53 protein-coding genes (2 of these 53 only partly in view) are annotated in these 57,075 nt (G+C 64.7%); 19 read left to right on the forward strand and 34 right to left on the reverse strand.

Annotated features, from left to right (window positions below; translation table 11 throughout):
• Both G557_RS0101880 and G557_RS0101885 read left to right on the forward strand, forming a co-directional pair.
• Nucleotides 1-257 carry the 3' portion of a class I SAM-dependent methyltransferase gene (locus G557_RS0101880; RefSeq protein WP_028244740.1) on the forward strand. It extends 394 nt beyond the left edge of the window, so the window shows 257 of its 651 coding nt (coding positions 395-651); the start codon falls outside the window, past its left edge; its stop codon occupies nt 255-257.
• A 72-nt stretch (nt 258-329) separates the two neighbouring features.
• A complete protein-coding gene (locus tag G557_RS0101885) occupies nt 330-1,967 on the forward strand; it encodes an AMP-binding protein (RefSeq protein WP_028244741.1) in 1,638 nt (545 codons plus the stop codon).
• Nucleotides 1,968-1,996: 29 nt separating this feature from the next.
• Here G557_RS0101885 and dapD read toward each other — a convergent pair whose 3' ends face one another.
• Nucleotides 1,997-2,956, reverse strand: coding sequence for a 2,3,4,5-tetrahydropyridine-2,6-dicarboxylate N-succinyltransferase (gene dapD, locus G557_RS0101890; protein ID WP_028244742.1), 960 nt, complete (start codon nt 2,954-2,956; stop codon nt 1,997-1,999).
• 50 nt (nt 2,957-3,006) lie between these two features.
• Between dapD and dapE the strand changes: the two genes are divergently transcribed.
• Together dapE and G557_RS13615 are read left to right on the forward strand one after the other, a co-directional pair.
• A complete protein-coding gene (dapE, locus tag G557_RS0101895) occupies nt 3,007-4,098 on the forward strand; it encodes a succinyl-diaminopimelate desuccinylase (RefSeq protein ID WP_028244743.1) in 1,092 nt (363 codons plus the stop codon).
• Nucleotides 4,099-4,240: 142 nt separating this feature from the next.
• Complete coding sequence (locus tag G557_RS13615; protein ID WP_084626909.1) at nt 4,241-4,408, forward strand: DUF3117 domain-containing protein; 168 nt, start codon at nt 4,241-4,243, stop codon at nt 4,406-4,408.
• A 56-nt stretch (nt 4,409-4,464) separates the two neighbouring features.
• On the opposite strand, the gene G557_RS0101905 is transcribed toward G557_RS13615, so the two are convergent.
• Nucleotides 4,465-5,097 carry an O-methyltransferase gene (locus G557_RS0101905; RefSeq protein ID WP_028244744.1) on the reverse strand — a complete coding sequence of 211 codons (633 nt, stop codon included), beginning with the start codon at nt 5,095-5,097 and terminating at the stop codon, nt 4,465-4,467.
• A gap of 56 nt (nt 5,098-5,153) precedes the next feature.
• Between G557_RS0101905 and G557_RS0101910 the strand changes: the two genes are divergently transcribed.
• A complete protein-coding gene (locus G557_RS0101910) occupies nt 5,154-5,522 on the forward strand; it encodes a twin-arginine translocase TatA/TatE family subunit (RefSeq protein WP_036960292.1) in 369 nt (122 codons plus the stop codon).
• 18 nt (nt 5,523-5,540) lie between these two features.
• Here G557_RS0101910 and G557_RS0101915 read toward each other — a convergent pair whose 3' ends face one another.
• Genes G557_RS0101915 through G557_RS11045 form a run of 3 tightly spaced genes read right to left on the reverse strand, consistent with a single transcriptional unit; the run spans nt 5,541 to nt 8,495 of the window.
• Nucleotides 5,541-6,662, reverse strand: a complete 1,122-nt coding sequence (locus tag G557_RS0101915) for a P-loop NTPase (RefSeq protein WP_028244746.1) — start codon at nt 6,660-6,662, stop codon at nt 5,541-5,543.
• Entirely contained in the window at nt 6,662-7,249 is a 588-nt protein-coding gene (locus G557_RS11040; protein ID WP_051224099.1) for a DUF1003 domain-containing protein, read from the reverse strand. The genes G557_RS0101915 and G557_RS11040 overlap by 1 nt, the downstream gene beginning before the upstream one ends.
• Nucleotides 7,233-8,495, reverse strand: a complete 1,263-nt coding sequence (locus G557_RS11045; RefSeq protein ID WP_051224102.1) for a magnesium transporter MgtE N-terminal domain-containing protein — start codon at nt 8,493-8,495, stop codon at nt 7,233-7,235. Before G557_RS11045 ends, G557_RS11040 begins: the two co-directional genes overlap by 17 nt.
• 50 nt (nt 8,496-8,545) lie before the next feature.
• Here G557_RS11045 and G557_RS11050 point away from each other — a divergent pair, with 50 nt between their 5' ends.
• On the forward strand, nt 8,546-9,076 hold the full coding sequence (locus G557_RS11050) for a general stress protein (protein ID WP_051224105.1): 531 nt from the start codon (nt 8,546-8,548) through the stop codon (nt 9,074-9,076).
• Between the two features lie 24 nt (nt 9,077-9,100).
• Here G557_RS11050 and G557_RS11055 read toward each other — a convergent pair whose 3' ends face one another.
• Entirely contained in the window at nt 9,101-10,567 is a 1,467-nt protein-coding gene (locus G557_RS11055; RefSeq protein WP_036960749.1) for an aminopeptidase P family protein, read from the reverse strand.
• An 82-nt stretch (nt 10,568-10,649) separates the two neighbouring features.
• Here G557_RS11055 and G557_RS0101940 point away from each other — a divergent pair, with 82 nt between their 5' ends.
• Nucleotides 10,650-11,513 (forward strand): PHP domain-containing protein, encoded by an 864-nt coding sequence (locus tag G557_RS0101940; protein WP_028244747.1) that lies wholly within the window; start codon nt 10,650-10,652, stop codon nt 11,511-11,513.
• Here G557_RS0101940 and efeB read toward each other — a convergent pair whose 3' ends face one another.
• The 3 genes from efeB to efeU all read right to left on the reverse strand — a co-directional run bounded on the left by efeB (nt 11,514) and on the right by efeU (nt 15,176).
• Complete coding sequence (gene efeB, locus G557_RS0101945) at nt 11,514-12,929, reverse strand: iron uptake transporter deferrochelatase/peroxidase subunit (RefSeq protein ID WP_084626911.1); 1,416 nt, start codon at nt 12,927-12,929, stop codon at nt 11,514-11,516. It lies immediately after the preceding gene.
• 76 nt (nt 12,930-13,005) lie between these two features.
• Nucleotides 13,006-14,208, reverse strand: coding sequence for an iron uptake system protein EfeO (efeO, locus tag G557_RS0101950; protein WP_028244749.1), 1,203 nt, complete (start codon nt 14,206-14,208; stop codon nt 13,006-13,008).
• A gap of 101 nt (nt 14,209-14,309) precedes the next feature.
• Nucleotides 14,310-15,176 (reverse strand): iron uptake transporter permease EfeU, encoded by an 867-nt coding sequence (gene efeU, locus G557_RS11060; RefSeq protein ID WP_084626912.1) that lies wholly within the window; start codon nt 15,174-15,176, stop codon nt 14,310-14,312.
• A gap of 147 nt (nt 15,177-15,323) precedes the next feature.
• On the opposite strand from efeU, the gene G557_RS11065 reads away from it, so the two are divergent.
• The 4 genes from G557_RS11065 (at nt 15,324) to G557_RS13620 (ending at nt 19,714) form a co-directional block, all read left to right on the forward strand.
• Nucleotides 15,324-16,634 (forward strand): PIG-L family deacetylase, encoded by a 1,311-nt coding sequence (locus tag G557_RS11065; RefSeq protein WP_051224108.1) that lies wholly within the window; start codon nt 15,324-15,326, stop codon nt 16,632-16,634.
• Between the two features lie 35 nt (nt 16,635-16,669).
• Nucleotides 16,670-17,776 (forward strand): succinyldiaminopimelate transaminase, encoded by a 1,107-nt coding sequence (gene dapC, locus G557_RS0101965; protein WP_028244750.1) that lies wholly within the window; start codon nt 16,670-16,672, stop codon nt 17,774-17,776.
• Nucleotides 17,777-17,917: 141 nt separating this feature from the next.
• Nucleotides 17,918-19,204: a citrate synthase gene (locus tag G557_RS0101970; RefSeq protein WP_051224112.1), complete on the forward strand. Its 1,287-nt coding sequence runs from the start codon at nt 17,918-17,920 to the stop codon at nt 19,202-19,204.
• Between the two features lie 144 nt (nt 19,205-19,348).
• A complete protein-coding gene (locus tag G557_RS13620; RefSeq protein ID WP_028244752.1) occupies nt 19,349-19,714 on the forward strand; it encodes a heavy-metal-associated domain-containing protein in 366 nt (121 codons plus the stop codon).
• Between the two features lie 76 nt (nt 19,715-19,790).
• Here the strand turns inward: G557_RS13620 and typA are convergent, their stop codons facing one another.
• Nucleotides 19,791-21,698: a translational GTPase TypA gene (gene typA, locus G557_RS0101980; protein ID WP_028244753.1), complete on the reverse strand. Its 1,908-nt coding sequence runs from the start codon at nt 21,696-21,698 to the stop codon at nt 19,791-19,793.
• 241 nt (nt 21,699-21,939) lie between these two features.
• On the opposite strand from typA, the gene glpX reads away from it, so the two are divergent.
• Nucleotides 21,940-22,920, forward strand: coding sequence for a class II fructose-bisphosphatase (gene glpX / locus G557_RS0101985; RefSeq protein ID WP_028244754.1), 981 nt, complete (start codon nt 21,940-21,942; stop codon nt 22,918-22,920).
• Between the two features lie 11 nt (nt 22,921-22,931).
• Here the strand turns inward: glpX and G557_RS0101990 are convergent, their stop codons facing one another.
• A complete protein-coding gene (locus G557_RS0101990) occupies nt 22,932-24,296 on the reverse strand; it encodes a DNA recombination protein RmuC (protein ID WP_028244755.1) in 1,365 nt (454 codons plus the stop codon).
• Nucleotides 24,297-24,378: 82 nt separating this feature from the next.
• On the opposite strand from G557_RS0101990, the gene G557_RS0101995 reads away from it, so the two are divergent.
• The gene (locus G557_RS0101995) at nt 24,379-25,437 is read left to right on the forward strand and encodes a YdcF family protein (protein ID WP_051224118.1); all 1,059 of its coding nucleotides are present in this window, start codon (nt 24,379-24,381) and stop codon (nt 25,435-25,437) included.
• A 16-nt stretch (nt 25,438-25,453) separates the two neighbouring features.
• Here G557_RS0101995 and G557_RS0102000 read toward each other — a convergent pair whose 3' ends face one another.
• From G557_RS0102000 to G557_RS0102010, 3 genes are read right to left on the reverse strand one after another with little or no spacing between them, the layout of a single operon-like run.
• Nucleotides 25,454-28,084 (reverse strand): restriction endonuclease, encoded by a 2,631-nt coding sequence (locus tag G557_RS0102000; protein WP_245542746.1) that lies wholly within the window; start codon nt 28,082-28,084, stop codon nt 25,454-25,456.
• The gene (locus G557_RS0102005; RefSeq protein ID WP_028244758.1) at nt 28,077-29,741 is read right to left on the reverse strand and encodes an Eco57I restriction-modification methylase domain-containing protein; all 1,665 of its coding nucleotides are present in this window, start codon (nt 29,739-29,741) and stop codon (nt 28,077-28,079) included. Before G557_RS0102005 ends, G557_RS0102000 begins: the two co-directional genes overlap by 8 nt.
• Nucleotides 29,742-29,755: 14 nt before the next feature.
• On the reverse strand, nt 29,756-30,460 hold the full coding sequence (locus G557_RS0102010; RefSeq protein ID WP_051224122.1) for an N-6 DNA methylase: 705 nt from the start codon (nt 30,458-30,460) through the stop codon (nt 29,756-29,758).
• Nucleotides 30,461-30,555: 95 nt separating this feature from the next.
• Here G557_RS0102010 and G557_RS11070 point away from each other — a divergent pair, with 95 nt between their 5' ends.
• The 3 genes from G557_RS11070 (at nt 30,556) to G557_RS11080 (ending at nt 33,080) form a co-directional block, all read left to right on the forward strand.
• Nucleotides 30,556-30,858 carry a helix-turn-helix domain-containing protein gene (locus tag G557_RS11070; protein WP_036960299.1) on the forward strand — a complete coding sequence of 101 codons (303 nt, stop codon included), beginning with the start codon at nt 30,556-30,558 and terminating at the stop codon, nt 30,856-30,858.
• A gap of 71 nt (nt 30,859-30,929) precedes the next feature.
• Entirely contained in the window at nt 30,930-31,298 is a 369-nt protein-coding gene (locus G557_RS11075; protein ID WP_028244760.1) for a YchJ family protein, read from the forward strand.
• A gap of 186 nt (nt 31,299-31,484) precedes the next feature.
• On the forward strand, nt 31,485-33,080 hold the full coding sequence (locus G557_RS11080) for an HNH endonuclease signature motif containing protein (protein WP_051224125.1): 1,596 nt from the start codon (nt 31,485-31,487) through the stop codon (nt 33,078-33,080).
• Nucleotides 33,081-33,390: 310 nt separating this feature from the next.
• Here the strand turns inward: G557_RS11080 and G557_RS11085 are convergent, their stop codons facing one another.
• From G557_RS11085 to hemE, 7 genes are read right to left on the reverse strand one after another with little or no spacing between them, the layout of a single operon-like run.
• The gene (locus tag G557_RS11085) at nt 33,391-34,335 is read right to left on the reverse strand and encodes a benzoate/H(+) symporter BenE family transporter (protein ID WP_084626915.1); all 945 of its coding nucleotides are present in this window, start codon (nt 34,333-34,335) and stop codon (nt 33,391-33,393) included.
• A 38-nt stretch (nt 34,336-34,373) separates the two neighbouring features.
• A complete protein-coding gene (hemL, locus tag G557_RS0102035; RefSeq protein WP_051224129.1) occupies nt 34,374-35,747 on the reverse strand; it encodes a glutamate-1-semialdehyde 2,1-aminomutase in 1,374 nt (457 codons plus the stop codon).
• A 37-nt stretch (nt 35,748-35,784) separates the two neighbouring features.
• Complete coding sequence (hemB, locus tag G557_RS0102040; protein ID WP_281167707.1) at nt 35,785-36,843, reverse strand: porphobilinogen synthase; 1,059 nt, start codon at nt 36,841-36,843, stop codon at nt 35,785-35,787.
• A 39-nt stretch (nt 36,844-36,882) separates the two neighbouring features.
• The gene (locus G557_RS11090) at nt 36,883-37,830 is read right to left on the reverse strand and encodes a uroporphyrinogen-III synthase (protein WP_051224133.1); all 948 of its coding nucleotides are present in this window, start codon (nt 37,828-37,830) and stop codon (nt 36,883-36,885) included.
• Nucleotides 37,827-38,975, reverse strand: coding sequence for a hydroxymethylbilane synthase (gene hemC / locus G557_RS11095; RefSeq protein ID WP_051224137.1), 1,149 nt, complete (start codon nt 38,973-38,975; stop codon nt 37,827-37,829). The genes G557_RS11090 and hemC overlap by 4 nt, the downstream gene beginning before the upstream one ends.
• Nucleotides 38,975-40,468 (reverse strand): protoporphyrinogen/coproporphyrinogen oxidase, encoded by a 1,494-nt coding sequence (locus tag G557_RS11100; protein ID WP_051224140.1) that lies wholly within the window; start codon nt 40,466-40,468, stop codon nt 38,975-38,977. The genes hemC and G557_RS11100 overlap by 1 nt, the downstream gene beginning before the upstream one ends.
• Complete coding sequence (gene hemE / locus G557_RS0102060) at nt 40,465-41,553, reverse strand: uroporphyrinogen decarboxylase (RefSeq protein ID WP_051224144.1); 1,089 nt, start codon at nt 41,551-41,553, stop codon at nt 40,465-40,467. The genes G557_RS11100 and hemE overlap by 4 nt, the downstream gene beginning before the upstream one ends.
• 64 nt (nt 41,554-41,617) lie before the next feature.
• Between hemE and G557_RS11105 the strand changes: the two genes are divergently transcribed.
• The gene (locus G557_RS11105; protein ID WP_084626916.1) at nt 41,618-43,012 is read left to right on the forward strand and encodes a glutamyl-tRNA reductase; all 1,395 of its coding nucleotides are present in this window, start codon (nt 41,618-41,620) and stop codon (nt 43,010-43,012) included.
• A gap of 67 nt (nt 43,013-43,079) precedes the next feature.
• On the opposite strand, the gene G557_RS0102070 is transcribed toward G557_RS11105, so the two are convergent.
• The 3 genes from G557_RS0102070 to G557_RS0102080 form a co-directional block, all read right to left on the reverse strand.
• Nucleotides 43,080-43,853 (reverse strand): fumarylacetoacetate hydrolase family protein, encoded by a 774-nt coding sequence (locus G557_RS0102070; RefSeq protein WP_028244764.1) that lies wholly within the window; start codon nt 43,851-43,853, stop codon nt 43,080-43,082.
• 70 nt (nt 43,854-43,923) lie between these two features.
• Nucleotides 43,924-45,030, reverse strand: a complete 1,107-nt coding sequence (locus G557_RS0102075) for a branched-chain amino acid aminotransferase (protein WP_036960305.1) — start codon at nt 45,028-45,030, stop codon at nt 43,924-43,926.
• A 148-nt stretch (nt 45,031-45,178) separates the two neighbouring features.
• The gene (locus G557_RS0102080; RefSeq protein ID WP_028244766.1) at nt 45,179-46,225 is read right to left on the reverse strand and encodes a 3-isopropylmalate dehydrogenase; all 1,047 of its coding nucleotides are present in this window, start codon (nt 46,223-46,225) and stop codon (nt 45,179-45,181) included.
• Between the two features lie 144 nt (nt 46,226-46,369).
• On the opposite strand from G557_RS0102080, the gene G557_RS0102085 reads away from it, so the two are divergent.
• Nucleotides 46,370-46,672: a rhodanese-like domain-containing protein gene (locus tag G557_RS0102085; protein WP_036960308.1), complete on the forward strand. Its 303-nt coding sequence runs from the start codon at nt 46,370-46,372 to the stop codon at nt 46,670-46,672.
• A gap of 1 nt (nt 46,673) precedes the next feature.
• On the opposite strand, the gene G557_RS0102090 is transcribed toward G557_RS0102085, so the two are convergent.
• Nucleotides 46,674-47,252, reverse strand: a complete 579-nt coding sequence (locus G557_RS0102090; RefSeq protein WP_028244768.1) for a TetR/AcrR family transcriptional regulator — start codon at nt 47,250-47,252, stop codon at nt 46,674-46,676.
• Nucleotides 47,253-47,433: 181 nt separating this feature from the next.
• Here G557_RS0102090 and G557_RS0102095 point away from each other — a divergent pair, with 181 nt between their 5' ends.
• A complete protein-coding gene (locus tag G557_RS0102095; protein WP_028244769.1) occupies nt 47,434-47,814 on the forward strand; it encodes a DUF1304 domain-containing protein in 381 nt (126 codons plus the stop codon).
• Here the strand turns inward: G557_RS0102095 and G557_RS0102100 are convergent, their stop codons facing one another.
• The 9 genes from G557_RS0102100 to G557_RS0102145 form a co-directional block, all read right to left on the reverse strand.
• Nucleotides 47,815-48,237, reverse strand: a complete 423-nt coding sequence (locus tag G557_RS0102100) for a hypothetical protein (protein ID WP_028244770.1) — start codon at nt 48,235-48,237, stop codon at nt 47,815-47,817.
• Complete coding sequence (locus G557_RS0102105) at nt 48,234-48,716, reverse strand: hypothetical protein (RefSeq protein WP_028244771.1); 483 nt, start codon at nt 48,714-48,716, stop codon at nt 48,234-48,236. Before G557_RS0102105 ends, G557_RS0102100 begins: the two co-directional genes overlap by 4 nt.
• Nucleotides 48,717-48,908: 192 nt before the next feature.
• Nucleotides 48,909-49,946 carry a ketol-acid reductoisomerase gene (gene ilvC, locus G557_RS0102110; RefSeq protein ID WP_028244772.1) on the reverse strand — a complete coding sequence of 346 codons (1,038 nt, stop codon included), beginning with the start codon at nt 49,944-49,946 and terminating at the stop codon, nt 48,909-48,911.
• Nucleotides 49,947-49,999: 53 nt separating this feature from the next.
• Complete coding sequence (ilvN, locus tag G557_RS0102115; RefSeq protein ID WP_028244773.1) at nt 50,000-50,509, reverse strand: acetolactate synthase small subunit; 510 nt, start codon at nt 50,507-50,509, stop codon at nt 50,000-50,002.
• Nucleotides 50,510-50,511: 2 nt separating this feature from the next.
• Nucleotides 50,512-52,302: an acetolactate synthase large subunit gene (locus G557_RS0102120; protein ID WP_028244774.1), complete on the reverse strand. Its 1,791-nt coding sequence runs from the start codon at nt 52,300-52,302 to the stop codon at nt 50,512-50,514.
• Between the two features lie 217 nt (nt 52,303-52,519).
• Complete coding sequence (gene otsB, locus G557_RS0102130) at nt 52,520-53,311, reverse strand: trehalose-phosphatase (RefSeq protein ID WP_028244775.1); 792 nt, start codon at nt 53,309-53,311, stop codon at nt 52,520-52,522.
• Entirely contained in the window at nt 53,301-54,779 is a 1,479-nt protein-coding gene (locus G557_RS0102135) for an alpha,alpha-trehalose-phosphate synthase (UDP-forming) (protein WP_051224147.1), read from the reverse strand. Before G557_RS0102135 ends, otsB begins: the two co-directional genes overlap by 11 nt.
• Nucleotides 54,780-54,865: 86 nt before the next feature.
• Entirely contained in the window at nt 54,866-55,564 is a 699-nt protein-coding gene (locus G557_RS0102140; RefSeq protein ID WP_028244777.1) for an SGNH/GDSL hydrolase family protein, read from the reverse strand.
• A 9-nt stretch (nt 55,565-55,573) separates the two neighbouring features.
• A protein-coding gene (locus G557_RS0102145; RefSeq protein WP_028244778.1) for an MFS transporter crosses the window boundary here: on the reverse strand, nt 55,574-57,075 show its 3' portion. 31 nt of this gene lie beyond the right edge of the window; 1,502 of the gene's 1,533 nt are visible here — the last part of the coding sequence; its start codon lies off the right edge, out of view — the gene reads right to left on this strand; its stop codon occupies nt 55,574-55,576.

Genomic DNA, 57,075 nt, shown 5'->3' on the forward strand with positions numbered 1-57,075 from the left:
CTCCGATCCGCATCGGCAAAGCCGCACTGCACGAGCTGCTCGAACGATGGCTGCCTCGCCTGCGGCCGGGGGCCAGTGCATGGCTGGTCGTCGGCAAACAGCTCGGTGCTGATTCGTTGCAAAAATGGATGGCCGAGCGGCTCGGCACGCACTTCTCCGTCGAGCGTGCAGCGACAGCGAAGGGCTTTCGGGTGATCCATGTGCGTCATCACACGAATCCCGCAGAGGAACTGTCGAATTCCCACAACTATCGCTGACTTCTACGCACCTAGGCTAGAGATCGTCGATGCGACTTCGCACCGTCTCTCCGTCGCGAAAGAAGCCCCAGAATGACCGTCAACGAAGCACAGGTGAACGCTGAGATCGCGCAATGGCGCGCGATCTATGACGTTCCCGATACAGACGTGATCGCCACCCTCGTGCAGTCTCACCCCGCCGACGCCATCGGCTTCCGAGTGGTCGATGGCGACTATGCTGCCACCGATCTGACCTACGGCGAGCTTGATCGGCTGTCAGCCCGGGCCGCACGAGTGCTCAGCGACCTTGGCGTGGGGCGTGGCGACCGCGTCGCCGTGCTGATGCACCGGTCGACCGAGTACATCAGCCTGCTGCTGGGCATCTGGCGCCTTGGCGCCGTGCACGTGCCATTGTTCACCGCGCTGGCCGCGCAGGCGATCGCCACTCGCGTTGACTCCAGTCGCGCCGTGCTGATCATCGCCGATGCCGACCAGCGCCACAAGCTTGAGCCCAGCGAAGATCTGCCCCTGGAGGGCCGCACGTGGAGCGTGCTGCGGGTGGGCGACGACGCCGAGGGACGTTGGCCCGAAGACGCCGAATTCGCTCCCCTGTTCGCGGCGGCCACCCCGCTCGACCAGACGGTCGCAGTCGGCGGCGACGGCGTCATCGCCCTGCTGTACACATCGGGCACGACGGGCAAACCCAAGGGCGTGCCGCTGCCTGCGCGAGCACTGACCTCATTCCGGTCGTACATGATCAACGGTCTCGACGTTCGCCCTGACGACACCTTCTGGAATGCCGCCGACCCGGGCTGGGCCTACGGCCTGTACTTCGGCATCCTCGGCCCGCTCACGATCGGCGTGGCCAACCTGCTCACCGAAGAGAAGTTCAGTGCGGCGCAGGCCTGGAACGTGCTCTCTCGATTCAAGGTGAACAACTTCGCCGGGGCACCGACCATGTACCGCGCCATGCGCAACGACCCAGAAGAGGGCCTGCCGATTCACCTGCGCCGCGCATCCGCCGCGGGCGAGCCGCTGACCCCAGAGGTGCTCGAATGGTCGCGCGACGAATTGGGCTCAGAGCCCCACGACCACTATGGCCAGACTGAACACGGCATGCTCATCGGTGTGCCGTGGCGTGACGGCCTCGCACTGCCGGCCCAGCCGGGTTCGATGGGTGTGACGTTCCCCGGGTGGCGCAGCGAGATCCTCGATCACGACGAGGATGTGCCAGCCAAGCCCGGTGAGGTCGGCCGCTTGGCGTTCGCGCCCTCCGAGAGCCCGGTGTGGTGGTTCCCGGGGTATGACGAGCTGCCCGAGAAAACCGCCGAGCGATTCACCGCCGACGGGCACTGGTATCTGACCGGCGACCTCGCCTGGCAAGACGACGAGGGCCTACTGCACTACGTCTCACGCGATGACGACCTGATTCTCGCAGCGGGCTACCGCATCAGCCCACTTGACGTGGAGAGCGTGCTGGCCATGCATCCCGCGGTGCGCGAGGTGGCTGTGGTGGGTAAGCCCGATGACCTGCGCGGTGAAGTGGTGGCTGCGTACATCGTGCTGGCGCAGAGCTTCACCGGAGACCACACGCTGATCACCGAGCTGCAGCAGCAGGTGAAAACCCGCTACGCTGCGCACGCCTACCCGCGCATCATCGAGTTCGTCGATGAGCTGCCGCGCACGGCGAGCGCCAAGGTGCAGCGTTACGTGCTCAAAGAGCGCGCCTGACGGAGCCTTTCGGCCCCGGGCTCACGCGATCAGGCGTGCAGCTCGGGGTTGAGCTCGATGCCCTCGCCCGCACGGGCGAGCACCTCAACCCCACCAGACAGCGAGTTGCGCCGGAACAACAGGTTGGGCACCCCACTGAGTTCAACGGCCTTGACCTCACGCGAGTGCGTACCCTCTTTGAGCGTGACTTTGGTGCCGGCGGTCACGTAGAGCCCCGCCTCGACCACGGTGTCGTCGCCGATCGAGATGCCGATGCCCGAGTTTGCCCCCAGCAGCGCGCGCTCCCCGATGCGCACCTTCTGAGTGCCGCCGCCCGAGAGCGTGCCCATGATGGATGCCCCGCCGCCGATGTCTGATCCGTCGCCGACGACCACCCCTTGCGAAATGCGGCCCTCGACCATCGATGTGCCGAGCGTGCCGGCGTTGAAGTTCACGAACCCCTCGTGCATGACGGTCGTGCCCGGTGAGAGATGAGCACCCAGCCGCACCCGGTCAGCGTCGCCGATGCGCACGCCCTTGGGGCTCACGTAGTCGATCAGCCGAGGGAACTTATCGATCAGCAGCGCGAACACTCCCTCAGCTCGAGCCTGTGCACGCACGACGTCGAAGCGCTCGGGCGTGATGGGGCCGCGATTGGTCCACACGTTGTTCGGCAGCACGCCGAAGATGCCGTCGAGGTTTATGGTGTTCGGCTGCACGAGCAGATGTGACAGCAGATGCAGGCGGAGGTAGGCGTCGGCAACCGAGGCGGCCGGCTCATCCAGCGCGGCGGTGACGTCGACGACCTCGAGGCGCACCTGACGCAGTTCGTCGCGAGTGCCTGCTGCGGCGAATCGGTCGGTCAGCTCGCTCTGATGCGCCACCGGAGTGGCCTCGTCGGCCAGGCGCGGTGTCGGGAACCAGACGTCGAGGGTCTGCCCTTCGTCGGTGATGGAGGCCAGGCCGGTGCCGAAGCCGATGCGCGAGGTGGAGGCTGCAGAAGCTGTCATGCCTCCCGATTGTAGCCGTGCTGTGCGCACACCCCACTAGCATGGGGATCATGTCATCGCCACAGACGCCTACCGGGGGCCTCGACCTCACCCAGCCAGCATCCGCCATCACCCGCGTGATCTGTGATGTGCCCTCAGTCTCTGGCGACGAAACCTCTTTGGCCGACCTCGTCGAACAGGCGTTGCGCGAGCAAACCGACCTCGAGGTGCTGCGTGACGGCGACACCGTGGTCGCCCGCACACACCTCGATCGCGCACGACGAGTGGTGCTCGCCGGGCATCTCGACACGGTGCCGATCAAAGACAACCTGCCGACCACCACGACCGTCGAGCCCACCGGCACCTGGCTGCACGGCCGTGGCACGGTCGACATGAAAGGTGGGGTTGCCGTCGCGCTGGCGCTGGCCGGCCAGCTGCCCTCCCCCAGCAGCGACATCACCTACGTGTTCTACGACCACGAAGAGGTCTCTGCCGATCTCAACGGCCTGCGCCGAGTTGCCGAGCGGCATCCTGAGTGGCTGGCCGCCGACTTCGCCATCTTGGGCGAGCCCACTGCGGGCCGCGTCGAAGGCGGCTGCAACGGCACCTGCCGTTTTCTGATCACCACGCATGGCCGTCGTGCGCACTCGGCGCGCGCCTGGGTGGGCGAGAACGCCATTCACGCCGCTGCCGACGTGCTCGATGTGCTGCGCGACTTCGCTCCAGAGACCGTCACCGTCGACGGGCTCGACTATCGCGAAGGCCTCAACGCCGTCGGCATCACCGGCGGAGTCGCCGGCAACGTCATTCCCGACCACTGCCAAGTGCATGTCAACTACCGGTTCGCCCCCAGTCGCAGCGCAGCCGAGGCCGAGCAGCGCATGCGCGAACTGTTCGCGGGGTTCGACGTTGAGTTCGTTGACATGTCGCCCGGAGCCCGCCCCGGACTCGACGCGCCCCTGGCTCAAGCGTTTCTGCAGGCCGTTGGCGGCGAGGCCCTGCCGAAGTACGGCTGGACAGACGTTGCGCGATTCAGCGCACTGGGCATCCCCGCGGTGAACTTCGGCCCGGGCGACGCGCTGCTCGCCCACGCTGACGACGAACGTGTGCTGCTCGAAGAGGTTGACCACTGCCAGCAGGCGCTGACCCGCTGGTTGGGGTGAGCATCTGGCCAAGCTGTGGCCGGATGCCCTGGTCGCCTGAGCGCCATCGGGTCACTGCCCCTGTCGACATGTGGGGCGTCCATGAGATACTTGTAGGCGTGCGAAGTGCCGACCTTCAGCTTCGCGGAAAGAGGTGTATGCCATGGCAGCCATGAAACCCCGCACTGGGGACGGACCCATGGAGGCAGTCAAAGAAGGCAAGCTCATCGTCGTGCGAGTGCCGCTTGAAGGCGGAGGCCGCCTCGTGGTCTCGGTCAGCAAAGACGAAGCTCAGGCCCTGCACGACGCCCTCGACTCCGTCATCGCCTAACGCTGACTCCTGACTCGATTGAGCCCTTGCTGGGCATTGTTGGTGCGCAGCAAGGCTCAGTCGCGCGGTGCCACCAACGTGAGCAGCCCGTCGCCGATGCGCGAGAGCGTTGAGCGCACATGCTCGCGTTGACCGATCTCAGCAAGCAGCGTACGAAGTGCAACTGTCTCATCGGCGCGTTGCGTGGGATCTGCCACCCGCGAGTGGTCGAGTGCGTGCGCCAACACAATCAAGCCTCCGGGGCGCGCAATGCGCAGCCCCTGAGCCACGTATTCTGCCGCTGACGCAATATCAGCGTCGATGAACACCAAGTCATAGGCCGCATCGGCCAGCCGGTCGAGCACTCCTGCGGCACGCCCGAGAATCGTGCGGGTGTGACTGCTCGGGATGCCCGCAGCCGTGAAAGCTCGCTTGGCTGCCTGCTGGTAGTCAACTTCTGACTCGATAGTCGTGAGCGTGGCTTCGGGCGCGCCGGTCAGCAGCCAGAGCCCTGAGACTCCTGCGCCCGTGCCGACCTCGGCGATGGCCTTGGCATCGGCTGCGGCTGCGAGCAGTGCGAGTTGCGCCCCAACTGCTGGGCTGACCGAGTCGATGCCCCATTCTTGGGCCGCCTGACGTGCCGCCTGAATGGCTGCCGGCTCGTGGTGGTATTCCGCGACGAATCGGTCGGTCGTGGCTGCTTGCGTCATCTTCGCCTCCTGCCAGCAAGCCTAGAGGCAAGTCGGCTACTCTAGAGCCCGTGGGCATGAGTTTCGAGAAAATCGTTCTGCTGGTGGTGCTCGCCGCAGTCATCCTCGGCCCGGCGAACCTGCCAAAGTACGCACAGATGCTGGGGTCGGCCGTGCGCCGGCTCCGCGATTACACCACTGCGTCCAAAGAGCGGCTGCAGGCTGAAGGCAATGAAGCCCTGGCTGACATCGACTGGAAGAAGCTCGACCCGAGACAATACGACCCGCGCCGCATCATTGCCGATGCGCTCAAAGAAGACTCGACCCCGGCATCCCGCACAGCGATCGCCGCACCTGTGGCGCAGGCCACCAGCGTTGCCGCCACCGAGCGAGCTGAGCGCGAACGCAATCAGCGGCCAGCTCCCTTCGACTCTGAAGCCACCTGAGCGCGCCAGGCGCACGAGTCAGCGCACGCTGACCGGCAGATGACGCCCCTCAAGGCCGCGTGGTCGCCGAGCCAGACGTTTGGCCAGCTCGTGCAGCGCCTGTGCCGCCGGGTCGGCGGTGTTTTCTGCCACTAACGGCCGCCCCTCGTCGGCGCCCTCTCGCAGAGCCACCGACATCGGAATCTGCGTCAACAGCGGAACCTCGGTCTCGAGCTCTCCGCTCAGTGTCTGTGCGACCCGCTGGCCGCCGCCTGCCCCGAACATCTCGACGCGACCGGCCGGGGTCTCAAGCCATGACATGTTCTCGACCACTCCGATCACGCGCTGCCCGAGCTGCCCGGCGAGCAGTCCTGCGCGAACCGCCACGTCAGAGGCCGCTGGCTGCGGTGTGGTGACCACGATCACCTCAGCATTGGGCAGCAGTTGCCCCGCGGTCAGCGCGACGTCGCCAGTGCCTGGCGGCAGGTCGAGCAGCAGCACGTCGAGATCGCCGAAATGCACGTCAGAGAGAAACTGCGAGAGGGTGCGCTGCAGCATTGGGCCACGCCATGACACGGCCTTGCCCGCCCCGACGAACATGCCGATCGAAATCGCCTTCACGCCGTAGGCCACCGGCGGAAGCATCATGTCGTCAAGCCTCGTCGGCCCGCTCGTGATGCCCAACTGCCCTGGAATCGAAAACCCGTACACGTCGGCGTCGACGACTCCGACACGCAGCCCCAGCCCGGCGAGGCTGACCGCAAGGCTCGCCGTGATCGTCGATTTGCCGACGCCGCCTTTGCCCGAGGTGACCGCGATCACTCGCGTCAGGGTGTCGCCGGTGAATGGGCTGCCCCTGCGGCGCCCACGCAGGCGCGCAATGAGCTGCTCGCGCTGATCGTCGGTCATCACGTCGAGGCGAACCTCGGCGTGCCCCTGGCCGACAACGGACTCCAGAGCCGCGAGCACATCGGCGTGTATGCGCTGGGATGCCGGACAACCGACGATCGTCAGGCGCACGTCGGCAACCGCGCGTCCGTCAGTCAGTGTGGCTGTGGGGATCATGCCGAGTTCGAGCAGCGGCTGTCGCAGTTCGGGGTCGATCACCTTGGCCAGTGCAGGTTCGAGCGCCGGATCGACGCCGGAATGCTCAGGCAGCATCAGCGGGGCTCGTCAGACTCGACCGCGGTGTCGGTTCGGGCAGCGTCGAGCTCGTCGAGGCGCTGCTGCAAGCGCATCATGGTCTCACTGATCTGCTGCAGCTGGTCACGCAGCTCATCGCGCACGAACCGTTCTGAGGCGAGATCTCCGACTGACATGCGCAGTGCCACGACCTCGCGAGCCAGGTACTCGGTGTCGACCAAGTTGCGCTCGGCACGCTGCCGGTCTTGCTCAATCTGCACCCGGTCACGGTCGTCTTGCCTGTTCTGTGCGAGCAGCAGCAGCGGAGCCGCGTAGGAGGCCTGCAGACTGAGCACGAGGGTCAGCGCGATAAAGCCCAGTGATGCAGAGTCGAAGCGCCACGGCTCGGGTGCCGTCGTGTTCCAAATCACCCAGACCACGATAAACACGGTCATGCCGAGCAAGAACGCCGGCGTGCCCATGCCGCGGGCGAACACCTCGGTGAACCGCCCGAAGGTGTCGCTGAAGCCAGCTTCAGCCGGATCGCGCCGGCGCCAGAGACGGAAGCGCCGAGCCTGCGGTGCGCCGAGCGTCTGCTCGGGTTGACGTTCAGCGCGTCGAGCCATCGGGCGTCACCTCCCCAACCTGATCACGCCAGTCTTCGGGCAGCACGTTGTCAAGCACGTCGTCGACGGTGACCACGCCGAGTAGTCGTCGATTCTGGTCAACCACCGGAACGGAGGTGAGGTTGTATGCCGCGAGTGTGCGTGCCACCTCAGCGACCGGCGTCGCCGGGTCGAGCGGTTCGATGTCGTCATCGACCAGTGTGCCCAAGCGCTCATGCGGCGGGTAGCGCAGCATGCGCTGAAAGTGCACCATGCCGATGTAGCGCCCCGTCGGCGCCTCGTACGGCGGCAGGGTCACCCAGACCGCTGCAGCGAGCGCTGGGGCGATTTCGTGCCGGCGAATCAGCGCCAGACCTTCGGCTACGGTGGCATCAGCTGAGCAGATAACTGGCTCGGTGGTCATCAGACCGCCTGCAGTCTGCGGGTCGTAGCGCAGCAGCATACGCACGTCGCTGGCCTCTTCGGGCTCCATCAGCTGCAGCAGTTTCTCTTTGCGCTCAGGTGCGACACCTGCAACGAGGTCAGCCGCGTCATCAGGCTGCATGTGGTCGAGCACCTGCGCGAAACGCTGATCGTCGATGGTCGAGCTCAACACCACTTGGTCACGCTCGCTGAGCTCTTCCAGAGCGTCAGCCAGGCGCTCGTCGGGCAGGTTTTCAACGACTTCGGCCCGACGGCGATCGGGCAGCTCAATCAGCGCGTTGGCGAGGTCGGCCGCCTGCAGATCTTGTAGTGACGCGAGCAGATGCGTCGTGTCTTGATCGGTGCCTGCGGTAGTCACCTCTTCGAGGTCGTCCCATGCGGCAAGGGCAGTGCCCCCTCGCGAGAAGGGCGAAGCGCTGGTCTTGGGTAGTCGCAGGAACGCTTCAGCGACGACCCACTCCTGGGTGGCGAGCTGTTCGATACTGACGTCTTCGATGCGCCCGGTCTGCTCGGCTCCTTTATAGCGCATGGAGCGCCCTAGGATTTCGGCGAGCACACGGGTTTCGCCGGCACGCTGCTCGAAACGACGCAGATTGATCAGACCCGTGGTGATGATCGCTCCCGGGGTGATTCCGGTGACTCGCGCAATGCGCAGAAAGACTCGGCGGCGACCAGGAATCTCGACGATGATGCCGACCACCACAGGTGGGCCGACGGTACGGTAAGTGACCACCACGTCGCGGGCGCGCCCCACTCGATCGCCTGCGGGATCGAACACTCCGCAGCCGACCAGTCTCGAGACAAAGATTCTGGGCGCCGTCACACCAGAAGACTCTACTCACTTTGACCTGCCGACGTGGGAGAATAGGAACCATGAGCGAGCAGAGAATCGGCGGATCCCGCCTTGAGCAGCTGTACCCCACAGTGCCCCGGGGCACCGAGGTAGCCGTCTACGACACGTATCAAGCCGCAGCGAGTGCGATTGACACGCTCGTCGAGCGTGAGTTCCCCGTTGACAAGGTCAGCGTCATCGGCAGTGAGCTGCGCAGTATTGAACGCATCACCACAGGGCTGAGCTATCCGAAGGCCGCGCTCTCGGGGCTCGCCAGCGGTCTCTGGTTCGGGCTCTTTTTAGGGCTCATCATGGTCATCTGGAGTCCGACGACCGGGCTCAACTATCTCTTTGCCGCACTGGTTCTCGGCGCCGGGTTCGGCATCATCTCGGGCGTGGCCACCTACGCATTCACCCGTCGTTACAAGAACTATCAGTCGACCAACGCTGTTGTAGCCACCAGATACTCCCTCGTGGTGACTCCCGAGGTAGCCGGTCAGGCGCAGTCGATCTTGGGCACGTATCCGCAGCAGCCCGCACAGCCTCAGCCTCCGCAGACACCACAGCCGTAGCCGAGCTATCAGCACATCGGGTGATCACCCGATGCTGGCTCGCCGTGTGCGCACCCAGCGCTCAATCTCATCGACCGTCCGCGGAAACTCCGCGGTGAGCGACTCCACTCCGTCTTCGGTCACCAGCACATCGTCTTCGATGCGCACGCCGATGCCACGGAGGTCTTCGGGAATGGTGAGGTCGTCGGCTTGGAAGTAGAGCCCTGGCTCGATCGTGAACACCATGCCGGGGGTGAGCAGCGCATCGAGGTACATGTCACGACGTGCCTGCGCACAGTCGTGCACGTCGAGCCCCAGATGATGACTGGTGCCGTGCACCATGAAACGACGATGCAGCTGCCACTCCGTCTCGAGCGTCTGTTCGAGCGACACCGGCAGCAGCCCCCACTCGCTCACTTTGCGTGCGATCACTGCAATGGCGGCCTCATGCACTTCGCGGAAACGTGCGCCGGGCTGAGCCGCGGCGAACCCCGCATCGGCGGCTTCGAGCACTGCCTCGTAGACCTCGCGCTGCCGCGGCGTGAATGTGCCTGAAACGGGCAGCGTGCGCGTGACATCTGCGGTGTAGAGGCTGTCGGCCTCTACACCGGCATCGATGAGCACGAGATCGCCATCGCGCACCGCGCCGTCGTTGCGGGTCCAGTGTAGGTAGCACGCGTGATCCCCGGCTGCGGCAATAGTGTCGTAACCGACATCGTTACCGAGCTCTCGTGCACGTGCCCAGAACGCTCCCTCGATGATCCGTTCGCCGCGGGGGCTGGCTACGACCTCGTCAAAGCGTGAGAGCACGTCGTCGAAGCCAACTTTCGAGGCTGCTACTGCCTGCCGAATCTGCTTCTGCTCCCAGACGTCTTTGACCAGACGCATTTCGCTGGTGGTCTGCTCGAGCACTGCATCGACATCAGTAGAGCGTTCGGGCTGCACCTCTGCGATCAGCGCATCGAGGTCGGGGTCGAGCCCGGGCAGCGTGGCGATCGGCGTACCGATGCCAGCCACTGCAGCAGCCAAGTCGCTCAGATCTGCCGTGCCAATGCCCAACAGGGCCGAGACCGCGTCGAGGCCGGGGCGCGGCCCATTCCAGAACTCGCCGATGGCAGGGTCAGCGTAGAACTCGTCGGTGTCGCGGCCAGCTGGCCTGCGAAAGAACAGCACCGGGTCACGATCAAGATCTTGACGATGGATCATCAATACGGCGCCGGGCACCGCGTCGGCGCCCCAGCCGGTCAAGTGCGTGAAGGCGCTGTGCGGTCGAAACCGGTAATCGGTATCGTTGCTGCGCACTTTGGTCACCCCCGCCGGGATGAGCAACAGATGATCAGGCAGAGCTGCAGACAGCTTGGCCCGACGTCGCGCGGCGAACCGGGCAACTGCTGCGGCATCGGGCAGCGGCTCGTCGCGTTGAGCCCATCCTTGTGAGATGAACTCAGTGAAATGCGATGAACGCGGTGTGCGCGATCGGCTGTCTCCTCGGCGCTGCTGTGCTGTTCCCATGCTTCCCATTGTCGCACCGCTTGGGCCTTCACGGCAGTTTTCTCTGCTGTAGACCGAACGTGCTGCTTTATATGATTGAGCCATGCCCGTGCCCTGGACCAAGATCGACGCTCACACTCATACGAGCGCCTCCGACGGCACCGACACCCCGACCGAACTCATGCAGGCTGCTGCCCACGCAGGCCTCGACTGCATCGCCCTGACCGACCACGACTCGTGGGCGGGCTGGGGCGAGGCCTCAGCGGCAGTACAGCTCACAGGTGTCGCACTCGTGCGTGGCATGGAACTCAGCACCCAGGCGGGCCCTGGCAGCATTCATATGCTCGCGTATCTGTTTGACCCGAATGACACGGCACTCATTGAGTTGACCGCTGAGATCCGCGACTCCCGAGAGCATCGAGCCGAGCGTATCGTTGCACGCATGGCCGAGGACTTTCCCATCACTTGGGAAGATGTACTTGAACAGGCTCAAGACGCGCGCAGCATTGGCCGCCCGCATATTGCAGATGCACTGGTCGCGCTCGGGCTGGTGCCCAACCGCAGCGCCGCATTCGACCAGATGCTCAGCCCGAAAGCGGGCTACTACCAGCCGTATTACGCCCCGTCACCGGTGGATGCTGTGGTCGCCATCCGTGCGGCCGGCGGCGTTCCGGTGGTCGCCCATCCTGGTGCCTATGCTCATGGTGCGGGGCTCGCACCAGAGCGGCTGCGCGCGCTGGTCGACGCTGGACTCGGCGGTATCGAGGTGGGGCATCGCCTGAACTCACCGCAGCTGCAGCAGCAGCTGCGAGCTGATGCCGCCCGCTACAACCTGATCGTTACTGGTTCAAGCGATTATCACGGCACAGGCAAACCCAACCCCTTGGGCGAGTTCACCACTGCCCCCAATCAGCTCGAGCGCATCATCGACGAGGCAACGGGTGTGCCGGTCATCGTGCCAGCCTGATCAGCCCTCGAAGAGGTCTTGCAGCAGGTACTCGCCTTCGCGTACGCCACGGGGAATGGCGAATACCGACGAGCTGATGTGGCGAATGTACTCGTTGAGGGCGTCATCGGCGAGGCTCGTCTGCAGCTTGGTGAAGTTTGCCGGATCGCTCGTGTACGCAGTGAAGAAGAGCCCCGCGCTGAGCTGGCCCAGATCGTTGGCGCCATCAACGTAATTGTAGGCACGACGATTGATGCGCACTCCGTCGTTGAAGTCGGGATGTGCCAGGCGCACATGCGCATCAGCTGGCACCAGCGGTTCACCTGCGGCGTCGGTGATGTCGAAATCAATGTCTGAGTGCTCGGTACCGCCCGACAGCGGGGCGCCCTCGATCTTGGATCTTCCGAAGACGGTCTGCTGCTCTTCAAGTTTGGTGCGATCCCAAGCCTCAATCATCATGTTGATTTTGCGCACCACCAAATAGCTGCCACCCTCGAGCCAAGCGTGGTCGCTGTCAGCCACCCAGACCCATTTGTCGAGATCGTCGGTTTCGTCAGTCTTGATGTTATTGGTGCCGTCTTTAAAGCCGAAGAGGTTGCGCGGGGTCTCTTCGCTGACGGAGCTGGCAGATGAGCGCCCAAAGCCGAGCTGCGCCCACTTGATCTGCACGGTGCCAAACCCCATACGGGTGAGGTTGCGGATGGCGTGAATGGCCACCTGCGGATCGTTCGCGCAGGCTTGAATCGCCACAGCACCGCGGCTGATCGTCTCATCGATGAAGTCGAACTTGAAAACCGGCAGATCTTCAAGCTCGGCAGGCTTTTTGTCAGCGATGCCCAGCCGGTCTTTGCCGTCAGCCTGAGTGAAGAATGTTGGGCCGACGCCAAAGGTGATTGAGAGGCCGCTCGCACCGAGGTCAAGCGCCTCACCGGTATCGTCTGGCGGAGCCAGACGGGAGACGCCCCGAGCCCCGGCTTCGGTGGTCTCTTCGCCCTTCGTCATGCGCTCCGCAGCCGACGTCCACTTTTTCAGCAACGCGATCATCTGCTCACGCGTGGCGTTCTCCGTGAGATCGAACGCGGCAAAGTGCAACTGATCTTGCATAGGCGTGACGATGCCTGCCTGATGCTCGCCGTAGAAGTCGTAAGTGAGCGTGTGGCGTTCTTGGCGCACCGTCTCAGCAGTCTTGTTGGCGGCCACCGCTGCCCCGCCGGCAGCGCCGGCTGCTGCGGTGGCCGCGCCCAAGCCGAGATATCCGAAGAGCTGACGACGACTGAACCCGCGTTTGCGTGCAGGGGTACCCGACTGCTCTTCTTCGGCGATGGCACGCTGAGCCTGATCCTCTGCCTCGACTCGAGTGGTGCCGGAGGTCGCGACATCGGCCTCGACCGTTTGGTCTGCGGGTGATGTCTCTGGGGTCTGGTCTCGCGTGCTCATCGCGGTGTGCTCACTTCTCTCGAATAGGTGATGTTCTCAGTATGCCGGGTCTTCCCGGCATACTGAGAACTGCTGGTTACTCTTCGGACTGCTCCACACCGAGCACGGTGTGGGTCAGCGTCGACAGCGGCTCACTCAGTGCATTGAGTTCAGCGCCCAGAGTGTTGCGCTCTTCTTGGGTGACAGTGCTGTAGTCAACGAAGCCGTCGGTGAAGTTGCCGTACTTCTCGAGGGCAGCCTTCATGCTGGCGAACTGGTCGTCGAGGGTCTTGACGAGCTGCTTGCCCTCGTCGCCCTTTGCCTCGGCCAGGCTGCGCACGCTCTTGTACGCCTGCTCCGCGCCTTCGACGTTGGCGTAGAAGTCGTAGAGGTCGGTGTGCGAGAACTCGTCTTCTTCGCCGGGCAGCTTGCCGTCAGGTGCGGCGACCTCGTCGAGCAGGCCGATGGCACCATTGGTGATGTCGGCGAGGCTCAGCGAGAAGCCATCACTGTAGACCAGATCGTAGAGCTGCTGAATGTCAGCCTGCAGCTGGTCGCCCAGCTTGGCACGCCCGTCAGCGTCAAGCGCCGTCAGGTTCTTGTCGGGGTAGTTCTTCTGTGCCTCGTCAAGCCAGAGATCTTGCTCGATGCGGTGGAAGCCGGTGAACTCCAGCCTCTCTTCTTCGGCGCCCGGCAGGCGATAGTCGATCTTGGGGTCGAGGTCGCCGAACTGCTCTGCAGTTGGCTCGATGCGCTCGTAGTACTGACGGGTCAGCGGGAAGAGCTCCTTGGCCTTCTCGGTGTCACCAGCTTTGTACGCCTCGACGAAGGTCTCCGTGGCGGTCAGCAGCTGGCCGGCCTGGCTCTTGACATAGGCAGTGTAGCTGTCGATCGCTGCCTGCTCGGTGGCATCAACCTCGACCTCGTCACCGGTGACCGTGAACTGGGCCTTGCCCACGCCAGCCCCAACCAGACCTGGCTTGCACAGCGTGTAATAGGTGCCCGGCTGCAGCTGAGCAACGTACTTGGTCTCAGCACCGCCGGTCGGCAGGTTTTCTTTCTCTGCAACGATCTGGAGCTGATCCTCGGCCAGGATCTCGAACTCGTTGACCTGGCTGCCGTTGTTGACCAGGGTGAACTCGACGTTGCCGCTGACCGCAGTGTCAGTCGAGAGCTGGCAGGTGTCGTCGGTGATCGAGACCTTGATGGCCTCTGAATCGCCCGTGTTCGCGACACACCCTGAGAGCCCGAGGGCCAGGATGGCCGTGCCGGCGGCGGCAGCGGTGATGCGTGTCTTCATCTGTCTTCTCTCTCTTCGGTTGCACCGGCTCTGACATGGGCAGGGTCGCCCAGAGGCCGTCCGGAATCCTTCGATATCTCAGCTGGGGAAGGCCTGTCTGCCTATTCGCTGACCGCCGCTGCCGCACGAGCAGCTCGAGCAGCTTGGTGCCTCTTCTGCACGTTTCGCTGGTACCAGACGAACAGCGGCAGAGTGATGACGAGGTAGAGGAGCCAGGCCCAGAACTGCAGCACGCTCGGCTCGGGAGTGAAGTTGAAAATGCCGGCCAGCAGCACCGTGTACCACGCACCGTTGGGGAAGATATGCGCGATGTTGAATACGACGTCGTTCACACCGGGCAGCAGGCTGGCCTCTTGCAGGTCGTGCACGCCGTAGCCCAGCACACCAGCCGCAACGATGATGAGGAACACGCCGGTCCAGAGGAAGAACTTGCCGAGGTCGATAGAGACGAAGCCACGGTAGATGAGGATGCCGAGCACAACCGCCACGAGAATGCCGATGACAGCACCGATAGTGCCCCACAGCGCATTGGCCCCCACTCCGGTGAGGCCCCAGACGAACAGTGCCGTCTCGACGCCTTCACGACCGGCCGAGATGAAGGCGAGAAAGACCAGCCCACGCCCTGAGCTCTGCAGCGAGCACTCCACCTGCTCGTCGATATCGTGCTTAATGGTGACCGAGGTTTTGGCCATCCAGAAGATCATCCAAGTGATCAGACCGACTGCGAGAATAGACAGGCCACCCCCCAGTGCCTCTTGAGCCTGCGTGGTGAGACCGTAGGGCCCCCAGGTCAGCAGCGCGCCGAACCCGAAGGAGAGCACGATGGCCAGCACCGCGCCGATCCAGACTTTGGACACCAGCTCGTCGCGCTGCGACTTACGCAGATACGCAATGATGATGCCGAGAACGAGAGCGGCTTCAAGCCCCTCACGCAGGCCAATGAGGAACGTGCCCACAAAAATACTCACCGAGAGAGTCCATTCGTCTGATGATCGCTAAGGTTACCCTTGGCTGTCTTTCAGAATACGCGATCTGGGCAGGGAATGTCCAACACGCACAGCGGCACTGGCTGTCACCCGCACCTGCTCCGCACAGATGGTGCGACAATGGAGCCCATGGAATCCGCTCCACGTCGCGTGCTCTTCGTGCACGCCCATCCCGACGACGAGACGCTGGTGACCGGCGGCACCATCGCCACCCTCGTCGCTCGCGGCGATGACGTGACGGTGGTCACCGCAACGCGTGGCGAGCGCGGTGAGGTCATTCCCCAGAGCCTGAAGTACCTTGAGGCAGACCCAGCGGCACTCGCCGCCGCGCGTGAGGCAGAACTCGCCCAAGCCATGGGCCAGCTCGGCGTCACCGATCATCGCTGGCTCGGCGGTCCGGGCGCGCGCCGTGCCGGCTCATCGTTGCATTCATACAGCGACTCGGGCATGCGCTGGGCCCGCCCCGGAGTCGCGGCTGCCGCCGCTGATGCACCCGCGAATGCCCTGAGCCTCAGCGACGAACAGCAGGTGGCTGACGACCTGCAGGCCGTGATTCAGCAGGTGCGCCCGCAGGCCATCGTGACGTACAACGACTTCGGCGGCTACGGACACCCTGACCACGTCGCGGTGCATCGCGCAGCTGCACGTGCATTCGCTGACGCTTGGCGCGACGACCAAGCATGGCATCCCACCGCACTGTTCGCCGTCGAGCGCACCCGCGCCCAGGCCAAAGCCGATGCCCGCGTCATTCGTGAACGCACTGACTTCGCTCCCCTGCCTGGTGGTCGCCGTGTGACTGTCGCCTCGCGCGACATCGACACCACCATCGACGTGCGCGGCACCCGCGATCGAGTGCGCCGCGCTATGCAGTGCTACCGCACGCAGCTCACACTTGAGGGCGACTGCTATGCACTCTCCAACCACACGGGCGCTCCCATCGCCAGCGCTGAGCGCTACATCGAGATCGGCGGCCACGCCCAGCCCGTTGACGCTGCCGCCGCACACGACCTGATCGATGGTTGGCAGCTGGCCCGCACACGCCCCGCCCCCACTGGCTGGCGAGCTGCAGCACGGCAATGGCTCACCCCAGTGGCACTGGTCGCATTCGGCGCCATCGTGGCGCTGATCACCACCATGAGCCACGGCGCAACATGGTACCCGACCGGTGAGGCGACCCCGGCCATCCCGTATGGCCTGATCGTGTCGGCTGTGGCCCTGCTCGTCGGCACCCTGGCGGTGCGCGTCGAACTGCCGGGCCGCTGGTCTGGGGCATGGTTTGCGTTGGGTGCAAGCGTCATGCTCTATGTATTGGCCAGCCCGCGCGCCAGCGGCAGCATTCTGCTCTACCCCAAGACCATCGACTATCTCTGGCTCTACGGGGGCATCATCGCACTGATTCTGCTGGCTTTCGTGCCCCTGCCACGTGCTTGGCGCGACTGATTCACACAGCTCACTCACTTAGAAAGGCAGCGCACATGCCCCGCAACCTGATCGCCGAGACCGCCGCATACCCCTGGGGCCAGGTGCAGCCGCTGCGCCGCATCGCGCAGGCCCACCCGCAGGGTGCCATCGACTTGTCGATCGGCTCGCCAGTCGACCCTGTGCCCGAGATCATCCAGCGCGCGCTTGCCGAGCATGCCGACACCCCCGGCTACGGCACCGCGGCCGGCACACCCGAGCTGCGTCAAGCCATCGCCGACTGGTATGCGCGTCGCCGCCGCGCCTCCATTGATATCGATCAGGTCGCACCGACCATCGGCTCCAAAGAGTTCATCGCCCAGTTCGCGCTGTGGCTGGGGCTCGGCCCGGCGGATGCGGTGGTACAGCCCGTCGTGCACTACCCGACATACGCGGTGGGCGCCGAGGCCACCGGAGCCCAGCTCGTCTCGGCTGACGACCCGGCTCAGTGGCCGCAGAACTCCCGACTGATCTGGCTGAACTCGCCAGGCAACCCCGACGGCGTGGTGCATGACGTCGCGCATCTGCGTGCAGCGGTCGCCCGCGCCCGCGAGCTCGGTGCGATCATCGTGCAAGACGAGTGCTATGCCGAACTCGGCTGGGAGGGAACCTCCGCTGATCACGTGCCGAGCATCCTCGACGACGCAGTGACCGACGGCGACCAGCGCGGCGTGCTGTCGATGTACTCGCTGAGCAAACAGTCAAATCTCGCCGGTTATCGCACGGCTCTGGTTGCTGGCGACCGCGACCTCGTGCAGGGGCTGGTCAATCTGCGCAAGCAGTTCGGGCTGTCGCTGCCGGTGCCCATTCAGGCGGCGTTCGCTGTGGCCCTCGGTGACGATACACATGTGGCAGCGCAGCGCGAGGTGTACCGCCAGCGTCGCGAGGTGCTGTTGCCAGCCGCTCGGAAGTGGGGCCTGCGCATCCCTGACAGTGGCGCGGGGCTGTATTTGTGGGGCACCCGCGACGAAGACGGCTGGGACACGATGCGTGCGCTCGCCGACATCGGCATCGTGGGCGGCCCCGGCGCGTTCTACGGTGAGGCCGGGGAGCGTTTTGTGCGACTGTCGCTGACCGCAACCGACGCAGACATCGCCGCTGCCGCTGCGCGACTTTCCGCGTGATTCCGGGGCCCACTGTCAGGGGTCTCCAACACGTGCCGGACAAAGTTGTATTCGATTTCGCGCCATGCCAATTGACTCGTAGGATACGAGTACCGTGCTACAACGCTGTGACGGAGTCACACGCAGTAAGGGAGACAAGCAGTGACTGATCAGAACCAGACCGTGAAGTTGATCACGCCCAATGGCGAATCAGAATTTCCGATTCTCGAGTCGACCCAAGGCAACAATGCGATCGATTTCACGAAGCTGACCAAGCAGACGGGGCTCACCTCGTTCGACCCTGGGTACGTAAACACTGTGTCGACCACCTCGAAGGTCACCTTCATCGACGGTGACGAGGGCATCCTGCGCTACCGCGGCTACCCCATTGAGCAGCTCGCCGAGCACTCCTCGTTTCTCAAGGTCGCTTGGCTGCTGATCTACGGCGAGCTGCCGAGCGCCGACGAGCTGGCAGACTTCGAATACCGCATTCTGCACCACAACATGATCAACGAAGACTTCAAGCGCTACTTCGATGTCTTCCCCAAAGAGGCACACCCCATGTCGGTGCTCGCCAGTGCCGTCAGCGCACTGTCGACTTTCTACCAAGATTCACTCGACCCCTTCGATCACGAGCAGGTCGAGATCTCGACGATCCGTCTGCTGGGCAAGTTCCCGGTGCTCGCTGCCTACGCGCTCAAGCGCAGCTTGGGCCAGCCGCTGCAGTACCCCGACAACAACCTCGGCTATGTCGACAACTTCCTGCGCCTGACGTTCGGCATGCCCACCGAAGACTACGATGTGAACCCGGTGGTGAGCAAAGCCCTCGAGCGTCTGCTCATTCTGCACGAAGATCACGAGCAGAACGCCTCGACGTCGACGGTGCGTTTGGTCGGCTCCACTCAGGCCAACCTGTTCGCGAGCATCTCGTCGGGCATCAACGCACTGTTCGGCCCGCTGCACGGCGGCGCCAACGAGGCTGTGCTGCACATGCTGCAGCAGATCAACGATGAGGGGCTGAGCATCCCCGACTTCGTCGAGAAGGTCAAGAACAAAGAGGCCGGCATCCGCCTGATGGGCTTCGGCCACCGCGTCTACAAGAACTACGACCCGCGCGCCAAGATCGTCAAGGCCACCGCCGAGACCGTGCTCAACGAGCTGGGCGTGCACGACCCGCTGCTCGATCTGGCCATGCAGCTCGAAGAGGTCGCCCTCAACGACGACTACTTCCAGTCACGTCGCCTCTACCCCAACGTCGACTTCTACACCGGTGTCATCTACAAGGCGATGGGCTTCCCCACCAAGTTCTTCACCGTGCTGTTCGCGATCGGCCGCCTGCCCGGCTGGATCGCTCAGTGGCGTGAGCAGAACGACGACCCGACCACCAAGATTGGGCGCCCCCACCAGCTCTACCTCGGCGAGACTGAGCGCAACTACCCCACCAAGTAGTCGCTCACCAACGTCGTTGCGAAGGGCCCGAGTCGTGAGACTCGGGCCCTTCGTCGTCTCGCCAGAGGTGCGCCGACACCTGTTGCTTCATACCCCATCGGGGTATATTCTCAGAGCTGTACCCCAACGAGAGGACACACAGACATGTCACTTCTGAATCAAGATCTCGGCCTCACCGACATCAGCGCCGAAGGGGGCTGCTGCAGCGGCGGCAGCTGCGCCTGTGGTGGCCACGACGAGGCCCCGGCACCGGCGCACCAGACGGCAGCGGCGCACGGGCACGAAGAGCCCACCATCACCTACAGCGTGTCGGGCATGACCTGCGAGCACTGCGTGCGTGCGGTGACCAAAGAGGTCTCGGCCATCCCTGGTATCGCAGGGCTGAGCATCGACCTGCAGCCGGAGGGGCTTTCGACGTTGAACGTCACCGGCGCCAGCGTCACCCCTGCGGCTGTGCGTGCTGCTGTCGAAGAGGCTGGCTACGAGCTGGCGTTTCCCTCGCGCGGCTGAGGGCCTTTAGCTCACAAAAAGAGCGGGTGCCTGCTGACCGAAGAGGTCGCAGGCCCCCGCTCTGAGCGTCAGGCGCTCACTTGCTGGCGTTGCGGCGGCGCGAGGCCTCTTTCGCACGCTCGTTGGCATCGAGGCTGACCTTGCGGATGCGGATGGCCTCGGGAGTCACCTCAACGCACTCGTCTTCACGGGCGAACTCGAGGCACTCCTCGAGGGTGAGCTCGCGGCTCGGTGTCATCGATTCGAAGGTGTCGGCTGTGGCCGAGCGCATGTTCGTGAGCTTCTTCTCTTTGGTGATGTTCACGTCCATGTCTTCGGCACGTGAGTTCTCGCCAACGACCATGCCCTCGTAAACCTCTTCGGTGGGCTTGACGAAGAACGACATGCGCTCCTGCAGGTTGGTGATGGCGAACGGCGTCACCACACCGGCGCGGTCGGCCACGATCGAGCCGTTGGTGCGCGTGCTGATCTCACCAGCCCAGGGCTCGTAGCCTGCGGCCAGCGTGTTGGCGATGCCGGTGCCCTTGGTGTCGGTCAAAAACTGCGTGCGGAAACCGATCAGGCCGCGCGAGGGCACCACGAACTCCATGCGCACCCAGCCGGTGCCGTGGTTCGACATGCTCTCCATGCGCCCCTTGCGAGCGGCAAGCAGCTGGGTGACGGCGCCGAGATGCTCTTCAGGCACGTCGATGGTCAGCTGCTCGGTGGGCTCGTAGGTCTTGCCGTCGATCTCTTTGGTGACCACCTGTGGCTTGCCCACAGTGAGTTCGTAGCCTTCGCGACGCATCTCTTCGATGAGGATGGCCAGTGCCAGTTCACCGCGGCCCTGCACCTCCCAGGTATCGGGGCGATCGGTCGGCAGCACCTTGATCGAGACGTTACCGATGAGCTCGCGCTCCAAACGCTCTTTGACCAGACGCGCGGTGACCTTTGCGCCCTTGACGCGGCCGGCCAGCGGCGAGGTGTTGATGCCGACGGTCATCGAGATCGAGGGGTCGTCGACGGTGATCGGCGGCAGAGGGCGCGGATCTTCGGGGTCGGTCACGGTTTCGCCGATGGTGATGTCAGGGATGCCCGCGATAGCCACGATCTCACCGGGGCCAGCGCTCTCGCCGGGCACACGGGTGAGCGCCTTGGTCTTGAGGAGCTCAGTGATCTTGACGTTTTCCTGGGTGCCGTCAGTACGGATCAGCGCAACCTGCTGGCCCTTCTTGAGCGTGCCGCTGAAGATGCGCAGCAGCGCCAGACGACCGAGGAACGGCGAGGCGTCGAGGTTGGTGACATGAGCCTGCAGCGGTGCTGCGTCGTCGTAGGTGGGGGCCGGAACGTGCTTCATGATGGCCTCGAACAGCGGTTCGAGATCTTCGGAGTCGGGCAGCTCGCCGTCAGCGGGCTTGTTCCAGCTGGCGCGACCGGCGCGGCCGGATGCGTAGATGACTGGCACGTCGAGCAGTGCATCTTCGTCGAGATCGGGCACCTCATCGGCCAAGTCGCCAGCCAGGCCGAGCAGCAGGTCTTGGCTCTCTTCGACGACCTCGTCGATGCGCGCATCGGGGCGGTCGGTCTTGTTGACCAGCAGGATGACCGGCAGCTTTGCTGCCAGCGCCTTGCGCAGCACGAAACGGGTCTGGGGCAGCGGCCCCTCTGACGCGTCGACCAGCAGCACCACGCCGTCGACCATCGACAGGCCACGCTCGACCTCGCCGCCGAAGTCGGCGTGCCCGGGGGTGTCGATCACGTTGATGGTGATGTCTTTGCCCTCGCTTGCGGGGCCGTTGTAGAAGATCGTGGTGTTCTTCGCGAGAATGGTGATGCCCTTCTCGCGCTCCAGATCGTTGGAGTCCATCACGCGCTCCTCGACCTCGGCGTGCGAATCGAAGGAGTGCGTCTGCTTGAGCATGGCATCGACCAGTGTGGTCTTGCCGTGGTCGACGTGTGCCACGATTGCGACATTGCGAAGGTCATCGCGCGAAACTAGAGCCATCAGGTTCATCCTCAGAGTGTTCGTGCCAGCCGTGGCACATGCATGGATTCGGCGGCGGAACACCGTCGGGGCCGCTCGAGACAGATCGAGAGCCAATTCATTCTAGTTCAGATGGCTGCCCATGGCGAACAGATGGGGCATAATGCGCATGTTTCTCTGCCCCAGCGCGCGCACATGGGCGGGTAAGATGTGAGCAGATGTGCCGCCTGAAAGACGGGCGACCGATTCAAGGAGTCTTTGTATGACTGACCAGTCACAGCAGCCCGACCGCAACCTCGCGCTTGAGCTCGTGCGCGCCACTGAGGCGGCCGCGATCCGTGCGTCTGCATGGGTAGGCCGCGGGCAGAAGAACGAGGCCGACGGTGCCGCCGTCAACGCCATGCGCGCTTTCCTGCACACCGTGTCTTTCGATGGCGTGGTGGTGATCGGCGAGGGTGAGAAAGACCAAGCCCCGATGCTCTTCAACGGTGAGCATGTGGGCGACGGCACCGGCCCACAGGCCGATATCGCCGTCGATCCGATTGACGGCACCACGCAGACTGCCGCCGGGCGCCCCAACGCGGTGTCGGTCATCGCCGTGGCTGATCGCGGCAGCATGCTCGACGCCTCGAGCGTGTTCTACTCTGACAAAATCGCTGCCGGCCCCGAGGCCAAGGGCGTGCTGTCACTCGACCTCAGCGTCGCCGACAACCTTAAAGAGCTGGCCCGGGTCAAGAACAAGAAGATCGGCGACCTCACCGTCGTCGTGCTCGACCGCCCGCGCCATGCCGAATTGATCGACGAGATTCGCACCGCCGGCGCCAAGACCAACCTGATTCTCGACGGCGACGTGGTCGGCGGCATCCTTGCTGCGTCACCGCACTCTGACGCCGACCTGTTGCTCGGCCGCGGCGGCAGTCCCGAAGGCGTGATCACTGCTGCAGCGCTCAAGGCGCTCGACGGCTTCTTCGAGGGGCGTCTGGCTCCGAAAGACGACACTGAGCGCCAGCGCGCGATTGATGCCGGCCTGGGCGACAAGCTCGACCGCATTCTCTCGATCGATGACTTTGTGGCCAGTGACAACACCTACTTTGTGGGCACCGGCGTCACCGATGGCGTGCTGCTCAAGGGTGTCAAGGGGCCGCGCGAGGGTTACATTCGTACCCACTCGATCGTGCTGCGCTCGAAGTCGGGCACGATTCGCAACATCGAGGCCGAACACCGCGCCTCCAAGTGGTTCTGAGCCTTCGCAGCTCAGTCTGCTGACGCTTCTCGATCGACGAGCTCTGGTGCAGTGATCTGTGCCAGCGGCTCGTCGATTGGTTTTGCCTCGGCAATGATTTTGTCTGGCATCTGCGCCCCATCGAGGCGTCGTGCGGTGACGAATACCCGGCGCTCGAGGCTTGACGAGAAGGCGTTGTAGCTCTTGACAGTCGACTCGATGGATCGCCGCAGGCGCTCGTTGAGGTCGCTCAGGCGACTGAGCCTGGTATAGAGCTCGCGGCCCAGACTGAACAACTGCTGCGCATCTTCGGTGAGCACCTGCTGCTGCCATGAGAATGCGACCGTTTTGAGCACCGACCACAGCGTGACCGGGCTGGCGAGTGCGACGTTGCGCGAGAACGCGTAGTCGAGCAATGACGGGTCGGTCTCGAGTGCCGCTGAGAGCAACGACTCACTGGGGATGAACGCAACGACCAAGTCAGGGCTGTTGCCGAGAGCCTCCCAGTATTCGCGGCGCCCGAGCTCGTCGATATGCCCGCGAACGGCTTTGACGTGTTCACCGAGCAGTCGAGCGCGCCGCTCGGCTTCGGCTCCGGTGGCGGTCAGCGGAATCTGGCTGGCCTCAAGATAGGCGTTGAACGGCACCTTGGCGTCGACGGCCAGATACTTGTCGCCGGGCAGGTGCACCACCATGTCGACTCGGCCCTGCCTGCCCTCGTGTTCGACGGGCTGCTGCTCGGCGAAGTCGACCTGCCGCAGCAGACCAGCAGCCTCGACCACGCGACGCAGCTGCGTCTCACCCCACACGCCCCGCACACTGTTGGAACGCAGCGCCGAGGCCAACGACTCTGTGGTGGCCCGCAGTTGCTGCTCGCCATCGCGTGCGGATTTCATCTGCTCGGCCAGTGCCCCGTATTGCTGAGCCCGGTCACGTTCGAGGTCGCTGACCTTGCGCTGCAGCACCTGCAGAGTGTCAGAGACCGGTGCGAGCGCCTGCAGCACCTGCCCCTGCTCACGCAGCCTCAGCTGCTGCGCCTCAGCCTGTTGCCGTTGCCGTTCTGCCGCCTCGGTGGCACGAGTGCGCTCGGCAGCAACGGCCTCGCGTTCACGCTGCTGCCACTGCATGCGCTCAGCGGACAACTGCTGTTCGAGCCCCTCGACCCGAGAGCCCAGCTGCACCGCGGTGGCGCGTGCAGTGGCCTCTGCAACGCGCACCTCGGCGAGATCGCGCTGTGCCTGCTGCACATCGCCAAGCAGCTGCTGCACCTGCGCGGGCGCAAGCCCAGAGCCGTCGCCACGGCGGTCGCGCAGGCGCCAAGCCACTGCTGCGGAGATCGCGGCGAGCACGAGCCCGAGCAACAGGCCAAGGAGAAACCCAGAGAGCACATCGTTCATGCCGACAGTCTGACACCACCCACTGACACCGCAGCACATGCTCGCCCGCTTGCTAGCCTGTGTACGAAGAGAGGGCTGCCCCGTGATCGTTCCCATCGTGCTGGCTGTGATCGACCTCGGCTTGTTTCTGCGCGACCCTCGGCGCCTGAGCATCGGAGTGTTGTGGCTGCTCGCCGTGCTGCTGGCTGTACCGGCTGTCATCGCACTGCTGCCCGACCAGACCGAAGACGTCATGAGTCTGCGCGGCTGGGTGGTGCTCGGCGGCTTCGCGACCGCGCTGCTGCTCGTTCTGGCGCTCACCACTTACCTGCTGCTCAACGGAGTGACCATGCTGCGGCGAGAGCAGCGCACGGTAGCGAACCTCCTCTCGCTGCTGCTCGGCCTCGGCATGCTCGGGTACCTCGCGTTGTCGGTCACCGCTGTGCTGGCAGACTCGCCGCAGCTGCTCGCCTGGCTGCTGCTCGTACTGCCACCGCTGTTGTACGTGGCCGTGGGCTTCACCGCTTTTCTGCTGTATTCGCAGGTGTATCGGGCCGTGGCGAGGCGGCGATCCTTGCGTGCCCATGCCGTGATTGCGCTGGGAGCCGGGCTGATCGACGGCAAGGTGACCCCGTTGCTCGATGCGCGGCTGCGAGCAGCGCAGGATGTTCGCGAACGTTGCGAGCGCGCCACCGGCCGCGCGCCGGTGCTGGTGGTGTCTGGCGGGCAGGGCCCCGACGAACCGCACAGTGAAGCCCAGGCGATGGCCGAGCGTGTGCACGAGCTTGGCGTGCCCGACGATGCCGTGCTGCTCGAAGACCGATCGCGCAATACCGAGCAGAATCTGCGTTTCTCCCGCGAGGTGCTCGACGGATTCACCGAGCGCACCGGGCAGACGACGACTCCAGTCGCGGTGGCCACCAGCGACTATCACGCATTTCGAGGGGCACTGCTGCTGCGCAGGCTGGGCATCGCCGGCGACGCCGTAGGCGGCCGCACCGCCGGGTATTACCGGCCCAGCGCCGTGATGCGCGAATACCTCGCCGTGATGCGCGACCATCGACGCCTGAACGTGGTGATGATCTCGCTCAGCCTGCTGCCGCTGTTGGCTGGCATCGGGGTGTTGCTGATCGGTGTGGGTACGCTGTTGAGCGGAAACTGACCGGATCTGGCCACGTTCAGGCGATGACGCCTTCTGTCTCGAGCGAGTCTTTGGCCACGACAGTGTCGTAGAGCCCGTAATGGCGCAGCCCGGCATGTGAGGCGATGCCGGTGTAGCTCAGCGAGGCGTCTTCGTAGCGTCGGAAAGCGAAGATCGCCTGATTCAGATGCGCACTGTTGAACACGCCGAGCGCGACCAGCAGATCGAAGTCTGCGACCGTCAGACCGGTCACCGCTTCGAACAATTGCGGTTCGATCTTGGTGATCACGTCTTTCAAACTGTTCTCCCGGTAGTCAGTGAGGTACATGAATGCCGGGATGCGCGTGGCAAATTTGATGAGCTTCTCTTGGATCTGCTTGCGTTTGGAGCGCACTTCTTTCTCTTCTGCGCTCAGCTCTTTCTTCTCTTTCTTCGACGCCTCGTCGCTCTGTTTGCGCTTGCTCTCGCTCAATGCCTCGCTGCGGTTGACCACGGTCTCGAACACGTCGCTGCCAAGCGCGCGGAACCCCTCGATCTTCATGATCGCGTTCATCGCCGCGTCGTCTCTCATGATCTTGGCAAGCGTCAGGTTGTCGACGTTTACGAGAATCGCAGACTCCCACTTACGAGCCAGCAGCGTGGCCGAGGTACCCGACATCGCGATGTCTAAAATGCCGCCGGCATCCACCCGGGTCATATTCGAACCGTCGTAGGCAAGCACCGGCAGAAAGCGAACCAGATCAGCAACGGCACGCTCAGGGTTGTTTTCTTCTGGAGCGAGACCGATGCCGTAATCGCTCATCTGCCGCAGTGCCCTGGTCGGCGCGAAGTCGAATACGTAACAGGCCGGTTTGAGAATTTCGACGCGCTTCGGATCGTCGCCCTCCGGATTGCGGATGGTCCACGGTGACTGCACCCGGAACGCCGCCTGAAAGTACGTCTCGGGGGCCTGCAGATTGCGCAGCATGAGAATCGCCGACCACTGCGGCACGGTTACGCCTGTCGTCAGCTTGCCCACGGTGAGCGTGATGGTCTTGGTCTCGAGACCGTTGCCGATGGCTTGGCGAACGGGTGGCAGCGCGTCGAGGCCGACGCCGATGCCCGGCGCCGAGACATTGACCACGGTGTAGTCGTGCCAGAACACGTTCTGCCGTTCGGCCAGCAGGTTCTGCATCGCGGCACACGAGTTGCGCCGCGGCAGCAGCCACAGCGAGTGTTGCAGGTAGGGCAGCAGGCGCACATCAGAGTACGGAAACGGCGGTCTCGACCCGCGTTTGAGGTCGGCGGCCTGGGTCGGCGCATACTGACCACGGATGATATCGAGCCACTTCTGCACGTCGTCTTTGTGCACGAATTCGGCGTCGTCACCTTCGCCGGTCGCCTCGAAGAAGGCGTTCAGGTCGAACTCGTCGAACTCGCCCTGATTGGCGACGTTGATCAGCTCATCGGGCATTTGATAAGTCAGCAGCCGCATCTCAGGCAATGAGGCGTAGGGGTTGTCATCGTGTGGATGTCGCACCGCGAACTCTGCCTTCGCGCGTTGCTCGTCGGTGTACGTCCAGTTGAAGATCTGCTCCTCGATGAAACGTCCGGTGGCGAGCGCCTTGAACGGCGTGCCCGAGAGGTAGAGATAGGCGCGCGTAGCGATCGGCACGAAGGTGTCTTCGTCGTGACCGTGCTCTTCGAGCTCGTCGGCGAAGGTCGCGTGGTCGCGGGTGAACTCCTGTGCCTCAGCGCGGCGACGATCGACGTCGCTTTCGCCTTCGAACAGCTCTTTGGCCGTGTCGCGCCATGCGCCGAAGTGGTACTCATCGAAGATCACGAGATCCCACATCTCGTCATGCAACCACTCATGCCGGGCCTTGAAGTTGCCCGCAGCATCGCGCCCCAGCAAATCTTGGAACGACCCGAAATACACCAGCGGCACACGCGGGTCCGCCTGCCGGGGATCACCGCCGGTGGCGCGCGAGTAGTACTGCCAGCCGTCGAAGTCGGTGTGCGAGGCGAGGTCGTTGCCCCACGCATCTTCGACCGCGGGCTTGAAAGTGACCACGAGAATACGCTTAGCCCCCATGCGACGGGCCAGCTGATAAGCGGTGAACGTCTTGCCGAAGCGCATCTTCGCATTCCACAAGAACTCGGGCACGGCATCCTCATCCTGATCCCAGACCGACTCGAAGTAGTCGAGCGTCTTGCTGACCGCGGCCCGTTGTTCATCACGCATGCGGAACGTGGCATGATGCGTGCCTGAGAAGGTTTGATCGGCACGCAGTTCGGCGATGGCGGTGCGCACGTCATCGGCGGTACAACGCATCCACTCCCGGCTCGATTCGAACACAACGTTCTCGAAACCTTTGTCGATCAGCCGCTGTCGCACCTCGGTATCGGTGAACACCCGCCCGTCTTCACGCACCGCAGACTCATCTACTTCAAGCACGTAGTTCACGCGTGCCTGCCCCTGCGACTCGATGATGCGCGTATTCACCTCTCGAGTGGTCTGCCCGACTTTCAGGCACCCGCGCCAGCGCTCGGCGACCTCAGGTGATGACCACGCGTATATGTGTGGATGCACACTCGGCTTGGCTGGCAACAGCACGGCATCAGCCGCATCGGTGGTGTGCCCGAGCGAGTGTTCGGGCGAGTGCGCGGCCGCTGTCTGGTCAGTCATTCTCGACCTCCATCGGGCGGATCATGCTTTCGATGAAGGCAATCTCGTCATCCGTCAGGCTGTATTTGGCGTAGAGGTCGGCGTCGGTCCACGGGCGCGAGAAGTCTTGGGTGGGGACAAACGTATATACGCTTTGAGGCGCGTGCTGGGTAATCTTCCGTAGAGACACCAGAAACCGGAAGAACTTCGTGCAGTAGTAGGATCGGGCATTTCGTGTTTCATCTACACTTTGGAATGGCCCAATTGTGAGGTATGTCAAAGTGGCCAATGACGGTGGAGCAGCAACTATTGGCTTTCCCAAGACAATGTCAGGAACTTTTTGCCCTCCGTCAGATGCCGCTTCAGGCACGAGAAGTTTCCAGGCATCGATGAGCTGCTGATTCTTCGTGGCGGCGGCTCTATCTGCCCATGCGCGATCGCGCTTACCATCAAGATTGAAATACAGCTGCACGTCACCGGCTGCTGGAGTGCGCCTATAGTCGGTGAATTTAGATCCAAGAACGGGACCAAAAGGATCTCGCGATGACACTTTGCCTTTAAAAGAAGACTCACCATGACTGGCCACCTTGCGCAGGATCTGCACAGCACGAGGCTCTCGGATGTATACGTCGAACTCGTTAAGCTGCCTCATCATCGATGGGGAAGCCTCATGATCACGCACTGACTTGACTTGCACACCTCCGTGATGCGAAGAATTCCATAGAAAGTAACAGATCCCCCCTTTGACGTCGACCCCGGTGAACACCTCTTTTGACACGGGATAGTCGACTAGCACTTGAAGCTGCCGAGAGTTGAGCATCCAGTCGCGAAAACGCCCCAGATTGCCTGTCTCCTTGCCTCCGGCCATCCACCGTGCAGGAATGACCATGATTAGGAACTTCGGCTCAAGTTCGACTGCTTGCTCGACGAAGCGGTCGTAAATCGCCCCAACATTCTGTCCTGCGTCGTCTTTCGAAAGCTGATACGGCGGGTTACCGATGATCACGTCGAATTGCATGTCTGCTCCAAAATGCTCGGCCAGTTGAACTTCGATGTCATCGCTGTGGATGAAGTCATAGGCGTGGGTTTCGCGAACGTCTCCGCGTGCATACGCTGCCTCGGATGCGCCACAGAATCGGCAACGTCCGGTGCCTTCCAGCTCAATGCGCTGGTCATCCCCCGTCAGCGGGTGTGCACGACGCTCGGTTTTGCGCTGCACCCAGTCGTGCTCGGTGCGTTCGAACCAGATGTTGCCCCATTCACGATCGAAACCGTGGGCGATCGAATGCGGCCCGGTCGCATTCTTCGAGCAGTACACGCTGCGCCGAGCAAGCAATGCCGTCAGCTGCGTGATGCCAATGCCGAACACCTGTTTGGTGAGCACGTGATCGACACGCTGCTGCAGATCCGGGATCTGCTCGACCAGGCCATCCACCAGACGTTTCGTGATCTGGCGCAGAAACACCCCCGACTTTGTGCATGGGTCGAGGAAGGTGACCTCAGGGTTGGCCCAGATGCTCGCGCCGCCATGGTCGGCTGCCCAAGCCTCGGCGAGCGTGTCGAGCATCTCGTCGGCGAACTCGGGCGGAGTGAACACCTCGTCATTCGAGAGGTTCGCAATGCAGGTGAGTACGTCGGGATTGTGCCCCGCGAGCGCGAACGCCGCCTTCTCCCCCATGATGTCTGTCCCCTTTATTTGTCGGCGTGGCTGATGTTGGTGGCGCTGCTGGCAGGTGTGGCCAGGTCGGCGATGTCGCTGACCTTCAGCACTGGCCAGGTGCGTTCGGGCGCAAACAGGGCATCGTCGTCGAAGACGTCGAAGAGCGTTCCTGCCGACAGCGATCGCTGAGTGAGCTCGCGGTAGGCGAAGTCGCGCCGCTGGAATCTGCCGCGCCCGAGATACGCCCACTCGGGCAGCACGAGAGGGTGACCGTTGGCATCTGTCATGGCCAGCGCATCCCCTTGCACGATGTTGACCTCGAGCACTGCCCGAGCCGCGCGCGCGAGTTCGTCGTCAGTGCTGAGGTGCAGCGCAGTGGCGAAGACCTGCAGCAGATTCGTGCGGCATTCGGCGACGTTGTCAGGCAGAAGCTCGATGCCGTAGAGACACATGAGCCCCAGCAGAGAGGCCTGACTGCGCTCGAATTGGCTGCGAGGATGCGTGCGGCGCACGGCCGACAACCGTCGCTCAAGCACTTCGACGAGAAAGTTGCCCGACCCGCAGGCCGGCTCGAGAAAGCGCGAGTCGACGCGCTCAGCCTCGTCGCCGACGAGGTCGACCATGTCGCTCACCAACCACTTAGGTGTGAACACCTCACCGTGATCGGCCACGCGCTTGCGGGTGCGCACGAGACGCTCAGGTTCGGCTGCCTGATCGTCTGCCTGTCCGCGTTTCACACGGACAGGGTATTAGTACACGGTCACGCTGAGCTGGCGGCGCGCCGGGTATTAGTACACTGGCGCACGCTGCGGGTCGCGGCGAATCTGGTGGAATGGCCCGTGTTCCGTCTGCTGCTGCCCGTGCGATCGGCGAGAGAATCCGGTCTCGCCGGGCAAGCCTGCAGTGGACCCAAGACGACTTGAGCGAGCACAGCGGCATCGATGCAGCGAATATTCGGTCGTATGAGAACGGCAATGCGCTGATGAGTCTGTTCTCACTCGTGCGCATCGCTGAAGCACTGGACGCGAAGCCCGGCGACCTGCTCGACGGCGTGACGGTCGATATGTTTCCCTCCACGCGAGTGCAGGCTGAGCTGCCTGCCGACGCTCCGCGCCGAGGCGCGGCACGCGGGTAACCTGTTCGTGCTGCAGATCGCCGGCTGGCAATACCATGGCCTGGCGACCACCGAACACCTCGAGGAGCCACATGCACGCTGCCACTGACGACACGATGGGCAACGGGGCGAGCGATCGGGCATCCACCGGCTGGCCAGGCACTGCTGAGGAGCTGATGCGCTCGCGGTTCGAGGCGTTTCGGGCGGGCGATCGCGAGTGGCTGTTGGCCAGCTGGCACCCGTCGACTCGGCCGGCAACGCTTGAGCTCGACAACCGCCTGCGCTGGCGCGGCCTGCAGATCGTTGACGTGGTTGACGGCGGCCCAGACAACGACACGGGTGTGGTCGAGTTTCGCGCGACGTACATGGTGGATGGCGAGCGCGGCACCCAGCATGAGCGGTCGCGATTCGTACGCGAGGGTGGTCGTTGGCTCTACCTCGACGGGGATGTGCGCGAGTAGGTGTGAACTGTGCGCGCTGGTGGCGGCGCCGCATGAGGCCAGTCCGCAATGCCGCGCAGGTGCACCCCGTGCGAACTGGCGCCGACGCTGCAGCGCAGTGGCGACCTGCACCACGTCGAAGTGCGCTCGGCGCGCGCTGGTAGCAGATGATGAGAGCGTGTCAGTGGGTGCTGCAAGAATTCGGGTATGGACTTCTTCGGCCGACTCGACGCACACCTGACCGCTCTTCGCGGCCTGGTCGGCGACGTCGCGAGCGCCGAACAGCTGCCTGCGGTGGTCGCCGGGCTGCCCGACGATGCCGTGCTGCAGCTGCTCGATGCCTCAGCCGGGCTGGCCTCAGCAGCCGAGCGGCTGCGAGTGTTGGCGGCCGGTGTGGTGTCGGGGCGCTCCCGCAGAGAATACGGGCAACAGGGGCTCGCGCAGTCTACGGGGCATCGCGATCCGGTGTCACTGGTGCAGCACCTGACCGGCAGCACGCGCGTCGAGGCGCTGCGCCAGGTGCGGGTGGGTGCGTCGCTGTACTCCGGAGTGCAGCCACCGCAGGGTGATGGCGAACCCGCGGGCGCAGCCACAGAGAGCGAGCCACCTCCGGAACCCCCTGAGCATCAGCCCTGGCACGCCGTGCTCTCGGCGGCTCTGCTGGCGGGCAGGCTCTCGGCTGCTCAGCACGATGCCATTCGTCGAGGGCTCGGCGACCCTCCAGAGCAAGCAGATCTCGTTGATGCCTGGCAGACCGCGGCCAGCGACCTTGCCGATCAGGCGCCAGACTGCACTGTCGAAGAGTTGCGGCGCATGGCGCGATTCTGCCGTGACGCCCTCGACCCAGTCGGCGCGCAGGCACGGTTCGACGCGCGATTCGCACAGCGCTCGTTCCGCATGTGGGTCGACGAGCATGGGCAACACCATGGCCGCTTCGTGTTCGATGACGATGCTGCCAATGTGGTGCGCACAATTCTCGATGCGGCGCTGCGCCCACGCACCGGTGGTGTTCGTGCAGTTTCCGACGAAGAGCGCCGCCGCGATCGCCAGCTCGTCGACGACCCGCGCACTAACCAGCAGCTCGCCCACGACCTGATGATCGACCTAATCGGCTCGGGCATGCACGCCGATGTCAAAACAGTGTTCGGCGTGCGCACCGCCGGAGTTCGCACTGTGCACGTGCGCCGCGCCGCGCATGACGAGCACGTGGCAGGTGGCCTCAAGGCACAGGGGGTCGGCCCAGCACAGTCACAGGCACAGGTGCCAACGCCAGCACCACCAGGAACAGCACCCGCACCCGGTCTGGCTTACACCGAAGACCGCATGCAGGTGGTACCGCCCAGCGTTGCCGCACGTCAGCATTGCACCTCAGGAGAAGTCAACGTCGGTTTCGATGAGCGCGGCACCCCGCTCAACGTGGGTCGCACCAAGCGCCTGTTCACCCCACAGCAGCGCATCGCTCTGGCCGTGCGCGACGGAGGCTGCCGCTGGCCCTCGTGTGATCGGCCTGCGTCTTTCTGCGAGGCACATCACATCGACCCATGGAACGCCGGAGGACGCACCGACATAGACCGAGGGGTGTTGCTCTGCCGATTCCACCATCTGCAGCTGCACAACAATGGCTGGGCGATCACCAGGCAAGCACAGGGTCCGTTTATATTGCATGCCCCCGACAACAGCCAGCAAGAGATGCCTGCTCCGTTGGTCTCGAAATATGCCTTTGAGGGCATACAACGGCTTCCTCGACGATTCACTAGGGCCGGCCAGGCTGATGACGACGGCCCAGATCGATTAAGCGCGTGACCTTTCCCCCGGCAATGGCGATGCACAGCGCTCACAGTGGCATTCCAGGCGCCAGAGAGTCACAGTAGGTGACGCGCGACTGGGCGCGGTGGACGCGTGGCTGTCAAAAGTGCAAGACGTGAAGATTCCAAGGGCACAAGAGCACAAGCCTTCTACGCCCTTCCTGTCAAACGACACCGCGTTACCGCGCATCAACGCACCAACGTTGCAGTCCCAGCGCCCCAACGACACCACGACACCGCGACATGAAGTCACGACGTCAAGACGGTACGACGGTACCTCATACCCTCCCTGGGCATCAGCGCAGCGCTCACGGAGAAGCCGCACCTGCTCGCCCGAGCCGCAGCACACCCGCAACGAGTAGCCCCGCAACGAGTGCCCAGAACGCCGCACCTATGCCTAGCAGCGTGACCCCACTCGCGGCGACCAGCACGGCGATCACCGCGGGTGTCTGCCATCCTGCGTCGCCCAACGCAGCGCGCAGCGCACCGCCAAACGCGCCGAGCAGTGCCAGCCCAGCGACTGCCTCAATCAAGCCTGGCGGCGCAATAGCGATCAGCGAGGTCAGCGCCGTAGCCGTGGCTGCAAGCACTAAATAGCTGGCACCGCACGCTACTGCGGCGATCCAGCGCCTATCTCGCCGCGGCCCGGCATCTGGTCCGGCGGCGAGCGCTGCAGAGATTGCCGCCAGGTTCACGGCATGCCCGCCGGCCGGTGCCGCAAGCACCGTCCCCACGCCGGTTGCCAGCATTGTCTCGCGCCACGGCACCTCATACCCATGCGCGCGCATCACGGCCACCCCGGGCACGTTCTGCGACGCCATCGTGACCAGATACAGCGGCAGCGCGATGCCCACCAGCGCGGCCAATGAAAACTGGGGCGCCACGACATCCATCGTCGGCCAGACCTGCTCGAGATCTCTGCCCGAGAGCACCGGGTCGATAGCCATGATCACCAACCCGACCACGAACGCGACCGGTACCGCCCACTTGGGCGCAAGACGCAGCAGCACCAGCCAGACGACGATTACCGGCAAGACCGCGAGCAGCTGAGCGATCAGCGAATTGACTGGCTGCAGGCAGAGCGGCAACAGCACTCCCGCGAGCATGGCCTGTGCCAGCGCCGGTGGGATGCGCGAGATCAGCCGCGCCAGCCCACCCCAGAGTCCAGTGAGCACGATGAGTAGCCCCAGCGAGATGAATGCGCCGATGGCTGCCGACCATCCACCCGCCAGCCCTGCGCTGCCAGCCAGCAGCGCGGCACTTCAGACACACCATGCTCAGGCGCGGCACTTCAATCGCGGGGCTCAGACACGGCAGCTGCTGCCTGCGCAGCTGCTGGCAGTGCCGACACAATGCGATCAACCACGTCGGCGTCATGTGCCGCAGACACGAACCACGACTCGAACGCTGACGGCGGCGCGGCCACTCCCCCGTCGAGCAGAGCATGGAAGAACGCCGGATACCGCCAGGTCTGCGACGCCTTGACCTGCGCATAATCGGTCAGCGGCCCGTCGAATTCACCAAACGCCACAGAGAACAACGATCCAGAATGCTGAATGCGATGCGCGACGCCGGCCGCGTCAAGCGCTTCGCTGATCGCGTCACGCACGGCAATGCTCGCGGCGTCGACCTTGGCGTAGACCTCGGCATCGGCCAGCTGCAGTGTGGTGAGCCCGCCGGCAACCGCCAGCGGATTGCCCGAGAGCGTTCCGGCTTGGTAGACGGGGCCGGTGGGCGCCAGCAGGTCGAGCAGCTCAGCGCGCCCGCCCAGCGCAGCGATCGGCAGGCCGCCGCCGATGACCTTGCCAAAGGTGATCAGGTCGGGCACGTATGGATGCTCGACCCCGCCGTTCTCATATCCCCAATACCCTGCCTCGGTCACCCGGAAACCCGTCAACACCTCGTCATAGATGACCAGTGCACCGTGGGCGTGAGCGATCTCGATGAGCCCTGCATTGAACCCCGGCAACGGCGGCACCACGCCCATGTTCGATGGCGAAGATTCGACGATGACACCGGCAATCTGCTCACCGCGAGCGGCGAACAGCTCACGCACCGCGTCGAGGTCGTTGTACGGCAGCACGATGGTCAGCGCACTGATGGCCTCGGGCACCCCCGCTGAAGCGGGCAGACCAAAGGTGGCCAGCCCTGAGCCGGCCTCAGCCAGCAGAGAATCTGAGTGACCGTGATAGAGCCCCGAGAACTTCACGATCACGTCGCGACCGGTGGCGCCTCGAGCCAAGCGGATCGCCGTCATCGTTGCCTCGGTGCCAGTTGACACGAAACGCACCTTCTCGACCGGGTGCACGCCAGCGCGAGCCACGCGATTGATCACGGTACTCGCCAGCTCGGCCTCGCCCGCAGTGGGCGCACCAAACGACAGGCCACGCGCGGCTGCACGCTGCACAGCCTCGACCACCGCAGGATGCGCATGCCCCAGCAGCGCCGGCCCCCACGAGCCGACGAGGTCGACGTACTCAGTGCCCTCCACGTCGGTCACGGTGGCGCCCTGGGCGCTCGCGATGAACTTCGGGGTGCCGCCGACCGAGCCGAACGCCCGCACCGGTGAGTCGACGCCGCCGGGAATCACCCGGCGAGACTGCTCAAACAGCTCGTCATTTGTGTGCCGGCCAGCGCCCGCCGTACCTGTGTTCTCCGTGCTCATCTGTTCCGTCGCTCTCTATGAAATCTCGTAGTTCGTCTCAGAGCCCGAACGTGCCCTCGCGCAAACGCCCGGCCACCTCAATCGCCCAGTAGGTCAGCACTGCCTCGGCCCCGGCTCGCCGGATGCCGATCAGCGACTCGTCAATCACCCGAGTGCGGTCGAGCCACCCGTTGGCTGCAGCCGCCTCGATGGCAGCGTACTCGCCCGAGACCTGATACGCCCACACCGGAACGGGGCTGACCTTGGCCACCTCGCTCAACACATCGAGGAATGACGCCGCAGGCTTGACCATCACGACATCTGCACCCTCCTGAATATCGAGCAGCGCCTCACGCACACCCTCGCGACCGTTCGCCGGATCTTGCTGATACGTGCGGCGATCACCCTTCAGCTGCGAGTCGACTGCCTCGCGGAATGGCCCGTAGAACCCAGACGCATACTTTGCGGCATACGCCAGCAGCGACACGTGCTGATACCCGGCGGCATCGAGAGTGTCGCGCAGGTAGCCGATCTGGCCATCCATCATGCCACTCGGCGCGAGCATGTGCGCGCCTGCCTCGGCCTGTGCAAGGGCCATGGCCCCGTAGCGCACCAGCGTCTCGTCGTTGTCGACCCGCCCATCGGCGTCGAGCACGCCGCAGTGGCCGTGATCGGTGAACTCGTCGAGGCACAGGTCAGTCTGAATCACCAGCGCGTCGCCCACTTCGCTCACGAGCGCGCGCACTGCCTGTTGCACGATGCCGTCGGGGGCGTCGGCCTGCGAGCCACACGCGTCGAGGTGCTCGGGGATGCCGAACAGGTTGATGCCGCCGACTCCCGCCTCTGCGGCCTCGACGGCGATGCGCCGCAGTGAGTCGATCGTGTGCTGCTGCTGCCCCGGCATGGCTGCGATCGGCACCGCCTCGGTGATTCCTTCGCGCACGAACAGCGGCAGGATGAGCTGTGCGGGTTCGAGTCGCGTCTCACGCACCAGCCGACGCATCGCGGGTGTCTCGCGCAGACGTCGCGGGCGAATGCGCGGATAGGCGGCAAGCTGCGCCTGCCCGGCGGTGCTGTTGTTCTGCTGGTTGTTCACTTCGTGCATCTTCTCACTCACATTCTTCTTCGGGGGTGCGCATTCAACGTATTCAGATGTTCAGAGCCGGCCATGAGCCGACGGGGCTTTCGAGATGGTCGTGGCTGCCCCGGTTCGCGCGTGGGTGCCGGTCAGCCGCTGCAGCGCGTCGAGCAGCCCGTCGAGGCTCGAATGCTCGGCGGTGGCCGCCACATCGAGACCGAGGGCCTGCGCGTCAGCCGTGGTCTGTGCCCCGATCGACACCAGCAGTGTCTGTCTGCTCGCGGCGCCGAATTGGATGGCGACCTGCTGGGCCACAGTGCCACTCGTGACGAGCACGGCGTCGACCGCGCCACGGCGCACGTCTTCGAGCGCTTCTTGCTCAAGAGCCACACCGACCGGCCGATATGCGGTCACGGTGTCGACGACCCAGCCGGCGTCGCTCAAGCTGTCGCGCAGCGTGGCGTGCGCAAGCGCAGACGCCGGAAGCAGCGCTCGCGCGCCCGCCGCCGGGGCACGCCCGATGAGCGCAGCCAACCCGTGCGCGTTCTGCGCGTCGAGTGCGGGCAGCAGGTCGACGCTGATCCCCACTTCTTGCAGCGCCTGTGCGGTGGCGGCGCCGACTGCTGCGACGCGCGTGACATCGGGCACCAAAACACCATGCCGCCCAAGCACTGCCGCAGCGTTCTGACTTGTGACGGCCAGCAGCTGGTAGCTGCCGGCAGCCAGTTCGTCGAGCCGGCGTTGCAGTGCCCGTTCGTCGAGCGGCGGTGCCATCGTGATCAGCGGCGCGATCACCGGCTCGGCACCGCGGGCACGCAGCATGGCCGCCACGCGCTGCCCCCACGCGCCACCGCGCGGCACCAACACCCGACGACCGGTCAGCGGTTGCCCTTCGGCCTGCTGGCCGTGCGCGTCAGCGTGCACATCACCTGGCTCGGCACGGTCACCGGTGGGCTGTGCAGCAGCACATGGATGCCCCACGCTCACCTCGTCGCTCTCTGCCCCGTTGCCGCGCTGAGTGGTCACTGCTCGCGCCGCCCCTCTGCCGCGGCGATGATGCGATCGGCACCACCGTCGATGAGATGCTGGGCGATTTCAGAACCGGCCGCCGCTGCCCACGCATGCAGCTGCGCCGCGACTTCAGGGGCCTTGGTCTCGGGGGTCGAGACCTCGGCTGCAGAAACAGCCCCCTGTGTCACAGTGACATCGTTGTGCACGGCACCGCCCGGTGTGGCACCGCTCTGGGCGCTGCCAGCGCGTGCGTCAGATGTGCCAGGTGCAACTCGACTGTTGCGGTCACCAGCCGACCACAGCGCGGCTGGCGGGGTCAGGCGGCGGCTGAGCCGCACATCCTTCGTGAAGTCATCGTCGTCGTAGACCACGGCCTCGAGCAGCACCTGTGGCTCGGAGTGAACCGCATCGGAAATCACTCGCGCGTGCACGCCGACCGGTGCGGCGCATCCGGCGCCGAGCCCGGCCAAAACCGCCCGCTCGAGGTCTGCCGTCATGCGGGTGGGCGCGTGATCGAGCACCAGAGCCAGATGGCGGTCGCCCCGGCGGGTCTCGACGGCCAGCGCACCTTGCGCGGGCGCCACAATCCACTGGTCGATCGGCAGATACTCGGCGACCACGGCCCCAGTCTCGAGGCGGTCGAGGCCCGCAGCCGCCAGAATCACCCCGTCGAGATCGTCGTCGAGGCGGCGAAGGCGCGTGTCGATATTGCCGCGAATGTCAACCACCTCGATATCGGGGCGCTGTCGGCGCAGCTGCGCCTGGCGCCTGGTCGACCCAGTGCCCACGCGGGCACCCGCCGGTAGATCGGCCAGCCGGCGGGCCTCACGGGAGACCAATACGTCGCGAGCATCGGCGCGCAGTGGCACGGCGGCGATCTCGAGCTGTTCTGGCTCTGCCGTGGGCAGGTCTTTGAACGAGTGCACCACGAGGTCGTACTCACCGGCCACCAGGCCCTCACGCAGCGCGGTGGCGAACACGCCCACCCCGCCGATCTGCGAGAGCGAGGCGCGGTTCACGTCGCCATGGGTGACCACACGAACGAGCTCGACTGGTCGCCCGGTAGCTGCGGTCAGCGCGTCGGCCACCTGCTGCGACTGCGCGACGGCCAGGCGCGAGCCACGAGTTCCCAGACGAAGTGGCGCGGTCTGTTCAGTCATCAATCTCTCCTGTGTGTCTGCGCCGCCGTCGCGACGTCGTCGTTCAGCAGCTTGCGCACCGTATCGTAGGCCTGCGGCATCACCGAGGCCAGCCCGGTGCCCGAACGCCACGACCCCACCACTGCCAAACCGCTGCCCGGCGCAGTGAGCACGTCGATGGCGCGATCAGTCTGCGGCGACTCGCGGTATGGCTGCGCATTGCGCCACACATGCACAGCAGTGCCGACCACGGCGTCGTCGGCGAAGTCGACACCGGTGATCACCCGTGCATCGGCAACCGCTTGGCGCCGAAGCTGTTCGTCGCTCAATTCGCTCGGTGCACCGGCATGCCCGTAGCTCAGCCGCAGCAGATGGCGCCCAGGGTGCCCGCTGGCCGCAGCCTGGGCGGCCCAGCGCCACTTCGCGCTGGCGTGTGTCATCGCCTTGGCCACCACATCGGGAGCATCTGGAGCGATCAGAATACCCGTGCCGCGCGGCAGCTCGTCGAGCGCCGGGGCGTCGACCACCAGCGTGACCAGCGTGACCGTCGCCGGAGCCGGCCACGTCACCTCACCGAGCTCGGGAGCCAGCCCGGCCAGCAGCGGCAGCGCCGCCTCGGCCTCGGTGGCGACCACGAGCGAGCGTGTCTCGAACGCCTCGCCATCGGTTTCGACCGCATAGCGCACGCCGTCGGCCGACTGCGGCACCTGCTCGGCAGACAGCGCATGGATGCTGCGCACCGGGTTGGCTGTGATCACTCGCCCACCAGCCGCCTCAATGCGCTCCTTCAGGCGACGTACCAACACGTGCATGCCGCCCTTGAGGCTGCGCACCGCCGAGCCGGGGGCGGCCTGCGAGCGCAGATGATGCACCGCAGCAGCGAGCGACCCGGTGCGCAACAGCTGGTCGCGCAGGCCGGGGGCCACCGCATCCACCTGAATTGTGTAGGGGTCAGCCGAGTAGACGCCACCGGCGACCGGCGTCACCAGCCGCTCGACCACCGTGCGACCCATGCGCTGTTCGACGAGATCGCCGAGCGACGCGGCGTCGGCGCCCACCTCTGCGGGCAGATCGCGGTCACGCTGCGCGCGAGCCAGCCCGGGCGCATCGAGCACTCGCAGCAGATCGGCCGCATCGAGGTCGCCGGGAATGCCGAGCAGGCCGGTTGCCGGCAGTGGTTCGGCGCGGAAACTGCCGACTGCCTGATTGCTGCCTGGCACACTGTTCAGCTCGCTCGCTGCGTCACGGAAGCCGACCCAAGCCCCAGCGGGGTTCGGCTCGACCACGGCATCGCTCAACCCCAGCTGTTCGAGCATCTTGGCCACACGACCACCGCGCGTGGCGAATGACTCGGTGCCCGCATCGAGCTCGAGCCCGGCGAGTACGTGCTCAGAGACCGGCCCTCCGAGCACATCGCGAGCTTCGAGCAGAGTGACCTCACGGCCGGCCTCGGCTGCCTGCCAGGCTGCGACCAGCCCGGCCACCCCACCGCCGATGACAATCAGGTCGTTCACCGCGCCACCTCCGGCCAGCTGTGCACCCGCTCAACGATCGCCGTGAGCACGGTCGGATCGGTCTGCGGCGGCACCCCGTGGCCGAGGTTGAACACATGGCCGGGCGCTGCCGCTCCTTGGCGCAGCACCTCGTCGACGGCGGGCTGCCAGACCTCGGCGGGTGCGGCGAGCACCGCGGGGTCGAGGTTGCCCTGCACTGGCACGTCACCACCGAGCAGCTCGATTGCGTCGGACAACTCGGTGCGATAGTCGACCCCGACCGCATCTGCCCCGGCGTCGCGCAGATCGCCGAGCAGCTCGGGGCCGGCAAGGCCGAAATGGATGCGCGGCACATGCTGGCCGATCGAGTCACGCAGGTCGGCGACCGCCTCGAGCACCCGGGCCGAAGCCGGACGCACGCGCTCACGGTAGACGCTGGGGCTCAATGATCCCACCCAAGAGTCGAACAGCTGCACAGCCGATGCCCCACCGAGCACCTGGGCGCGCAGGAACGCTGCCGAATAGTCGGCGATGCGAGTGACCAGCGCCTGCCACACCTCGGGTTGGGCCAGCATCATGGTGCGCGCGGCGAGATGGTCTTTTGAGGGCCCGCCCTCGACGAGATACGCCGCCAGGGTGAACGGCGCACCGGCAAAGCCGATCAGCGGCGTGGCCCCCAGCTGCTCGACGACCAGCCGTGCTGTCTCGGTGATCGGCGCCAGATGGTCGGCGGTGAGCTCGGGCAGCGCTTCGACGTCGGCCAAGGTGCGCACCGGGTGGGGAAACACCGGCCCGCGCCCGGGCACGATGTCGACCTCGACACCGGCCAGACGCAGCGGAATCACGATGTCAGAGAAGAAGATCGCCGCGTCGACCCCGTGACGGCGCACCGGCTGCAGGGTGATCTCAGCCGCCAGCTCGGGGTTGAGGCACGAGTCGAGCATGCTGACCCCTTCGCGCACCTGCCGATACTCGGGCAGTGAACGCCCGGCCTGTCGCATGAACCACACCGGCACATGATCGTGTGATTGGCCGCGGAGAGCTCGAATGAGAGCCGATTCTGCAGTGTTCGAGGAGTTCAGGGGATGTGCGGCGCCGAGGGTCATAGCCCCCATTCTCGCAAACATCAGACGATTTCTTAAACATCAGACCATCGCGTACAATTTCCACGTGCTGTTGTGCGTCTCGTCAAGCCATAAAACCGCCTCGTTCCCCGTCTTGGAGCGGCTGGCGAGCGCTGGTGATGCCTCCTCAGTGTTTACCGCTCGCTCTGAGTTCTTTGACGGCGCGGTCGTCGTCGCCACGTGCAACCGGTTTGAGGCCTACCTCGATGTCGACCAGCCCGAGCGCACCGACCCGCGCCTGGCCATCGAGGCCGCGTGGCGCGCGCTGAGCGCACACACCGGCCTGCCCTACGAGACGCTCCGTGAGAACTCCGAGGTGCGGCTCGAAGACGATGTGGTCGAGCACCTGTTCTCCGTCTCCAGCGGCCTCGAGTCACTCGTGGTCGGCGAGACCGAAATCTCGGGCCAGGTGGCCGACGCCCTGCTGCGCGCACGCTCGGCGGGCACCACCACCGCCGTGCTCGAACGCCTCTTTCAGAACGCCGCCAAAACCTCACGCGAGGTCAAAAACGGCACCGATCTCGTGCATGCCGGCCGCAGCCTCGTGCGCCTGGCCCTTGATATGTGCGACACCCGCATCGCCGACTGGTCGGCTCTGCGCGTACTGCTGATCGGCACCGGACAATACGCCCGGGTCACCGTCGCGGCGCTGCGCGATCACGGGGTGCGCGACATCGCGGTGCACTCGGCATCGGGTCGAGCCAAAGCGTTCGCCGCCCACCGTGAGGTGCGCGCGGTCGACCCGGCACAGCTCGACACCGAGATCGCCTCGGCCGACGTGATCGTCACCTGCACCACTGCACCACACACTGTGCTCGACAAAGCCGAGCTGCAGCACGCGCGCAGCCGAGCCGTCGAGGCGACCACCGCATCCACCGGCCCTGCGCCGTGCCCGCAGCTGCCCGCACGGCAGTTAATCATCGACCTCGGTATGCCTCGCAATGTGGCGCTCGACGTGAGCGAGCTGCCCGATGTCGACCTGCTCGATCTCGAGACCATCAAGCTGCACGCTCCGCTCGAGCAGCTGGCCAGCGCAGACAACGCCCGGGCTGTGGTCGAAGCCGCCACCACCAGTTTTCATCAGCAGCGCAACCAGCAGCGAGTCGGGCGAGCGCTCGGCGAGCTCAAACAGCGCTTCTTCGCGGCACTCGACGAGGAGATCTCCCGCTCGACCGCTCACGAGCCGAGTCACGCGAACACCGAGAAGGCTCTACGTCATTTGGTCGGTGTGCTGCTCAATGAGCCGATGCAGCAGGCGCGCGCCATGGCCGCCGAAGATCGCCAGGGCGAGTTCGTCGACGCACTGTCGGCCATCTACGGCATCGAGGTGCCAGAAGACGATCTGACCGCCGGCTGCGGCCGCTGCCCGATCGCGCACCAACTCGAGACCCGTCGCGATGACTCAGCCGGCGAGGGCCACCCGCTGCGCGACGCCAGCTGAGCTCCGCCGCGCTCGACACGTCGCCCGACACGCAGCCCGACGCGCCGAGCAGTGCGCAGCTGCAGACTCAGTTCGCGGCACCCACGACAGGATTCGTCAGGTCGCCAATGCCCGCGACGCTCACGGTGACCGAGTCACCAGGCACAATGGGGCGCACGCCAGCCGGGGTGCCGGTGATGATCACGTCGCCTGGCAGCAGCGTGAACGCCTGCGTGATGTACTCAATGAGATAGGGCACGTCGAAGATAAAGTCGCGCGTGTTGCCGCGCTGCGCCGCCTCGCCATTGATCGTCGAACTGACCCAAGTGTCGGCTAAGTCGAGTTCGGTCTCAATGACCGGGCCCAGCGGACAGAACGTATCGAAGCCCTTGGCGCGAGCCCATTGTCCGTCGGCCTTCTGCAGGGTGCGCGAGCTGACATCGTTGGCGACGGTGTAGCCGAAGACCACATCGGCCCAGTCGGCACGTGCCACGTTCTTGGCCACCCGGCTGATCACAATGGCGAGCTCAGCCTCGGGTTCGACGGTGCCGGCGATCTCAGGAATGACGATCTCGTCACCGGGGCCGATCACCGAGGTGTTGGGTTTGAAGAACAACAGCGGATGGTCGGGTACGGCATTGCCCTTCTCAGCCGCGTGCGCGGCGTAGTTGCGCCCCACTGCGATGACCTTCGAACGCGGGATGACCGGTGCCAGCAGTCGCACCTCGGCGCGCGGGACCCGCTCGCCGGTGGTTTCATATCCCAGGAACAGCGGATCGCCGTGCAGCACGACGTAGTCATCGCCGTCGAGAATGCCGTATTTGGGGTCGTCAGTGCCGTGGATGAATCGTGCGATCTGCATATGCGCCTCTCTGTGATCGACAGCGGCGGCAGATGCATGTGCACCTGCCGCCGCTGATCGGGGGTTGATCTCAGGCCAGTTGGGTCAGCCAGCCGCGGGTGTCAGCGGCTCGGCCGAACTGGATGTCGGTGAGCGCCTTGCGCAGCGCAGTGGTGACCTCTCCGCCGGTGTTGCGCGCGGCCGGGATATTCACGGTGCGCCCCTTGAGCGCAGCCAGCGGGTTGATCACTGCAGCCGTGCCACAGGCGAAGATCTCGGTGAAGGTGCCGTCGGCGACGCGCTCGCGCCACTCGTCGAGCGATACTGCACGCTCTTCGACCTTCATGCCGAAGTCTTCGGCGGCGATCGTCAGCAGCGACTCACGCGTGACGCCGTGCAGAATCGAGCCGGTGAGCTTCGGCGTGACGAGCACGTTGTCGTCGGTGATGAACATGATGTTCATGCCGCCGAGCTCGTCGACGTTGGAATGGGTCTCGGTGTCGAGGAAGAGCACCTGCGCGCAGCCGTTGGCGTGCGCCTCGTTCTCGGGCTCGAGGCTGGCGGCATAGTTGCCGCCGCACTTTGCCTCACCAGTGCCGCCCAGCGAGGTGCGTGCGTAGTCTTCAGACAGCCAGATGTCGACGGGCTTGACGCCATCGGCGAAGTACGGGCCGGCCGGCGAGGCAATCAGCACGTACTTGACCTCTTGTGCACTGCGCACGCCGAGGAACTGCTCAGTCGCGAACATGAACGGACGCAGGTAGAGGCTCTTCTCGCCCTCGGGGTCGGGCACCCAGTCGCGGTCGGTCGAACCGAGCTGCTTGAGCGATTCGACGAACAGCTCAACCGGCAGCTGCGGCAGAGCGAGGCGCTCGGCCGACTTCTGGAAGCGCGCCGCATTGCGCTCAGGACGGAACGTCCAGATGGTGCCGTCAGCGTGACGGTAGCCTTTGAGCCCCTCGAAGATCTCTTGGGCGTAGTGCAGCACCGAGGCGCCGGGGGCGATGGCCAGCGGGCCGTAGGGCAGCACCTGTGCGTCGTGCCAGCCATTGGCAACGTCATAGTCGATGGTCACCATGTGGTCGCTGAAGTGCACGCCGAAGCCAGGGTCGCGCAGAATCTGCTCGCGTGCAGCAGGGTCGGTCGGGTGAGGGTTCTGGGTCTTCGTGAATGTCAGGGCATTCGCCGTCTCAGTCATGGTGTCTTTCTTCAGTCGTTCATGGTGCACGCGTCAGCGATCGTTCGGGGTAGAGACCGAGCACGCGAAAAGGTGCGATTGTGTCGCAGCCGACGGCGATATGCCGCCTCACTCAGGATACTCCGCTCACGCCGCGTGCGGCAGAGGCTCAGGCCTCGAGTCGCGCGATGATCGCATCGCCCACCTGAGCAGTGGTGCGTGCGGCCCCGTCTCGTGCGGCCACATCGTCGCGCACCGCCTGGTGCACCTGATCGGCAGCCTCGGTGTGACCGAGCGTGCGCAGCAACAGTGCGACCGACAACACGGCGGCCGTGGGATCGGCCACCCCCTGCCCCGCGATATCAGGAGCCGAGCCGTGAATGGGCTCGAACATGCTGGGCGCCGTGCGATCAGGATTGATGTTGCCCGAAGCAGCCAGCCCGATGCCGCCGGTGATCGCCGCGGCCAGATCAGTCAGGATGTCGCCGAACAGGTTGTCGGTGACGATCACGTCGAAGCGCTGCGGGTCGGTGACGAAGAAGATGGTCGCTGCATCGACGTGCAGGTAGTCGTGGGTGACCGTGGGAAAATCTGCGGCGACCTCGTCGACCAGCCGCTGCCACATGCCGCCGGCGTTGACCAGCACGTTCTTCTTGTGCACCAGGGTGACGTGGCGGCGCTCCCGCGTGGCCGCCAGTTCGAAGGCATAACGAATCAGGCGTTTGGCGCCGAAGGCCGTGTTCACCGAGACTTCAGTGGCCACCTCATGATCGGTGCCGACGCGCAGCGCACCGCCATTGCCGGTGTAGAGCCCCTCGGTGCCTTCACGAACCACCACAAAGTCGATGGCCCCGGGGGCTGCCAGCGGGGAGGCGACGCCGGGCAGCAGCTCCACCGGGCGCAGGTTGACGTAATGGTCAAAAGCGAAGCGCAGTTTCAGCAGCAGGCCGCGCTCGAGCAGGCCGGCCGGCACCGCACGTGGATCACCCACCGCGCCCAGCAGCAGTGCATCGTGTGTGCGCAGCTGAGCGAGCGTCTCATCAGAGAGAATCTCGCCCGTGCGCTGGTATCGCCGAGCCCCGAGGTCGTATTCGGTTGCCTCAACCTCGATCTGGTGCTGCGCAGCGATCACGTCGAGCACCCGTCGGGCTTGGTCGATCACCTCGGGTCCGATTCCGTCACCATCGATGACTCCGAGATTGATGCGTGCGGTCATGGAACTTCCTCCTGCAGCGAGATCACGTGGCCGATCGGCCGGCCGCAGGCAACGCTCGCAGCCCGATCCAGCCTATCGCGCCGGGCGACTACAGTGGATACCGAGGCGCCACCGGCGCCCACCACCCGTTGCCGAGGAGACATCATGGTCGACCAGATCACCCCAGAACAGGCTGCCGAGCGCCAGCTCGCCGGCGCCACCATCATTGACGTGCGAGAGACCGACGAGTTCGCAGGCGGCCACGCGAAGGGCGCCGTCAACATTCCCCTCTCACAGCTGCAGTCACGCTTTGACGAGGTGCCCGATGTCGACGACCTGCTGGTGATCTGCCAGGCGGGCGGCCGCTCACAGAAGGCCTGCGAATGGCTCGACACCCAGGGCATCCCGGCGACCAACATCTCGGGCGGCACCGCCCAGTGGATCTTCGAGGGTCTGCCCGTCGAGTGATCTATGGCCGTGCGATCTCAACGGCTGAGGCAAGGGTCTGTGCTGCTTGGGCGCGATCGACTCTGACCAGGGCAAAGGCCGCCACGACCAGCGCGGTCACCGCGTCGACCAGCCGCTGACGCTGTGACGCTGGTTGGGCTGGGTGCGCAGCCGCCATCCCTTGGCCAATGGCCTCAGCCAACGATCTGCGATACCGACGCACGGCATTGGCCACCTCGGGGCGCTGCCCGACCGGTGCGGCAGCGGAGTTGATCAGCAGACAGCCAAACCGTGCTGCCTCGCCCGTTCCACGACCGAACATCTTCTGCAGCCCATGCAGGTAATCGGCAAGCGCGTGAGCTTCGACGGCTTCTTGCTGCAGCGGCCGCAGCGGTGGATACACCACTTCGGTCAGGTAGCTGGCCACCGCCGCATCGAACAACCCGTCTTTCGAGCCGAACTCGTTGTAGATGCTTGAGCGACTCAGCCCCGTCGCCGCCTCGAGCTGTGGAATCGAGGCCACCTCGAAGCCCTGCGCCCAGAACACCGAACGAGCTTGGCGCACCACTTCAGCGCGGTCGAATGCGCGAGTGCGTGGCATCGGACATCTCCTTGACATTCTGTGTATAGTGATCCTGCGCCCTAATTGTAACAATCGTTACAGATTGGGCGTGCGTCACACTCGCCGATGACATCGTCGGCACTGCCTGGGCGTCAGCGCTGGCTGACTGATCGAACCTCAGCTGGGTCAGGGGCGCGCTCGGATTAATCTGGAGGATCTCATGCTCATCACCGCCCTCACGCTCGCCGCACTCGCGGCCGCGCTGCACGTGTTCATCTTCGCCCTCGAGTCGCTGCTCTGGACCACACCGAAAGCGCGTGGCGTGTTCGGCATGAGTGCCGATGAAGCCCAGGCAACCCGCGAAATGGCGTTTAACCAAGGGTTCTACAACCTGTTTCTCGCCATCGTCACGGTGATCGGCATCGTGCTGACCGTCAGTGGAAACGCCGCGGCGGGCATTGCACTGGTCTTCGCTGGTGCCGGCTCGATGGCCGCAGCGGCGCTCGTGCTGTTTGCCCGCAGTGCCGCGAACCGCCCCGCAGCGATCAAGCAGGGCACGCTGCCACTGCTTGCGGTGATCGCACTGCTGTTCGCGCTGTGATCAGCGACCGACGAGCAGCGCACTCCAAATGACCACCTGCACCTGCGGCAGGCGCGCTACGAGAGTCTGCGCCGTGATGATCAGCGGAGTCACCATAGCCCACGCCGTGAGGTAGATGATGATCGCGCGCCACCAAGTGACTCGGCGCGCGATCAGCCAGGCACCGATCAATAGCAGCACTGGTACCGCCACTCCCCAGCCGGTGAGTGCCCAACGGGTCCACGGGACATCTTCGAACACCGCGTGCCAACCGCTGTCTTCGTTGAAGAAGCCGAAAGCCACTGCCTGCCAAATGGGGTAGGCGAACGCGATGGCCGCAGCGATCAGGCCAGCGATCGCGCCTTTGCGCAGTGACTGCTTGACTGAGGCTGCGTCGAGCTCTGCCTCGTCGACCTCAATGTCGGCGAATTCGCTGCTGGTCATGCCGCTCCTTCAAGGATGCTGGGAATGAGCTGGTTGATCACCAGCGGCCACGGCGCCAATGCGATCAGGCCGACCAACACCCACGCCAGCTGCCACGGCCAGCGGCGACCACGCACGGTGACCAGCCCGAAGACCAGCCACAGCACTGGTGCGCCCACGCTGAGAGCGAGCTGCGCCCGATCGACCGGGTCGAACAGCGGCTGCGGCGGGTTGCTGAAATATGGCCAGGCGATGCTCAGCCAGCTGAGGGCGAACACTGCGAATGCCCCGATGAGCGCGCCGTAGGTGATCAGTGCGAAGCTGGAAACCTCGGCCAGCGGGCTCTCTTCGTCAGCCTCATCTTCGTTGCTGGCGCCGTCGCCATCGTGCTGCGTGCGCAGCCCGGTACGAGCTTCGTCAGCAGCCTGTTCAGGCCAATACAGGCCCTCGTCGTCGTCAGGGGCCTCACTCGGCCGCCCAGTCGATGGTGTGCTGCCCACAACGCTCCTCAGTCAGCTACTGGTGGATGAGATGCGACCGCGCGCCGTGCGCATCCAGCCGTGCTCGAATAGTCATGATACGGCAAAACGGAGCCGCGCCTTGGTCTTGCACAGGCGCAGCCCCGTCTCACCGTGCTGCAGAGGTCGTGGTGACAACCTCAGGTGGATCGCCGATCGACGATCAGCGTCGGATCACTCGTGGCGACCGACGTGGCCTTCAACATAGTCGGCGTCGATCGCGTTCTCTGACCAGGAGAAGAGCTTGCGCAGCTCTTTGCCGGTCTTCTCGATCGGGTGAGCCTCGCCCTCGGCGCGCAGACGCTTGAACTCGGGAGCGCCGGCCTTCTGGTCGGCGATGAAACGCTCGGCGAACGCGCCCGACTGGATGTCGGCGAGCACTGCCTTCATGTTCTCTTTGACGTGGGGATCGATCACGCGCGGGCCCGACACGTAGTCACCGTACTCGGCGGTGTCAGAGATCGACCAACGCTGCTTGGCCAGACCGCCCTCGTTGATCAGGTCGACGATGAGCTTCATCTCATGGCAGACCTCGAAGTAGGCGATCTCGGGCTGGTAGCCGGCCTCGGTCAGCACCTCGAAGCCGTCTTGGATGAGCCTCGAAAGACCACCGCAGAGCACTGCCTGCTCGCCGAACAGGTCAGACTCGGTCTCTTCAGTGAAGGTGGTCTTGATGGCGCCGGCGCGAGTGCCGCCGATGCCCTTGCCGTACGACAGCGCAGTCTCGAACGCGTGGCCGCTCTCGTCATTCTCGACGGCAACCAGCACAGGCACGCCACGGCCGGCCTCGTACTCGCGACGCACGGTGTGACCGGGGCCCTTGGGTGCGATCATCACAACGTCGACGCCCTTGGGAGCCTGGATGTAGCCGAAGCGCACGTTGAAGCCGTGTGCGAACAGCAGAGTCTGCCCCTCTTTGAGGTTGGGCTCGATGTCGTTCTTGTAGATATCAGCTTGGTACTGATCAGGAGCCAGAACCACCAGCACGTCTGACCACTTCGTGGCCTCGGCGTTGCTCAGTACCTCGAAGCCGAGCTCCTCAGCACGGGTCTTGGTCGGCGAGCCGTCACGCAGGGCGATCTTCACCTCGACGCCCGAGTCGCGCAGGTTGAGCGCGTGAGCGTGGCCCTGTGAGCCGAAGCCGAGAACGGCGACCTTCTTGCCCTGGATAATCGTCAGATCAGCATCGTCGTCGTAGAAGATTTCAGCCATCAGTGTTACTCCATTTCGTTTGTTGTTGACTTCTTTGGTTCATCGGTGGCGGGTCAGACCCGGCCCACCCGATCGGTGATCGAGCGCGAGCCGCGGGCCACTGCGAGCAGACCCGACTGCACGATCTCGCGCACTCCGTACTGATCGAGCAGCTTCAGCAGCGCCTGATTCTTGGCTGGGTCACCGGTGACCTCGATCACGACGGCGTCGTGTGAGACGTCGACCACGCGGGCTCGGAACAGCTCGACCAACTCGACAATCTGCGATCGGGTGCCAGCTTCAGCCTTGACCTTGATCAGCAGATGCTCGCGGAATACTGAGCTCTCCGGCTCGAGCTCGACGATTTTGATCACGTTGATCAGTTTGTTGAGCTGCTTGGTGACCTGTTCGAGCGGTTGCCCCTCGACATCGACCACTACGGTGATGCGCGAGAGCCCCTCGACCTCGGTGGTGCCCACCGCAAGTGACTCGATGTTGAACCCGCGACGGGCGAACAGCCCAGCGACACGGGTCAGCAGACCTGGCTTGTCTTCGACCAGCAGCGACAGCACATGCTTGCTCATGCTCACTCCTCCCCGTCGAACGCAGGTGACGAATCTCTGGCATATTGCACAAAGTCGTTGCTCACACCCTGTGGCACCATCGGCCAGACCATGGCGTCGGCCGAGACCACGAAGTCGATGACGACTGGGCGGTCGTTGATGCCGAGCGCCCATTCGATGGCCTCATCGACCTCGTCAGCGCTGGTCACCCGGCGCGCAGCCGCACCGTAGGCGTCGGCGAGCTTCACGAAGTCGGGAATGCGTTCAGAGCCCGCCCCGGTGTTCAGCTCGGTGTTGGAGTACCGCTGGTTGTAGAACAGCGTCTGCCACTGCTTGACCATGCCCAGCGACGAGTTGTTGATAATCGCGACCTTGATGGGGATGTCGTTGATGACGCAGGTGGCCAGCTCTTGGTTGGTCATCTGGAAGCAGCCGTCACCGTCAATCGCCCAGACCACACGATCGGGCTCGGCGACCTTGGCCCCCATGGCGGCAGGCACGGAGTAGCCCATGGTGCCGGCGCCGCCTGAGTTGAGGAAGGAATTGGGCCGTTCGTACTTGATGAACTGAGCGGTCCACATTTGATGCTGCCCCACGCCGGCTGCGTAGACGGCCTCTGGCCCGGTGAGCTCACCGATGCGCTGGATCACGTATTGTGGTGCCAGCAAGCCGTCGGTCGGCTCGGTGTAGCCGAGCGGATAGTCTTCACGCAGCTTGTCGAGATGCTGCCACCACTGCGTGAGATCGGGAGCCTGGCCGGCGATGTCAGACTCGAATTGCGGCACCAGCTCGTCGAGCACCTGGCGAAGGTCGCCGACGATCGGCACGTCTGCGTGGCGAATCTTCGAGATCTCGGCAGGGTCGATGTCGACATGCACAATCTTGGCCAGCGGCGCGAAGGTTTTGACATTGCCCGTGACACGGTCGTCGAAACGGGCACCGAGGCTGACGATGAGATCAGCCTGCTGCAGTGCGAGCACCGCAGGCACCGTTCCGTGCATACCCGGCATACCGAGGTTCTGCGGGTGTGAGTCGGGGAATGCGCCACGAGCCATCAGCGTGGTGACCACTGGTGCACCGGTAGCCTCGGCAAGTGCGAGCAGCTCTGCGCTTGCGCCCGAGCGAATGACGCCACCGCCGACGTAGAGCACAGGACGGCGAGCTTCGGTCAGCAGCTGGCTTGCCGCCTGAATCTGGCGGCCGTGCGGCTGCGTGGCGGGGCGATAGCCCGGCAGGTTGACCTCAGGAGGCCATTGGAAGTCGGCGAGCCCCTGCTGAGCATCTTTCGAGATGTCGACGAGCACTGGGCCCGGACGACCGGTGGTGGCGATCTCGTACGCTGCCGCGATGGCCGGCGCGACCTCTTCGGCTTTGCGCACCAAGAACGAGTGCTTGGTGATCGGCATGGTGATGCCGACGATATCGGCTTCCTGGAATGCATCAGTGCCGATCAGCGATGAGAACACCTGACCGGTGATGGCCAACAGCGGCACGGAGTCCATGTAGGCGTCAGCGATGGCTGTGACCAGGTTCGTGGCGCCGGGGCCCGAGGTGGCGATAGCCACGCCGACGCGTCCGCTGGCGCTCGCGTAGCCTTCGGCTGCGTGGCCCGCACCCTGCTCGTGACGCACCAAAACGTGGCGCAGCCCCTGAGCATCCATGAGCGGGTCATAAGTCGGCAGGATCGCACCGCCGGGCAGCCCGAACACGTCGGTAACCCCGAGGCGCTCGAGCGACGAGATGATGATCTGTGCCCCGGTGAGCTGCTCGCGGTGTGCTCCCGGCGACGGGACCGGTTTCTGGGCGGCGGACATGTCAGTCATTCCTTGATCGTGGTGTGTGGGGTTGTGTCGCGTAACGGTTATGCGGCCTGAGCACAGCTTCGTCGTGGCGACTGTGCGGCGTCATTGCGATGATCACCTTGCGTTCGCTGGTATCTGTTGCCCACCAGCGGCTCGGTCGGCGGGGTGGTGCCGTCCGGATGCGCACCAGACCAAACTACCACACTGCAGGTGAGGTGCTGCGGCATGCTCATAGGTTCTCGGTCAGCGTCAGGTGTCGCCGTCGCAGCGCTGCCATGCCCATCAACACATTGGCCAGTGCACGTGGGTCGGCCACGCTGTATTCTGCCGCAGTGCGCCCATCACCGACGTGCACGCCCAGATCGCCCTTGCCAAGCGAGCGAAACACGTCTTCGTCGGTGCGATCATCGCCTGCGTAGAACACCGCATCGGCGTGCACGTGCTCGCGCAGTCGCTGCACAGCCTGCCCCTTGTCGGTCTGCTTCAGCGAGAACTCCAGCACATCGTGCCCCGGCAACACCCGTGCAACCGGCAGCTCTTGTGCAATGATCTCGCGAGCCTGACGCTGCAGATCGGCGGCTTGATCGTCAGGCACGTTGCGAGTGTGCAACACCGCACCTACGGGTTTGTGTTCGATCCAGGCGCCGGGCACTCGAGCGATCAGATTCTCGAGACGCGTGCCGAGATCAGAGACATCGCGCACCGTCTGCGTGTTCAGTGGTTGCGGGTCTTCAGCGCCCGACTCAAGCTGCACCTGCGCACCATGCGAGCCCACCAGCAGCAGCCCCCGCGGCGCATCGGCCACGGCCCGCAGCGAGTCAAGCGCGCGACCAGAGACATAGGCAACGGTCGTCTGCCGCAACTGCCACAGTCGAATTACCGCCAGGTGTGCGTCGGCGAGCGACCGCGAGTCAGCCGGGTTGTCGGTGAACGGCGCAACCGTGCCGTCGAAGTCAAGTGCCACCAGCAGCTTGGGCACTTCGACGATGCGGCGCACCGCGGTGTCGAGATCAGTGCTCATGGTCGGCCTCTGAAGTGTTCTTGCGGTTTGCTGCGCTCACCCTGCGCAGCTCAGCGAGATAGGCGTCAGACCAGCGTTCGACGTTGTCTTCGCTGACACGTCGGCGCATGACTCGCATGCGTCGGGTGCGCTCTCCGTCGGACATGTCTCGGGCCTGCAGAATGGCCTCTTTGACTCCGTCGATGTCGTGGGGGTTGACCAACAGCGCCGTTTTGAGCTCGTCTGAGGCACCTGCAAACTCGCTGAGCACCAGAACGGCGTCGTTGTCGACGTGAGTGGCGACGAATTCTTTGGCCACGAGGTTCATGCCATCACGCAGCGCGGTGACCAGCAGAATGTCAGCTGCTAGGTAGAACGCCGCCATCTCACGTCGGGGAAAGCTGCGATGCAGATATTGGATGGCCGGTCGGCCGATCACCGAATAGTCACCATTGATGCGTGCCACGGTGAGTTCAATCTCATCGCGCAGCCGTCGATAGGTCTCGACTCGCTCGCGACTGGGCACTGCGATTTGAATGAGCGTCGTATCGGCCACGCTGATGCGCCCCTCCTCGAGAAGCTCGCCGTAGGCTTTCAGACGATGCCGGATGCCCTTGGTGTAGTCGAGACGATCGATGCCGAGAATGACATGTGCCGGGTCGCCGAGTTCACGACGGATCTGCCGTGCTCGACGACGCACGGCAGGGTCTCGCCCGAGCTGCTCGAACTCATCGGCATCAATGGAGATCGGGTAGTCGCCGAACTCAACTTCGTGTGAGCCAGCCGGGCTCTCATCTGCCGCGACGATGACGTTGCGACGCGGAACCACTCCAAGCACCGAGCGTACCGCCCGCGAGAAATTGCGGGCATCTTCGGATCGTTGAAAGCCGATCAGGTCAGCACCGAGCAGTCCTTCGAGAATCTGAGCGCGCCACGGCAGCTGCGCGAACAGCCCATATGACGGAAACGGAATATGGTCGAAGAAGCCGATGGCAAGGTCAGGGCGCAGCCGCCGCAACAGCTGAGGCACCAATTGCAGCTGGTAATCCTGCACCCAGACTGTGGCGCCTCGTGCGCTGATTGCAGCGACCTGTTCGGCGAAGCGCTGGTTGACCGTTCGATAGCTCTCCCACCAGATGCGATGGTAGATCGGCGGCGCGATCACGTCGTGGTACAGCGGCCACAGCGTGGCGTTCGAGAACCCCTCATAGTAACGCTCGAGTTCAAGCTCGCTGAGCGTGACCGGATAGACATGGAACGAACCACCGCGAGACCCACCCTCGATCTCGAAGGGATCAAAGTGCGCGTCCGGTACGCCGGGCCAGCCCACCCAAGCCCCGCTGGAACGTTCCATAACCGGTTCGAGTGCAGTGACCAAACCACCGGGCGACCGTGCCCAACTTTGTTGCCCATCGGCGTCGGTGACACGGTCGACGGGCAGACGGTTGGAAACCACCACAAGGTCGAACTGTCGTGTCTTCGCGTTCACGCCGCTCCTGTCTGTCTGATTGCTCAGACGCTTGTTGCCGGCACTTTCATGCTATCCCATGCACCCGACACACGCTCAGACTCGGATCATGACCCCCACAGCTGCGCAACCAAGGCGTCGTACAGTTCTGTCGCCGCGAGCGCATATCCCGCGCTGTTGGGATGCGTTCCGTCGCCGTAGTATTCCGTGTTCCAGCTGCCGTCGGCCTCACGCATGCGCTGCCACGGATCGCAACTGCCCCAGCCACGATCAGTGGCAAGAGCCACCAGCTGTCGGTTGTACTCGACGACGTCGTCGAGATGCCGGATCAGCGGTGGAATCTGTGCCACGATCACCTTGTCGAGACCAACAGCACTCACGATGGCCTCGAGGTTGTCTGCGGATTCGTCGAATGAGACGTTGGAGGGCAGATCGTTGGTGCCTGCCATGATCAGCAGCGCGTCTGCTCCGGTGACGGGCGCCGCTGATCGGGCCATCGTCGCAGTATCGGCCCCGACCTTCGACCATCCACCAATCAAACGCACAATGCCCGTCTGATACGCGGCAGCCCAGCGACCGGATGCTTCGACTCCGGTGACCTGCTCGACCACACCGACACTCAGCGAGTCGCCGACCACTGCCACTGCCACTGATGCACCGGGCGTTTCGTCGTCGAAATGCTGCAGCGTCAGACCGCTTGCTTCAGAGAGCACCCGGCTGGTCGAGGCACACGCAGACAGCGCCCCCGTCGCCATCAGCCCGAGGCCAGCAGCGATCAGTGCTCGTCGCGAAGTGAGCCCAGACATGTGTCGATTCTATCGATCCACCGGTCGCGAGCCCCCTGCAGCAGCCGAGCGCAGCCCAAAGGCCGCCCAGAGCGCCACTGCGACAACCACTCCCGCAGCCACGAGAGACATCACGCCTCCGGCATGAAACAGCGCGGCCCGCGCCGCGGTCTCGATCTGCGTGGCGATCTCCGGAGAACGCTCCTGTGCCACAGCGAGCGCACCGGCGAGCGTCTCACGTGAGCGCTGCACTTCTGCGTCGCTCAGCCCTGCCGGAAGCATCAGCCCAGCCCGGTAGACCCCGGCCGTGATACCACCGAGCAGCGCCGCGCCAAGCACGGTGCCGAGCTCGTAGGCCGTCTCAGAGACCGCAGCTGCCGCCCCGGCGCTCTCCGCAGGCACTTCTGAGACGACCACCTCGTTCGAGACGGCCTGCGATGCACCGAACCCGGCACCGACAGCGGCCACCAGCACGAGAACCGCAGCACCGGAGGTGCTGCCGAGCAGCGCATAGCCGGTGAATGACATTGCCGACAGCGTCAACGCAGCCACCATGACCGGCCGCCGCAGGCGTGCACTGACCACACGACCGACCACGAACGACGCGGTGGCCGTGGCGACCGCGCCGGGCACCAGCATCCACCCGGCCGTCATCGAGTCGATACCGAGGCCGAGCTGCAGCTGTTGCGCAGCGAAGAGCATGAGGCCGGTCGTGCACATGAGCGCCACCAGGTTCGCCGTAATCGAGACGGTGAAGCGTCTGCGTCGAAACAGTGACATATCGAGCAGAGGATGCTCCAGCTGCAGTTGTCGACGCACGAAGAGCGCACCTGAAATGACACCGAACACTGCGAACACGAGGCTCAGCTGCCATCCGTCTCCCACTGCCACACGCTTGAGCGCGAACACCGAAGAGGCCATGGCCGCCACCGACAGCACAACGCTGGGCACGTCGATGGGCCCGCTGCCCGGGGCGCGGGTGACCGGCACATGAAACGGTCCGAACACCAGCAGCGGTGCGAACAGCGGCACAGCGATCAAGAACACCGACCCCCACCACAGGTGCGCCAGCAGAAAACCACCGAGAATCGGCCCGAGCGCGGCCCCGATGGCCCAGCAAGAGGTCCAGATGGCCACCGCAAGACTGCGCTGGCGCCCTTCGACGAAGAGCACCCGAATCAGCGAAAGCGTTGCGGGCATCAGCATCGAGCCGAAGACCCCCATAGTGGCACGCACTGCGACGAGCATCTGCGCTGAGGTGGCGAAGCCCGCACACACCGAGGCGATGGTGAACCCCCACGCGCCGATCAGCAGCATGCGCCGGTAACCGAAACGATCAGCCAGTGACCCCATCATGACCAGCAGGCCGGCGAGCACCAGAGGGTACACGTCGACGATCCAAAGCAGCAGCACGGCGCTGGAGTCGAATTCGGCCGAGATCGCCGGCAGCGCGAAGCTCATCACCGTGTTGTCGGTCGACACCACCAGCACCGAGCACAGCAGCAAGGCAAGCGAGAACCAACGCCTGGCAT

Source organism: Pseudoclavibacter soli DSM 23366 (genome assembly GCF_000423505.1).
Lineage (GTDB): Bacteria > Actinomycetota > Actinomycetes > Actinomycetales > Microbacteriaceae > Pseudoclavibacter_A > Pseudoclavibacter_A soli.

Bases quoted from the DNA above. Each gene is read 5' to 3' on its own strand.
- G557_RS13620 (WP_028244752.1), top strand. From the start codon at position 19,349: ATGTCACTTCTGAATCAAGATCTCGGCCTCACCGACATCAGCGCCGAA.
- G557_RS11070 (WP_036960299.1), top strand. From the start codon at position 30,556: ATGGCCCGTGTTCCGTCTGCTGCTGCCCGTGCGATCGGCGAGAGAATC.
- dapC (WP_028244750.1), top strand. From the start codon at position 16,670: ATGCCCCGCAACCTGATCGCCGAGACCGCCGCATACCCCTGGGGCCAG.
- G557_RS11055 (WP_036960749.1), bottom strand. From the start codon at position 10,567: ATGGGAACAGCACAGCAGCGCCGAGGAGACAGCCGATCGCGCACACCG.
- G557_RS0102090 (WP_028244768.1), bottom strand. From the start codon at position 47,252: ATGCCACGCACTCGCGCATTCGACCGCGCTGAAGTGGTGCGCCAAGCT.
- efeO (WP_028244749.1), bottom strand. From the start codon at position 14,208: ATGAAGACACGCATCACCGCTGCCGCCGCCGGCACGGCCATCCTGGCC.
- hemC (WP_051224137.1), bottom strand. From the start codon at position 38,975: ATGACTGAACAGACCGCGCCACTTCGTCTGGGAACTCGTGGCTCGCGC.
- ilvC (WP_028244772.1), bottom strand. From the start codon at position 49,946: ATGGCTGAAATCTTCTACGACGACGATGCTGATCTGACGATTATCCAG.
- ilvN (WP_028244773.1), bottom strand. From the start codon at position 50,509: ATGAGCAAGCATGTGCTGTCGCTGCTGGTCGAAGACAAGCCAGGTCTG.
- G557_RS0102140 (WP_028244777.1), bottom strand. From the start codon at position 55,564: ATGTCTGGGCTCACTTCGCGACGAGCACTGATCGCTGCTGGCCTCGGG.
- dapD (WP_028244742.1), bottom strand. From the start codon at position 2,956: ATGACAGCTTCTGCAGCCTCCACCTCGCGCATCGGCTTCGGCACCGGC.
- G557_RS0101910 (WP_036960292.1), top strand. From the start codon at position 5,154: ATGAGTTTCGAGAAAATCGTTCTGCTGGTGGTGCTCGCCGCAGTCATC.
- G557_RS11075 (WP_028244760.1), top strand. From the start codon at position 30,930: ATGCACGCTGCCACTGACGACACGATGGGCAACGGGGCGAGCGATCGG.
- otsB (WP_028244775.1), bottom strand. From the start codon at position 53,311: ATGAGCACTGATCTCGACACCGCGGTGCGCCGCATCGTCGAAGTGCCC.
- G557_RS0101905 (WP_028244744.1), bottom strand. From the start codon at position 5,097: ATGACGCAAGCAGCCACGACCGACCGATTCGTCGCGGAATACCACCAC.
- dapE (WP_028244743.1), top strand. From the start codon at position 3,007: ATGTCATCGCCACAGACGCCTACCGGGGGCCTCGACCTCACCCAGCCA.
- G557_RS0102120 (WP_028244774.1), bottom strand. From the start codon at position 52,302: ATGTCCGCCGCCCAGAAACCGGTCCCGTCGCCGGGAGCACACCGCGAG.
- G557_RS0102085 (WP_036960308.1), top strand. From the start codon at position 46,370: ATGGTCGACCAGATCACCCCAGAACAGGCTGCCGAGCGCCAGCTCGCC.
- G557_RS0102000 (WP_245542746.1), bottom strand. From the start codon at position 28,084: ATGACTGACCAGACAGCGGCCGCGCACTCGCCCGAACACTCGCTCGGG.
- G557_RS0101990 (WP_028244755.1), bottom strand. From the start codon at position 24,296: ATGAACGATGTGCTCTCTGGGTTTCTCCTTGGCCTGTTGCTCGGGCTC.
- G557_RS0102005 (WP_028244758.1), bottom strand. From the start codon at position 29,741: ATGGGGGAGAAGGCGGCGTTCGCGCTCGCGGGGCACAATCCCGACGTA.
- hemE (WP_051224144.1), bottom strand. From the start codon at position 41,553: ATGACCCTCGGCGCCGCACATCCCCTGAACTCCTCGAACACTGCAGAA.
- G557_RS0102075 (WP_036960305.1), bottom strand. From the start codon at position 45,030: ATGACTGAGACGGCGAATGCCCTGACATTCACGAAGACCCAGAACCCT.
- G557_RS13615 (WP_084626909.1), top strand. From the start codon at position 4,241: ATGGCAGCCATGAAACCCCGCACTGGGGACGGACCCATGGAGGCAGTC.
- G557_RS11040 (WP_051224099.1), bottom strand. From the start codon at position 7,249: ATGGCTCGACGCGCTGAACGTCAACCCGAGCAGACGCTCGGCGCACCG.
- G557_RS0101940 (WP_028244747.1), top strand. From the start codon at position 10,650: ATGCCCGTGCCCTGGACCAAGATCGACGCTCACACTCATACGAGCGCC.
- G557_RS0101915 (WP_028244746.1), bottom strand. From the start codon at position 6,662: ATGCTGCCTGAGCATTCCGGCGTCGATCCGGCGCTCGAACCTGCACTG.
- G557_RS11080 (WP_051224125.1), top strand. From the start codon at position 31,485: ATGGACTTCTTCGGCCGACTCGACGCACACCTGACCGCTCTTCGCGGC.
- G557_RS0102070 (WP_028244764.1), bottom strand. From the start codon at position 43,853: ATGCAGATCGCACGATTCATCCACGGCACTGACGACCCCAAATACGGC.
- efeB (WP_084626911.1), bottom strand. From the start codon at position 12,929: ATGAGCACGCGAGACCAGACCCCAGAGACATCACCCGCAGACCAAACG.
- G557_RS0101885 (WP_028244741.1), top strand. From the start codon at position 330: ATGACCGTCAACGAAGCACAGGTGAACGCTGAGATCGCGCAATGGCGC.
- G557_RS11065 (WP_051224108.1), top strand. From the start codon at position 15,324: ATGGAATCCGCTCCACGTCGCGTGCTCTTCGTGCACGCCCATCCCGAC.
- hemL (WP_051224129.1), bottom strand. From the start codon at position 35,747: ATGAGCACGGAGAACACAGGTACGGCGGGCGCTGGCCGGCACACAAAT.
- glpX (WP_028244754.1), top strand. From the start codon at position 21,940: ATGACTGACCAGTCACAGCAGCCCGACCGCAACCTCGCGCTTGAGCTC.
- G557_RS0102100 (WP_028244770.1), bottom strand. From the start codon at position 48,237: ATGACCAGCAGCGAATTCGCCGACATTGAGGTCGACGAGGCAGAGCTC.
- G557_RS0102095 (WP_028244769.1), top strand. From the start codon at position 47,434: ATGCTCATCACCGCCCTCACGCTCGCCGCACTCGCGGCCGCGCTGCAC.
- G557_RS11050 (WP_051224105.1), top strand. From the start codon at position 8,546: ATGAGCGAGCAGAGAATCGGCGGATCCCGCCTTGAGCAGCTGTACCCC.
- G557_RS0102080 (WP_028244766.1), bottom strand. From the start codon at position 46,225: ATGACCGCACGCATCAATCTCGGAGTCATCGATGGTGACGGAATCGGA.
- typA (WP_028244753.1), bottom strand. From the start codon at position 21,698: ATGGCTCTAGTTTCGCGCGATGACCTTCGCAATGTCGCAATCGTGGCA.